Source organism: Rhizobium sp. RAF56 (assembly GCF_052113965.1).
Taxonomy (GTDB): Bacteria; Pseudomonadota; Alphaproteobacteria; order Rhizobiales; family Rhizobiaceae; genus Rhizobium.
This window is the reverse complement of the sequence record NZ_JBFRDU010000004.1, coordinates 1-57671: the sequence shown is the minus strand read 5'-3', so window position 1 is coordinate 57671 and position 57671 is coordinate 1. Positions and strand designations below refer to the sequence as shown.

Here is a 57671-nt window from a genome sequence, read left to right as displayed (position 1 = left end):
AACAAGGCGGCCATGGGGCGCGACGATATAGCGCGGTGGGAGCGACAATATCTCTATGGCGGCGTTTCGACGACCACGCTTTTGGGTATCAGCTGCGGCTACGCTATCCTTCTCCAGGACGTTTTTGCGCAGATCGCCTGCATCACCGTGACGCTGGCCTCGATGGTCTCAGTCGTTGGCCGCAACTACGGCTCGCCCAAGGCGGTCAATTTGCAGACCGTGTCGGCGGCGCTGCCGATCAGCGTCGGCTTCCTGCTTCTGCGTGACCCCTACATGACGCTGTTGTCGGTGACGCTGATCCCGTTCGTGCTGACGACGCGATCGATGGCGAACGGCGTACGCGCGTTCCTCTATCGCAACGTCATCGCATCGCGTGAGATATCGCTGATCGCCGATCGTTTCGACACCGCGCTAAATAACATGACGCACGGCCTGTTCATGCTGGATGCCGACAATCGGATTCTGGTGGTAAACCGCAAGGCCTGCGAGCTGCTGCATCTGAGCAACCAGGAACAGCTCAAGGATTGCGAGCTCGACGTCGTGCTGCGCTATGGCGTTCGGCATGCCTTCATCGACGGCTCGCTGCCGAGCCTGATCCAGCGCCAGCTTGCGCAGCTGGTCGACGGAACGCTGTCACGCTCGCTGATCCGATTCAATGACGACCTCTATCTCGAATTCTCGGCAAACCGCCGACCTGACGGCATCGTCATTCTCATCTTCGAGGACGTGACGGCACGCATTCGCGCCGAGCGCAAAATCCTGCACATGGTGCGGTTCGATTCCCTGACCGGCCTGCCCAACCGCGAATACTTCATCGAGCTCGTGAAAGAAAACCTCTCGGCGCGGCCAAGGCCCGGCAGGATCGGCATCATGGTTCTCGATATCGACGAGTTCAAGCACGTCAACGACACCAAGGGCCACGTCGCCGGCGACCGGCTGCTGGTCAAGATCGCCGCCCGCCTCAAGGATGAGGCCGAGGGGAAGGCGGTCGTGGCGCGCCTGATGGGCGACCAGTTCGTTCTCCTGTTTCCGAACGAGGAGAATGCCGCCGACCTCGACGCGCGCATTCGCGCCCTCCACGCCGTCATGGCGGGCATCTACGAAGTCGATGGCAGCACTTTCCGCATTTCGTTCAGCGGCGGCTACGTGACGATCGACAGCCAGCAGTTCCGTCCGGAAGAATGGCAGATCAAGGCCGACCTGGCATTGTTCGAGACCAAGGTGCGCAACCGCGGCGGCTGCACCGCCTTCGAGGGCGAGATGGATGCCCGCTATATCGAACGCCAGGCGCTGAAAGAGGATCTGCGCGCGGCGATCGAGAACGGCGATCTGCGCGCCGCTTACCAGCCAATGTACAAGCCGGATGGCTCTCGGATCGATTGTTGTGAGGCGTTGTCGCGCTGGGTCCACCCCGAAAAGGGTGCAGTGCCGCCTGATATCTTCGTCCAGCTCGCGGAGGAGATGGGCATCGTCTCCGGCATCACCCGTTTCATGATCGAGACCGCCTGCCGCGATTGCGCGAGCTGGCCCGAGCCGATTGCGGTGTCGGTCAACTTGTCCGCCCAGGACCTGCGCAACAGCGATATCGTCGCGATGGTCGGCGAGGCACTGGAGATGACGGGCCTGCATCCGTCGCGGCTGCATCTCGAGGTCACGGAAAGCTGCCTCATCGACGAACTGACCACGGTCTTCACGATCCTTGCGGAATTGCGTTCCAAGGGCATTACCATTGCGATCGACGATTTCGGCACCGGCTTCTCCAGTCTCAGCTATCTCGATTCGCTGCCCATCGACCTCGTGAAGATCGATCGCTCGTTCGTGCGCAACATCACCGAGGACGCCCGCCGCCTGAAACTCTTGCGCGGCACGGTCAACCTTTGCCGGGAACTCGGCCTGCAGATCATCGTCGAGGGCGTCGAGACCGAGGAACAGCTTGCACTAATCAACAAGTATGAGTGTGCCGATCTCATCCAGGGTTACGTCTTTGCGACGCCCACACCAAACGAGCGAATCATGCCGCTGATCGAAGCTCTCGGCAAAAAGCAGGCCGTGCGCCGTCGCAAGCACGTCGCCGTCGCCTGACACTTTCGCGCACCGCCACAATTCATCCATAATATCATATCGTTAGACGTTGGCGCGCCAAGTGGCTGCCGTGATTTTCCGCGCTTGGCGCGTGTCGCCGATGGCGACGCTGGCACGCTGCAAATATTAAGAATTAACCATAATATATAACTTATGATTTAAATTTCATTCAAATCCATTGAGTATGGCCAAAAGCTGAAGCATTAATAATCCGTTAACAATACGGATTAACACATATGGCTTATACAGGGGCGTTTGGGGACGGCTTTTCGGGGAAACTCATGGCGGCGCTCGACCACATCGAGTATCGCCGCATCGAAAGCGGCGAGGACATGGAGGATGTGGCTCGGATTCGCTATCAAGCATACAAGCTTGCCAACATACTGCCGCTCAGCGGCGCGCGGCTGGTAGACGAAGTGGATTTCGACAAGAACGCTTATATCTTCGGCGTGTATTTCGACGAGCGGCTGATCAGCACGGTCCGGATTCACCACGTGACGCCGGAGCATCGCGTCAGCTCGACTCGTGAAATGTTTCCGAACGAGATCGACGCCTTTCTGGATGCGGGCATGACGCTCATCGATCCGGTGCGCTTCGCGGCTGATCCGGAAATAATCGGCGAGATGCCGGCGCTGCCGTATCTGACGCTTAGAATTGCTTCGATGGCGGCGGACTACTTCGATGCGGATCGCGTCTTGCAGCTGGTGAGCCCGCAGCATGCGCCGTTCTACAAGCGGGTCTTCTATGCCGACACCGTCGTTCCCTCTCAGAAGAACGTGGGCAAGTACAACATCGAACTGACGCTGATGGCGACGCGCACCCGCGACGTGCGGCAAAGGCTCTACGGACGCTTTCCGTTTTTCGTCTCCGAGCCCTTCGAGCGGCGGCTGATGTTTGCACGCGGGGAGAACGCTGGTCACCCGCCTTTGACGATCCTCCCGACCGCGCGTTTTGCCGCCGACAGGGATCAGGCCGTCAGCAGGCGTGCCGTCTAGCGAAATTGATGCGGGTCGTGTACTGCAACGGCGTTCTTGTGCATTGCATTTTTCCACGCTTTATGTAACGGCTCGACCAAGGGATTTGCCTGTGGCGTCAATTGCGTGACGCCTGAAGGCATGGCCGAGTATATTCGATCTGCCGCCAATGGCGGATCGAACGCGATGGGGAGAGCTTGGAATGGCAGAACATCAAACCGGTCCGGTGGAGACGGGTGCTCCGATGGATTACCGGGAGCACGAGAAGACCTACGAGATGTTTCTCGCGGGTGCGAAATACGGGTCGCTTCTCATCGTGGCGCTGATGGTCGCCATGGCGGCTGGCTTTTTCGGCCATGCCGGTCTGCTTGGCGGTCTGCTTATTTTTATCGTTTTTTCTCTGATCGGCGCTTTCATATTGCGTTAACCGGCCTCGCCGGGCTCCCGACAGGTTTTCGATAGTTTAAGTCGCGCTGGCGTTTTGCTCGGCAGCGCGTGTTGTCTGGTGCATGGGAGGTGCATTTGAGCAATCTTGTTTTTGTATCAAAGGAGACGGTAGGGGATGAGACGCGCGTTGCCGCGTCCGTCGAGACCGTCAAGAAAATGCGAACGTTTGGACTGGAGGTCGTGGTCGAAGCCGGCGCCGGCCTTTCCTCGCGAATTCCCGATGGCGAATACGAAGCCGTGGGCGCCCGCATCGGTTCGGCCGCGGATGCGGCCAAGGCCGACGTCGTCTTGAAGGTTCGCCGCCCGACAGGCGCGGAGATTTCCGGCTACCGCAGCGGCGCGATCGTGATCGCGGTCATGGATCCCTACGGCCACGCCGAGGCGCTTGCCGAGATGGCGAAGGCCGGGCTCACCAGCTTCGCCATGGAACTGATGCCGCGCATCACCCGCGCGCAGTCGATGGACGTGCTCTCCAGCCAGGCGAACCTTGCCGGATATCAGGCCGTTGTCGAGGCGGCCGCGCTCTATGATCGCGCCATGCCGATGATGATGACGGCCGCGGGCACGGTTCCGGCCGCCAAGGTCTTCGTCATGGGCGCCGGCGTTGCCGGCCTCCAGGCGATCGCGACGGCGCGCCGCATGGGCGCTGCGGTTTCCGCAACCGATGTGCGTCCGGCGTCAAAGGAACAGGTCGCCTCGCTCGGCGGCAAGTTCATTGCCGTGGAGGACGACGAGTTCAAGGCGGCAGAAACCGCCGGTGGCTATGCCAAGGAAATGTCCAGGGAGTACCAGGCCAAGCAGGCGGCGCTCGTTGCCGAGCACATCGCCAAGCAGGACATCGTCATCACCACGGCTCTGATCCCGGGCCGCCCGGCGCCGCGCCTTGTTTCCCGCGAGATGCTGAAGTCGATGCGTCCGGGTTCGGTCGCCGTCGACCTTGCGGTCGAACGCGGTGGCAACATCGAGGGCGTCAAGGCCGGCAAGATCGCCGACGTGGACGGCGTCAAGGTTATCGGCTTCAGCAACATGGCCGGACGTGTGCCGGCCAGCGCTTCGCTGCTCTATGCCAAGAACCTCCTGACTTTCCTGGAGACGATGCTCAACAAGGAGACGAAGACGGTCGCTCCGAACCTCGAGGACGATCTCATCAAGGCGACGATGCTCACCCATGGCGGTGCCGTCGTTCACCCGAATTTCCTGGAAGTGCAGCAAGAGACTGCCAAGAAGGGAGCAAAGTGATGTCGCAGACAATGGACCAGGCACTCCAGCAGCTGAACGATGCCGTCAGGGCCGTTGCCTCTGCCGCCGCTCAGGCTCCCGAAGCCGCAAGCGCCGCCACCGGCGGCATGATCGATCCCTTTGTGTTCCAGCTTGCGATCTTCGTCCTGTCGATTTTCGTCGGCTACTACGTCGTCTGGTCGGTAACGCCGGCCCTTCACACCCCCTTGATGGCCGTCACCAACGCGATCTCCTCGGTGATCGTCGTCGGCGCGCTGCTTGCAGTCGGCATTTCCACGAGCGGGCTTGCGACCGGCTTCGGCTTCGTCGCGCTCGTTCTCGTTTCGGTGAACATCTTCGGCGGCTTCCTTGTCACCCAGCGCATGCTGGCGATGTACAAGAAGAAGGACAAGTGAGGCGACCATGCTGACCAATATTTCGGCCTTTCTCTATCTGGTCTCGGGCGTCCTCTTCATTTTGGCGCTCCGCGGCCTTTCGCATCCGGCAACCAGCCGCAAGGGCAATCTCTACGGCATGGTCGGCATGGGTATCGCGATCGCGACCACCCTGATGCTGGCGACGCCCTCTTTCGGCGGTCTCGTGTTGATCGTACTCGGTCTGGCGATCGGTGGCGGCGCCGGCGCCTATATTGCGCGCGTCATTCCGATGACCTCCATGCCGCAGCTGGTGGCGGGCTTCCACTCGCTGGTCGGTCTGGCTGCCGTGTTGGTGGCGGCGGCGGCACTCTATACGCCATCGTCCTTCGGCATCGGCCAAATCGGCTCGATCCACCACGAAGCGCGCGTCGAGATGGCGCTCGGCGTTGCGATCGGCGCGCTCACCTTCACGGGCTCGATCATCGCCTTCCTGAAGCTTGACGGCCGCATGTCCGGCAAGCCGATCATGCTGCCCTTCCGGCACTTCATCAACGCCGCGATCCTTGCCCTCATCGTCCTCTTCATCGTGGGCCTCGGCATCAGCGAAAGCCACTTCGACTTCTGGGCGATCGTCGCCCTGTCGCTGGCGCTGGGCGTGCTCCTGATCGTCCCGATCGGCGGCGCCGACATGCCGGTGGTCGTGTCGATGCTGAATTCCTACTCGGGATGGGCGGCGGCCGGCATCGGCTTCACGCTCGGCAACCTCGCGCTGATCATCACCGGCGCGCTCGTTGGTTCTTCGGGTGCGATCCTGTCCTACATCATGTGCAAGGGCATGAACCGCTCCTTCATCTCGGTCATTCTCGGTGGCTTCGGTGGCGACACCACAAGTGCCGCGGCCGAAGACATCGACCGCACCGTGAAGCTCGGCTCCGCCGAGGATGCGGCCTACCTCATGGCCAATGCCTCCAAGGTCATCATCGTTCCGGGCTACGGCATGGCGGTAGCGCAGGCGCAGCATGCTCTGCGCGAGCTTGCCGACAATCTCAAGAAGAATGGCGTCGAGGTGAAATACGCGATCCATCCGGTCGCGGGCCGCATGCCGGGACACATGAACGTGCTGTTGGCCGAAGCGAACGTCCCCTATGACGAGGTGTTCGAATTGGAGGACATCAACTCGGAGTTCGCCCAGGCCGACGTCGCCTACGTCATCGGCGCCAACGACGTCACCAACCCGGCGGCGCGCGACGACAAGACCTCGCCGATCTACGGCATGCCGATCCTCGACGTCGACAAGGCCAAGACCTGTCTCTTCATCAAGCGTTCGCTCGGCTCCGGCTACGCCGGCATCGACAACACGCTGTTCTACAAGGACGGCACAATGATGCTGCTCGGCGACGCCAAGAAGATGACCGAGGAAATCAACAAGGCGATGGCCCACTGAGGCCATCGCTTGAATTTGCGCGGTGGAGTGGTAATATCTGTAGTCGAGGGAGGTGAGACGACCTTCGTTCCGGTGGAGACCGGGCTTGCGCCCGATCTCCTTCTCTTAGCGGCTAATCGTTAGTGTCCAGCGGCAACCGAACAACCTAACGACAACCGTAAGCCGGATCTTCAATCGTCTCACCTCCTTTCGCTGCCGGATCATTGCAACCCGGCGACCTATTTCTTTCGTATAAATTGTATTTTTGCAAGTTGCGCGGCCGCTGTCGGCTGTTTCGCGGAAATGTCTGCGCGGTCAGTCCCGCTCCATGGTGTGGCGGGGTGCGGTCAGAACCCATTGCAAGCCTTCCGACCGGAATTCGATGTCCACGCTGCCGCTGAAGGCTGCCGCTGCGTGCGTTCTGATCACCGTCGTGCCGAAGCCGGCATGCGTCGGCTCGCTGACCGACGGACCGTTGAACTCTTTCCAGGTCATGCGCAGCAACGAACCGTTCTCGCCGGGGATATCCGCCCAGCTGATCTCGATCCTGCCGCCGAGCACGGAGAGCGCGCCGTATTTGACCGAATTGGTCGCCAGTTCATGGAGCGCGAGACCAAGGTTCTGCACGGCTTCCGGCTTCAGCAGGAAGTCCGTACCGCGTACGTCGAGCTGCTGCGGCGCCTGCAGGAATGTCGCCAGATGAATGTCGATGAGGCGCCGAAGCGAGACGCCGGACCATTGCTCGCTGGTCAGAACCTCGATCGAGCGCGCGAGCCCCTCGAGACGATCCGAAACGGCGCGCTGGAACGCATCGATGCTGTCCGTCTGCTTGGCAAGCTGCCGCATCATCGCCTGTGCCAGCGCCAGCAGGTTCTTGGTCCGGTGCACCAGTTCGTGCATGACGAAATGCAGCCGGTCTTCGGTCTGGCTGCGGTCGAAAGAGGCGTTGGAAAGCGCGACGGCCACCTGGTTCGCCTCGATCACGCTCGTCTCGATCGGCGATACGATGTCGCCGCGTCCCATGCGGTCGGCCATCTTGGCGATGTTGCGGATCGTGCCGCGAACCTGGCGCGCGACGACATAGACCGCGATGAGCGCGATCGACAGCAGCGCGATGCCGCCAATGATCAGAAAGCGCCAAGTGCTGGTGATCGACGACTGGGCAGACGCAATGGGTCCCCAGACGGCGATCTTCCATGACCATCCGGGTATCTGTGCGTAGCCGAGCAGATTGCGCGGCAGCACGGCCCGTCCCTGGATCGAGCCGCTCGTCGCGGTCATGTCGGGCAGCAGGTCCGGAAAAAAGGCGCTCGCGGGCGCCAGATTGGCAGGGCCACTCGCCACGACGACATGGCCGGAACTGTCGAGCACGGCGGCGGACCAGCCGGGCGGCAGCCCGTCGACGGAGACAAGCTGTGCGAGCTCCTTGGCGTTCTGGGTGGCGATGAGGGCGGCGCCGGGGGCTGTCGGGGGAAGCGGCATGGTGACGTTGAACACGGGCTCGCCGCTGGTGGCGCCGATGAAAACGTCTGACACCTCGGTCTTTTGGGAATTCAAGGCGCTCCAGAGCGCCGGCAGGTTGGACATGCGCTGTAGAGGCGTTCCATAGGGGCGGCGGGTGTTGAGAAACTGACGTCCTTCCGCGTCGACCAGGATGACGTAGAGCGCCTCGGAGGCAAGCGCCGAAGTGGTACGTTCGTGAAAGGCTGAGAAATCGGACTTTTCGAGTTCCGGCGACGTCGAGAGAATCCTCAACGTCGTCGCCATGTCCTGCAATTGGCGGTCTATGCCGCGGGCGAGCACCTGCGCGTCTTGAACGGTGTCGCGCCTGAGCGCACTGCGCTCATTGTCCTCGAGTTGCAGGAGGAGCAGCGCGACGAAGGCGAGGATCGGCAGCGCGATGGCAAGCACGATCGCCAGAAGGTAGGCGCCGATCGGTGCCCGCGGAAAAATGCGCACGCTCTTCATGCGCAGAATCTGAGGCAGAAATGGCCCTGGACGCCCGCGAAGAACGCCGTCATGTCGAACCCCTCCGCGACCCTTACAGCACAGCCCGTCGTTCATGACGCGCTAGGAACGCTGTAGCATTTTGAGATTGCGCATTATCCCTTTTCGGCTCAATTCCCGCCTAAAGGGTCATGCGCTGTTTAATAGCACGCTCTCCAATTTCATATATTAGATAATGATAATATACGTGACAACAGGTGAAAGGCCGCCGTCCGGCGCTGTCGGCTATGCTCCGAAACGGGACAGGCGGAACGGGGAGAGGAGGGGCTGCTCCATGCCGAGGATCTCGTCGGCGGCGAGCCGTCCGACGAGTGGCGCGAGCGTGATGCCCGAATGCAGGACGGCCACATAGACCCCCTCCGCGCCATCGACGCCGCCGATGATCGGAAAGCCGTCCTTCGGCGTCGGCCGGTAACCGACGGTATGGAAATCCAGTTCCAGATCGTCCGCGTCCTTGAGCATCGCCTTGACCTTGGCGAACAGGCGGGCGGCAGCCTTGCGAGGTTCCGCGCCCGGATCGCCGCCGCCAAAATCGCTGCCGGCGATGATGCGACCTTCGCTCGTCTGCCGCATATGTAGCTCGGGCGCCAACACCAGACCTTTGAGGACCGGCCGATATCGGCCGGAGTGGACGATGAGACCAGGCGGCGCCTCCACTGGCAAATTGATGCCGGCCGAGGCTGCGAGCGCGACCGTGCCGAAGCCGGCGGCAAGAACGACACGGTCGGCCTGCAGCATGCCATCGGCCGTGTTCACACCCACGACGCGCTCGCCGTCTCTTGCGAGCTTGAGGGCATTCACGTTCGGATGAAATCTGACGCCTCGGCGCACGGCATCCGCGAGGAGGAGATGGGTAGTGGCGACAGGTTCCGCGGCACCCTCTTCGGCGACGTGAAGCGCGCTCTCGGGAAGTTCCGAGAGCCCCGGCTCCAATCGGGCGGCCTTGTCGCGGTCGACCTTGCGAATGCCATATCCCCAGCCGGCGTGCTCGGTGGCATAGGCTTCGAGTTCCTTGGGCGGCAGGTCCCAGCAGAGACCGCCGCACCACTTGAGCGGGATGCCGTCGACCGCCTCGGCAAGGCGTCTCCACTCTTTCATCGAATGTATGCGAAAGCGGAAATAGGGCTCGGGATTGCCCCAGCTCGCATTGATCCACGCAAAGGAATTCGGCGTCGCCTCGCCGCCGGCCCTGGCGGCCACAATAGTAACCGATGCGCCTCGCCGGACGAGATGCCAGGCGATCGATGCGCCGATGATGCCGGCGCCGACGACTATGACGTGCTGAGTGTTGGCCATGCTGCTCCCACATATACCCGCGCCCGCGTCTCCCGCTCGACGAACGAGCGGCGGACGCGTCAACGGTTTAGAACGGCCGCATGGTTCTCTTCATCGAGAAATCACGCCGCACGCGCTGTTGTCTGGGGTACGCAACCAGAGGCGCCGCCCGCCGCAAGGCAGACGGCAGCTTTCGATCAGGTGCCGCGTACCCGTGCCAGGCCATCCCTGGCCGGCTGGTACTTGGGATCGAGATTGACTGCGTGCTGATAGGAACGCGCCGCCTTGTCCTTGTCGCCGCGACGCTCGTAGACCAGCGCCTGGTTTGCCCAGGATTCGGCATTGTTGCCGTCGAGTTCGATGGCGTGGTTGAAGTCGGCGAAGGCGTTGTCGTCGTCGTTCAACGCGAAATAGGAAATGCCGCGGCCGTCGTAGGGCTCGGGCGAATTCGGCGACAGCGAGATCGCCTTGGAGAAGTCCTCAATGGCCTTGTCCTGCTGTTTGCGCTTCTGGTAGATCAGGCCGCGATTGTGATAGGCGCGCCCGTCGGTGGTGCCGAGATCGATGGCCTTCGAGAAATCCCTGAACGCGTCGTCGTCACGGCCGGCCTGGCGGTAGATATTGCCGCGACCGATATAGGCGACATCGTAGCTGGAGTTGATCTGCAGCGCGGTGTTGTAGTCGGCGACCGCCTCGGGCTGCTTGCCCATGTTGCGCAGGACCAGCGCGCGGTTGGCGTAGGCCTGATAGAATTTCGGGTTGATCTGGATGGCCTGATTGAAATCGGCAAGCGCCTTGTTGAACTCGCCGGCGCGACCATAGGCCGAGCCACGGACGTTGTAACCCTCGGGATCCTGCGGATTTGAGTTGATGACCGACGTCAGCGAGGCGATGTTTTCCTGCGACCCCTGCGCCTTGTCGATGCGGATCACGTTCTCGGAAGAATCGGTCTGGCAGCCCGCGAGGCCGAAAGCCGCGGCAAGCGCCAAGCCGGCCAGCGTTGCCCTGTATGTCCTAGCATTGCCCGAAAATCGGTTCGACGAGCGGGATTGTTTCAACGTTTTGGTTGCCATGCCCGGCGTGCTCTCCCCATGCGTACATCGGCCCTGCCGATGCCTACCTCTCAGAGACAAAATAAAAAAGGCGGCGGCGAACGACTCGCCCCCGCCAGACATACATCTGAAAACGTCGAAATAACGACGATTAACGTGCAACCACGCCTTCGCGCTGAGCGCGCTTGCGAGCGAGCTTGCGAACGCGGCGAACAGCTTCGGCCTTTTCGCGAGCGCGCTTCTGCGAGGGCTTCTCGTAGAAGTCGCGCATCTTCATTTCGCGGAAAATACCCTCGCGCTGCATCTTCTTCTTGAGAGCGCGGAGAGCTTGGTCGACATTGTTATCGCGGACAAGTACCTGCACGTGAAATCCCGTTCCTTTGGTTTTGCTGACCCTGCGGAAATCACCTTTCCGGGGCAAAGTAATGACGTTCGCTCGGCACGTCACCTTGCGATTGGTGTGGCGGAATATCAGATCACTTTGTCAAAGTCTAGCGGGGTCGCCGGGTTTGCGGCAAAAATTCCCGTTTTTGCGGGCCGTGACACCCGCCGCTGGCCGGTTTGACGGATCAAGGACACCTCAATGCGTGTCCTTCGCGCCGTCGTCATGTTCAGCCGTGACCGCCTTGGCTGCCTTGTCCTGCAAAGTCGGCTGGCGCAGGATGGGGCCGATCTCGTCGAGCGTATAGGAGGCGAGGAAATCTCGTCTGAGATAGAGCGCCTTCACCTCCTCGGTGGTAAAGGCGCGCAGTTGTGCCTGATCCTGCGGCGCGCCGCCGCCGGCATTCCACGCCGATTCCCAGATCATCGCGAGATAGCGGATGCCGAGGGCCATCACGCCGGCCGTCTCGGTGCCGACGGCATGCCACAGAGCGACGCGCGTCGCCTGCGCTTTGGTGCCGCGCGCGCCGACGTTCTCGTAGGCGTCGATGATCGTCATGGGCGGCAGGATCTTGGCGACGTCGTCCATCAGCCGGATGCAGGCCAGCGCGGCTTTCGAACCCTCCTTGACCAGCGCCAGGCCGTGGCCACCGGCCGGCAACGCGGTTCGAAGCGCGGGGATCAGTGCGCCCTGTCCGGCCATGACGTCAAGCATATCGCTTTCGAAGGCGGAATGGACGCCTTCGCCGTAGCGTACCTTTTCACCGGTTTTTTCGTCAGTGACCAGGTGTGACGGATCGCCGTCGGCAAATGCCGAGCCGTGCAGCGGCTGGGAGCCGTCGCCGATGTAGTGCGCAAGGATGCCGGCGGCGGTAACGAAGCTTTTGATATCGCCGGCGCGGACAAACTTGACCATTTCCTCAAAGATCTGCCAGACGCGGAAGGGGAGGAGGCCTTGGTTGAGGGGATCCCGTGCGCGCCGCTCTTCCTTCTTGTCGCCTTCAGCCCGCGCCTTGTCGGCAAGGTCCTTGTAATAGCGCTGCCAGGCGGCGACCGTCAGGTAGGTCTTCGGCCGTTTGAGGGCGAGTTGGCGCAGTGTCTTGCCGCCATAGGGCGTGTCGATATCGGCATAGTGGTTCGGATGTTCGGGTCCGTCGCGAACCTGGGTGTCGCGTCCGCCCGGCGCCTTGATCGACTGCTTCCAGACGTCATCGGGAACATCGGCAAGCCTTGCCGAGGCGGCTTTGGCTTCCTTCGTGGAAAAGCCCTTCTTCGCCAGGGTGGCAAGGTCGAAGCTCAGGAGATCGGCGTTGGCCTCGAGCAGGGTCTTCAGGGGACCCGCAGGAAGCTGGCTGATCGCAAGCGTTGCGATGCTGTAGTGGCCTTCGCGGCCCCAATAGCCAGAAACGCCGCGGTCCTGGTCGGTCACCAGCTCCACATCCAGGAGCTTGCAGACGTTGCTGAGGCTGGTGGCGACGGCGAAGTTCGAGCGCTTGCCGCCGACGTCGAACACCTGACCGCCCCATTCGATGGCGAGGGGACGTAGATTGCGGCCGAGAATGTCGGCCGGCGGCTTGTCCTTTTCGTCCTTCGTCAGGTCGAGATGCCAGATGGCGCCCGAATCGCCGTGGCGCGTATGCGCGCCGTCGCCCGCCGGCGCGATCAGGAAGTCGCCGACGTAGTCGTAACCGCCGACGGATCGGTAGCGGTAGAACATCGCCTTGATCGTTCCGGAAAGCAGGCCCGAGGCGGCGCCATAGGCGACGACCGGCCAGTCGATCAGTTTCAGGGTCAGGTTCTGCTCGTAGAAATCGGCAATCGGCTGCAATGGCGGCAGGCCGTAGATGTTGCTGGTCCAGTCATTGACGTCGTCGAGCCGGACCAGGCCGACATCCAGCGTCACATAGGATTGGTGCGCGGTGAAACCGGGATAGACGGTGTTGAAGGGCAGGCGTGTCAGCTGGCGTTCGGTGCTCCAGCCGATATCGACCGCGCCTTCGCGCATTTGGCTGCGGATCTCCGTCCCGGGCTCGCCGCAGGCATGGCGGGCGGTAAGCGCGTAGACGGTGTTGCCATCCGTCACCAGGCATCCGGCCGTCGCGGTATGAACCTGTCCCTGGGTCTCGACGGTAATCGGAAGCCCGCCGCCGAGCTTGGTATGCGGCCTTATCTTGGTCGTAAGCATGTCCTCGTTGCCGCCGGCAACCTCGTCCACTTCCACGACGCAAACGGGCACGGCTTTGCCGTCGGGCATATAGAGCGTTTTCGGTACGATCTGCGTCGGCTTGTCCCTGAAGTCCTCCAGGGTTTCCCAGCGGCGAACGAAGACGAGAACGCAGGGCCAGGAATATTCGCGGACTTCCGAGTTGGCGAGCGTTCTGGGCGTCGTCGACGGTTTCTTGGCAAGTGTGCGGTCCTGCCCGGATTCCTGCGGTCTTTTCTCGTCCCGGCGGATCAGATAGAGCCCGATCGCGGTGCCGACGACATTGTCCTTGCTCATGAGATGGTAGTGATAGAGGTCGCGCGCCTCGAGCAGTTCCTTCACCGACAGGCTGCTGAAATTGTATTCGCTTTCGATGATGCTCACCATGACATCGTCTCCCGCAGCAGAATGATCGCCAGCTTTAGGGCGCATACTAGCATGGCTATGTGAAAGTTGTAGCCTTCAACCATTTGCGCGCATGGGAGGTAAGGCTGGCGATCCCGGCGGATGCTCGCCGCATCCTCGGGACAAGCGGGGCGGACTTCTTTTCCGCCTGTGCCCGCCGTGTCAAAAGAGGATGCCGATTGCGTCGCAAAAGAACCGTTGTCTCGGGCCGGGATTTGCGATTTGTATGCGGCGATTGAAAGGGCTCTTCCTTAAAGGAGTAGAGGGCGAATGCGTAGATACTCGGTTTTTGCCGTGGCACGAGAGGCCATGCGTGGCCACAAGGGTTGGCAGGCCCAATGGACTTCGCCCGAGCCGCGCCAAGAATATGATGTCATCATCATCGGCGCCGGCGGACATGGATTGGGTGCTGCCTACTATCTCGCCAAGGAACACGGCATCACCAATGTCGCCGTCATCGAGAAGGGCTGGCTCGGCGGAGGCAATACCGGCCGCAACACCACCATCATCCGCTCGAACTATCTCTATGAAGAGAGCATGCACATCTACGAGCATTCGATGAAGCTCTGGGAGGGGCTTTCTCAGGATCTCAATTATAACGTCATGTACTCGCCGCGCGGCGTCATGATGCTCTCGCACAACATTCACGACCAGCAGTCGTTCAAGCGGCATATCCATGCCAATCGCCTGTACGGCATCGACAACGAATGGCTGACGCCGGAACAGGCCAAGGCCTATTGTCCGCCGCTCGATATTTCCCAGAGCGCCCGCTACCCGATCAACGGGGCGGCGTTGCAGCGCAGAGGCGGCACCGCGCGCCATGATGCGGTTGCCTGGGGCTATGCCCGCGCCGCTTCCGATCGCGGCGTCCATATCATCCAGAATTGCGAAGTGACCGGCATTCGCCGCGGGCCGGACGGACGCGTTGCCGGCGTCGAGACCAGCCGCGGCTTCATCGGCGCCAAGAAGATCGGCGTTTCGGCGGCAGGCCACACCACGACCGTGATGAAGATGGCGGACGTGCGCGTGCCCTTGCAGTCGAGCCCGCTGCAGGCGCTGGTTTCGGAACCGCTGAAGCCGATTTTCCCTTGCGTGGTGATGTCGAACACGGTCCACGCCTATATTTCGCAGTCGGACAAGGGTGAACTTGTCATCGGGGCCGGCACCGACCAGTACAATTCCTACAGCCAGACCGGCGGCCTGCAGATCATCACCCATACGCTCGATGCGATCTGCGAGCTTTTCCCGATGTTCCGTCGCGTCAAGATGATGCGCTCCTGGGGTGGCATCGTCGACAACACGCCGGACCGTTCGGCAATCCAGTCGAAGACGCCGGTGCCGGGGCTTTACGTCAACTGCGGCTGGGGCACGGGCGGCTTCAAGGCGACGCCGGGTTCGGCGAACCTCTTCGCGCATCTCATCGCCCGCGACGAGCCGCACAAGTTCAATGCCGGCCTGACGCTCGACCGTTTCCGGACGGGGCGCCTCATCGACGAGGCGGCCGCGGCCGCCGTCGCGCACTGACACGAGGTTTCCATGCTACTCATCCATTGCCCCTATTGTCAGGAAGAGCGCTCCGAGCTCGAATTCCGCAACGCCGGCGACGCCCATATCGCCCGCCCGTCGGACATTGCCGCGATCTCCGACGAGCAGTTCGAGGAATTCTTCTTCCTGCGCGACAATCCGAAGGGCCTGATCTTCGAGCGCTGGCGGCACATTCATGGCTGCGGCCGCTTCTTCAATGCCGCCCGCGACACCGTGAGCGACAGGTTCATCACCACCTACAAGGCCGGGGAGCCGAAGCCGGATCTTCATCCTCAGCCTGCGACGAGCGCCACCGTCGAGACCTATGAAGCGACCGAAGGAGATGCCCGATGAGCGGCGCCAACCGTATAGCCGGCAAGGGCCGCCTCACGCCTGCGAGGACCGCGCGCTTCACCTTCGACGGCAAGCGCTACACCGCGCTCGAGGGCGACACCGTTGCCTCGGCGCTGCTGGCGAACGGCGTCCATCTCGTCGGCCGTTCCTTCAAGTATCACCGCCCGCGCGGCATCCTGTCGGCGGGAGCGGAAGAGCCGAACGCGTTGCTCGATATTTCGCGTGACGCCTCGCGCAAGCAGCCGAACGTGCGCGCCAGTGTCCAGGAAGTCTTCGACGGCATGATCGCGAGCTCGCAGAACCGCTGGCCGAACCTCGCCTTCGACGTCGGCGGCGTCAACAACTGGATGTCGCCGTTCTTCGCCGCCGGCTTCTACTACAAGACCTTCATGTGGCCGAAGAGCGCATGGAAGCATATCTACGAGCCCTTCATCCGCCGCGCCGCCGGTCTCGGCGTCGCGCCCACCGAACCGGATCCGGATCACTATGCCGGCCGCTATGCCCATTGCGACGTGATGGTCGTCGGTGCCGGCGTTGCCGGCCTCTCGGCAGCGCTTGCCGCCGCCGAAACGGGCGCGAAGGTCATCCTTTGCGACGAACAGCCGGAGGTCGGCGGCGCGCTGCGCTTCGACGCCGGGACGAGCGTTGACGGGAAAGAGGGCTATGTCTGGGCGCAGGATGCTGTGGCCAAGCTCAAGGCGATGCCGAATGTCCAGGTGCTGACCCGCACCACCGCCTTCGGCTATTACAACCACAATTTCATCGGCCTTGCCGAGCGGGTGACCGACCATCTGGCAAAGCCCGGCCGCGACCTGCCGCGCGAACGGCTCTGGCAGGTGCGCGCCCGGCGCGTCATCCTCGCCACCGGCGCCATCGAGCGCCACATGGTGTTTCCGAACAACGACCGTCCCGGCATTATGCTTGCGTCTGCGGCGCGCACCTATCTCAATCACTACGGCGTCGCCGTCGGTGCGAAGATCGGCGTCTATGCGGCGCATGATTCCGCCTATGAGGCCGCGTTCGACCTGAAGCGCGCGGGCGTCACCGTGGCCGCCATCGTCGATTGCCGGCCGCGACCGGGCGAAGCTGTGATGGCGCAGGCGCGCAGCCTCGGCATCGAGGTTCTCGCCGGTCACTCGGTCATCGACACCGCCGGCAAGCTGCGCGTTTCATCGATGACCGTGGCGCGCAACGGCAGCAAGGCAAGCCGAAAGATGGCGATCGACGCATTGCTCGTTTCGGGCGGCTGGACGCCTTCGGTGCATCTTTTCTCGCAGTCGCGCGGCAAGCTGCAATTCGATACGGAGAACCAGCGCTTCCTGCCCGGCACCTATGTCCAGGACTGCGTTTCCGTCGGCGCCTGCAACGGCACGGACGAGCTGCAGGCGGCGATCGACGAATCGCTTGGCGCCGGCGAGCGTATGGCGCGCGAGGCGGGGGCTATGGGCGGCGAGACGATCGCGCTTGCCGGCAAGACGGCGTTCGAATGGTCCGGCGGCATGATCGGCAGCGCCGAAGGTGCGGGGCCCGAAACCAACGCGAAGGCCTTCGTCGATTTCCAGCACGATGTCTGCGCCAAGGATATCCGCCTTGCCGTGCGCGAAGGCATGCACTCGATCGAGCACATCAAGCGCTTCACCACCAACGGCATGGCCTCCGATCAGGGCAAGTTGTCGAACATGCACGGCCTTGCGATCGCCGCTGAAATGCTCGGCCGCGAGATCCCGCAGGTCGGGCTCACGACTTTCCGCGCACCCTATACGCCGGTCACCTACGGCACGCTCATCAACCATTCGCGCGGCGATCATTTCGATCCGGCGCGCAAGACTGCGATGCACGGCTGGGAAGAGGCGCACGGCGCCGCCTTCGAAGACGTCGGCAACTGGAAGCGCGCCTGGTTCTATCCGAGATCCGGCGAGACCATGCATCAGGCGGTCGATCGGGAATGCGCGACCGTGCGCAAGGTCGGCGGCGTCTTCGATGCCTCGACGCTCGGCAAGATCGAGGTGGTGGGTCCGGATGCGGCCGAATTCCTCAATCTCATCTACACCAACGCCTGGGACACGCTGAAGCCCGGCCGCTGCCGTTACGGCATCATGCTGCGCGAGGACGGTTTCGTTTATGACGACGGCGTCGTCGGTCGCCTTGCCGACGATCGTTTCCACGTGACGACCACGACCGGCGGCGCGCCGCGCGTGTTGCACCACATGGAGGACTATCTGCAGACCGAGTTCCCGCATCTCAAGGTGTGGTTGACCTCGGTCACCGAGCAATGGTCCGTCATTGCGGTGCAGGGACCGAAGGCGCGCGAGATCATCGAGCCGCTCGTCGAGGGGATCGATCTGTCCAACGAGGCTTTCCCGCACATGAGCGTTGCCGAAGGCAAGGTCTGCGGCGTGCCGGCGCGGCTTTTCCGCGTCTCCTTCACCGGCGAACTCGGCTACGAAATCAACGTCCCGGCCGACTACGGCCAGGCGGTTTGGGAAGCTGTCTGGGCACGTGCCGAACCGATAGGCGCCTGCGCCTACGGCACCGAGACCATGCATATTCTGCGCGCCGAAAAGGGCTACATCATCGTCGGCCAGGACACCGACGGAACGGTAACGCCCGATGATGCCGGACTTTCCTGGGCCGTCTCCAAGAAGAAGGCGGATTTCGTCGGTATTCGCGGCCTGAAGCGCCCGGATCTCATGAAGGAAGGCCGCAAGCAGCTCGTCGGCCTGATCACCAAGGACCCGAAGACGGTGCTGGAAGAGGGGGCGCAGATCGTCGCCGACCCCAACGAGCCGAAGCCGATGACCATGCTCGGGCACGTCACCTCCTCCTACTGGTCGGAAAATCTCGGGCGGTCGATTGCCTTTGCGCTGGTCGCCGGCGGCCGCGAGCGGATGGGCAGGACGCTCTACGTGCCCATGCCCGACAAGACGATCGCCGTCGAAGTGACGGACATGGTGTTCTTTGACAAGGAAGGAGGCCGGATCAATGGCTGATCAGGCTCATCGCACATTACCGCTCACCGGCCGCTATGGCGGTTCCGCCGCGGTCCGGTTGACCCCCGCCGCGCCCGCAAGCCGGATTTCGCTGCGCGCGCCGACGGAGTCCCTAGCCGCGCTTACGACCGCGCTCGGCGTCAAAATCCCCGTCAAGCCGAAGACCTCGGCCAAATCAGGCAAGCGCCACGCCCTCTGGCTCGGTCCCGACGAATGGCTGCTGATCGACGAGACCGAAGCCGACCTGATGGCCGCCGCTGCCACCGCATCCGCGCTTCACTCGGCCGTTGACGTCTCGCATCGCAATACCGCGATCATCGTTTCGGGACCGGGCGCCGAGGCGACGCTCAGCGCCGGCTGCCCCCAGGACCTGTCGCTTGGCGCCTTCCCGGTCGGCGCCGCTTCGCGCACGCTCTTCGGCAAGGCGGAAGTCGTGCTGCTGCGCACCGACGCGGAAACCTTCCGCGTCGAAGTGTGGCGCTCGTTCTCGAACTACGTCTTCGGTCTTCTGGCCGAGGGGGCTGGGGACGCAGCGCTCTGATTTGCTAGCCCCCGGACAAGCCTGTCCACCTTATCCAGCGGCCGTGAAAGTCGGCGCGGCCGATCTGGTGTTTCTTCCCCGGCGGCCAGAGTTGAAGCGCCAAGGCCGCACCGTCGCGTTGGCCGTCGGCCTCCATGGAAAGGCGCGCGAGCGGCGCGTCCGGCGTGCTGCGGGCGCCGGCAGATGCGATCATCGCGTCGCCTGCCGCCTGTGACGATTCCGGCAGATATTGCCAGGCAATCGAATGGTAAATGACGTGCACCGCACCGGGTCGGACCTGATCGAGGCGTGACTGTAGCCAGTCGACAGCGTCACAGCGCTCCACCCGATGCGTGGACGCGGCGGCGATATCGAGCGCGCTTTCGGTGCGCTGGAGGCGATCCGGCTGGTCAGCCCAGATATAGGACATCAACCTTAGACGGTCGTCGTCAGCCTCTGGATCGAGCGGATTGAGATCGCAGGCGGCGCGTTCGGCGATTTCGATCTGCGCACCGGGGAGAGCAGGTCCCTCCCACTCGGGGCTCAATGTCACCGAAGACGGGCCACCCCAATAGAAGTCCCCGAGCCGGTAGGCGTAACGGTCCCAAATCAGGTTGAGACCGGCGCTCGCGCCAATTTCTGAAAGAACGAGCGGCCTTCCGGTCAGTTTCGCGATCGTGAGAAAGCCGGGCAAAAGCGCGGCGGAGCGGCGCACCTCGTTGGTCTGGGGTGGAGATTTCAACTGCTCGATGATGAAGGTACGGTGTCTGTGCAGCGCCTCCTCCACTGCGGCCCACAGCACGTCGGGATCGATGGCGTTCGGCGGATACGCACGAGCAAGTTCGGGCGCCGCCCCGGAGCGGACGAGCCCGTGAAGCGCTCCCGCGAAGCGCAGTGCCAGAGCATCGCCGTCACTGCCGGGATTGCCCGGCCAGGAAAGGATGTGCTTTCCCGCTTCGGTTACGTCCGTCAGGCGCTCGGCGGCGAGGCTGCACACCAGCGCGGTGAACGGCGAGCCCAGTTCGGCGCAGGAGACCGATTGTCTTGCGAAGGCACGACGGATACTCTCCTCCGCAGTCATCCTATACCCCTTCCGGCCTATCCTTCGGGTCGAATTGTGAAATCGTCGTCCAGGTCGCGGTGAGCGCCGGTTTGCGCTCGCCTTCGATCTCGATGGTGACGTCGTAGGTGAGCATGACCATGCCGGCGCCGCGGAAGCGGCAGTGGGTGAGAACGAAATGGCCGCGAATGCGCCGGTCGACCCTGACGGGGGAAATGAAGCGGACGTTGTCGAAGCCGTAGTTGATGCCGAGCGTCTGCTCGCGGATCTTCGGCAGGCAGTTGTAGTTCATCGTCGATAGCAGCGAGAGCGTCAGGAACCCGTGGGCGATCGTTCCGCCGAAGGGGCTTTCGGCCTTGGCGCGCTCCGGATCGACGTGGATGTACTGTCGGTCGTCAGTGGCCTCGGCAAAACCGTCGATCATCTTCTGGTCGACCGTGATCCAGTCGGAGAGGCCCGCTTCCGTGCCCACGACCCCTGGAACGTCGACAAGTGATATCTCTCTGACCATTATCTCTCCGTTCGCCGACCGGCCCTATCGCATCCATTATCTCCATGCCGGACGATCCTGCAATTCTTTGTTTTTGCGGAGCGTTTTATTCCGGGGACACGGCTTGCCGGCGGGCGCGCCCATCCCCGCGACGATGGCGAAGTTGGGTTTCGATCGTGCTCTCAATCTTCGAGGAGAAACCTGACGGTGCGGCCGGAAACCGCGATCGTTTCTTGATATCGTTCCTCCGCCCCCGGCGAAAGCTCGGTCCAGCCGAGCCGGAACGAGCGGGGCAATGCAAAGGTGCGAGTGGCAGGGGCGCGATTGAAGAGGACGGCTAGACGGGCGCGGCGGCGCGTCGCGAAGTCGGTCGTGGACAGCAGCATGGTCAGGGTCTTCAAGGACGGCGTCTGCCATTCGGCGACCTCCATCGCCGTGCCGGCCTGCGACAGCCATTCGACATCGCCGCTGCCGGTGAAGAAGGCGGTTTGGCCAAAGACGGAAAAGCGGCGGCGCAGGCTCGCGAGGAATGCCGTGTGCTCGATGAGCTGTTCGTCGAGTTGCGACCAGTCGAGCCAGGTGATCGCATTGTCCTGGCAGTAAGCGTTGTTGTTGCCCCGCTGCGTGCGCCCGCCTTCGTCGCCTGCCGTCAGCATGAGGGTGCCGCGCGTGGCAAACAGCGTCGAAAGCAGTGCCGCGACGTCGCTCTGGCGGCGCTCGAGCACGGCCGGATCCTCGGTCGCGCCCTCGACACCGTTGTTCCACGAATAGTTCTCGTTGTGGCCGTCGCGGTTTTCTTCGCCGTTGGCCTCGTTATGCTTGGCGGCATAGGAGACGAGATCCATCAGCGTGAAGCCGTCATGGGCGGCGAGGAAATTGACGGAACGCGTTTGACGCCGGCCATCGCGACCGAACGCGCCGGAGGAGCCGGAAAGGGCGGTCGCAAGATCGCCGGTCTTGTTGTCGTCGCCGCGCCAGTAGGCACGCATGTCGTCGCGGGCGCGATCGTTCCATTCGAGGAAGGGGGAGGGGAAGTTGCCGAGCTGGTAACCGCCGGGACCGATATCCCAGGGTTCGGCGATCATGATCCGGTCCGACAGGACATCGTCGGCAACGAGGGCGCGCAGCGTGCCGCCGTCGGCCTGGAAGCCGTGCGCGTCGCGCCCGATGATCGTCGCCAGATCGAAACGGAAGCCGTCGATGCCGGCCTGCAGCACGAAGTGGCGCAGGCTGTCTAGAATGAGCCGGCGGATAAAGGGTTGGTCGCAGGCGACGGTGTTGCCGGTGCCGGTATCGTTCACCAACTCGCCGGGACGGTCCGGCTGGTGACGGAAGAAGGATGGATTGTCGAGCCCGCGCAGCGACAGCGTGCTGCCGTGGCGGTCGCTTTCGCCGGTGTGGTTGAAGACCAGATCGAGAATGACGGCGATGCCTTCGGCGTGCAGCGCTTCCACCGTCTCCCGCAATTCCTTGACGCCGCCGGGCACCAGGCGCGGATCGAGCGCCATGAAGCCGACGGGATTGTAGCCCCAGCCGTTGGTGAGCCCGAGCGGCGGCAGGTGGCGTTCGTCGATCCAGGCGGTGATCGGCATCAGCTCGACCGCGTCGACGCCGATGCGTTTCAGATGCGCGATGACGGAAGGATGGGCAAGGGCCGCGACAGTGCCGCGCTTAGCCTTCGGAACATCGGGATGAAGAATGGTGAACGGCTTGACGGCGATCTCGTAGATGAGGCCGCCGGGTTTGAAGATCGATGCCCTCTCGGCCTCGGCGAGCTCGCTGATGGCGATCGCCTTCGGAACGAGGGCCTGGGTCTCCTCGCCGAAGATACCGAGCTTGCTGTCGTAGTGGAGGGGGCGGTCGAGCACCTTGGCATAGGGATCGATCAAGAGCTTCGAAGGATCGAACCATAAGCCGTTGTCGGGATCATACGGCCCATGCGCACGGTAGCCGTAGCGCGTTCCCTCGCCGATGCCCTTGACCGACAGGTGATGGACGCTGCCGTCGCGGATCATCGCAAGGCGGGCGGTCTCACTGTCACCGGCCGCGTCGAAAAGGCAAAGCTCTATCTTTTCGGCATGCTTCGACCAGACCGTAAAGTCGATGCCCTCGTCGGTGATCCTGGTGCCAAAGGCGCTGTCCGTGGAGTTTTGCGTCACTCTGGCACCCTGCTTTTTTGTGGGCCTGTTTGCCGCCAATCCGCCCTCCCGTGAGGGGAGGGTCGGCCCTCCGGCCGGGTGGGGCGATCGTCGACATAGAGCGTACGGCGAGCGTTACCCCCGCTCGCGGCGCCGCTGCGACCTCCTCAAGAGGTCAGGTAATCACGGTCGGAGCGTCGCGGCCCGTGCGGCCTCTGATATCGGCGATCGACTGGGCGGCGGTGATGAGATCCGCCAGCGCTTCCTGCGTCTCGATATTGTGCCGCGTCGGATCCGGCTCGTAGCGCTCGATATAGACGCGCAGCGTAGCGCCGGACGTGCCGGTGCCGGAGAGGCGGAACACCACGCGCGATCCGCCTTCGAAAAGAATGCGGATGCCCTGATGCCGGCTGACGGATTTGTCGACCGGGTCGTGATAGGCGAAATCGTCGGCCGCCGTCACGGTCAAGTCGCCGATCTTCGTGCCCGGCAGGCTAGGCAGTCGGGCGCGCAGCGCCCCGATCAGGCCGTTGGCGGCGTCGGTATCCACGCCCTCGTAGTCGTGCCGCGAATAATAGTTGCGCCCATAGGTCGCCCAATGCTGCGTGACGATGTCGGTGACGCTTTCGCCGCGCATGGCGAGGATGTTGAGCCAGAGAAGCACCGCCCAGAGGCCATCCTTTTCGCGGACATGGTTGGAGCCGGTGCCGGAGCTCTCTTCGCCGCAGATCGTCGCCATGCCGGCGTCCAGCAAATTGCCGAAGAACTTCCAGCCGGTCGGCGTTTCATACATGCCCACCCCTCGCTTTTCCGCGACGCGGTCGGCCGCGCCACTCGTCGGCATGGAACGCGCGATGCCGACGATGCCGCTCGAATAACCCGGGGCCAGGTTGGCGTTTGCAGCGAGGATCGCCAGGCTGTCCGACGGCGTCACATAGATGCCGCGGCCGATGATCAGGTTGCGGTCGCCGTCGCCGTCAGAGGCGGCGCCGAAATCCGGTGCGTCCTCGCCCATCATCTCGTCATAGAGCTCCTTGCAATGGACGAGGTTGGGATCGGGGTGATGGCCGCCGAAATCCGGGAGCGGCATGAAGTTGCGCACGGAACCGGTCGGCGCGCCGAGGCGGTTCTCGAATATTTCCTTGGCGTATGGGCCGGTGACGGCGCTCATCGCGTCGAAGCAGATGCGGAAGCCGAGGCTGACGAGGTTGCGGATGGCGCCGAAATCGAACAGCTCCTCCATCAGCGCCGCATAGTCTTCCACCGGGTCGATGACCGACACGATCATGCCCTCGACATCCTCGCGGCCGATGCGGTCGAGGTTGATGTCGGGGAAATCGGCGATCTTGTAAGCGTCGATCAGCTTGGTGCGGGCGTAGATCGCGTCGGTGATCTTTTCCGGCGCAGGGCCGCCGTTGCTGATGTTGTACTTGATGCCGAAGTCTTCGGTGGGGCCGCCGGGATTGTGGCTTGCCGACAGCACGATGCCGCCGAAGGCCTTGTATTTACGGATGACATGCGATGCGGCTGGCGTAGACAGGATGCCGCCCTTGCCGACCATGACCTTGCCGAAGCCGTTGGCGGCGGCCATCTTGATCGCCTTCTGGATGACTTCGCGATTGTAATAGCGCCCGTCGCCGCCAATCACGAGGCACTTGCCCTGGTAGCCGTCGAGCGAGTCGAAGATCGACTGGATGAAATTCTCGGCATAATTCTGCTGCTGGAACTCGGGCACCTTCTTGCGGAGCCCGGATGTACCCGGTTTCTGATCCTGATAGGGTGTCGTGGGAACCGTTTTGATCATCGGGTTACATGCCTTTCGAGACGAGACTGGAATAAAGGGCAGCGTAACGCTCGGCGCTCCTTCCCCAGGATATGTCGGATTTCATGCCCTGCTTTTGCATCTGCGTCCAGAGCTTTCGATCTTCAAACAGATGCATTGCCCGGCGCATCGCTTGCAGCAGCCCCTCGGTTGTTACCGGCGAAAACTGCACGCCGGTCGCTACTTTTGCCTGGATTGCGGCGTGATTGGCATCGATAACCGTGTCGTTCAACCCACCGGTTCTCGCCACGATCGGCAGGCAGCCGTAGCGAAGTCCATAGAGCTGCGTCAGCCCGCACGGCTCGAACCTGGATGGAATGATGATGGCGTCGCAACCGGCCTGCATAAGATGAGACATAGGCTCGTTGTAGCCGACGGCCATACCGACGCGGCCCGGATGTGCGGCGACCGCCGATAAAAGCGCGCCTTCGAGCGCCGCGTCGCCGGCGCCGAGAATGACGAGCTTGCCGCCCATGGCGACGATCTCCTCGACGGAGCCGGCAAGCAGGTCCATGCCCTTCTGCCAGGTCAGGCGGCTCACCACGCAGAAGATCGGACCGTCGTCGTCGTCGAGGGAGAAGTGTTCGACGATCGCCTTGCGGTTTCGCTGGCGCTCCTTGAGGGTCGAGCTATCGTAGTGACGAGCGATCATGGGATCGGTCTTCGGGTTCCAGATATCCGCGTCGATGCCGTTGACGATGCCGTGGAGATTGTCCATGCGGCTGGCGATAACGCCCTCGAGACCCATGCCGAACTCGGGCGTGAGGATCTCGAGCGCGTAGGAGGGGCTGACCGTGGTGATTGCGGTTGCCGTCTGCAGCCCGCCCTTGAGGAAGCCGATATCGCCGTAATATTCGACGCCTTCCACGGAGTAGGCATGGGGCGGCAGCTCCAAGCCCGCGAAAGCGTCCAGCCCGAATTGTCCCTGGAACGCGATGTTGTGGATGGTCAGCACGCTCGGCAGTTCCGGCGTCGGGCGGTAACGCATGTAGACCGGCGTCAGCGCCGCTTGCCAGTCGTGGACGTGAACGAGTTCCGGCCGCCAGCCGGGCATGCCCCCTTCGGCGATCAGGGCGCCGGCAAGCGACAGCGCCCCGAAGCGCCGCCAGTTGTCCGGATAATCCTTGCCCGTCTCGTCCACGTAGGGACCGCCGGCGCGGCGGTAAAAGGCGGGCGCGTCGAGGATCAGCATCGACGCGCCGTCGATCGTCACCTCCAGCACGGTCGCCTTTTCCCCAAGCAGATCGTTGAGGACCAGCCGGACCTCGGGGTCGCGCACCTTGCTCATCACGGACGGATAGCCGGGAAGCAGCGTCTTCATGTCGGCGCCGTAGGGCTTGAGTGCGGCCGGCAGGGCGCCGGCCACGTCGGCGAGGCCCCCTGTCTTGATCAGGGGGAAGACTTCCGACGCGACCGACAGGACTCTCATATGTCAGATACCCAGCTTGTCGATCATCGTCTGCGTGATCAGGCAAATGCCGCCTTCGGACCGGCGGAAGCGCTTGGCATCGAGTTCGGGATCCTCACCCACGACCAGGCCCTCGGGAATGGTGACGCCGTGGTCGATCACGACGTTCTTGAGCTGGGCGCGGCGGCCGACCTTGACGCTCGGCAGCACCACGGCTCCCTCCAGCCGCGAGTAGGAATTGGCGCGAACGCCGGTGAACAGCAGGCTGTTGTAGAGACTTGCCCCTGAGATGATGCAGTCGCCCGCGACGACGGAGGAGATCGCCGAGCCGCGACGGTCCTCGTCGTCATGGACGAATTTCGCCGGCGGGCTGATTTCCGCATAGGTCCAGATCGGCCAGGACTTGTCGTAGATGTCGAGCTCCGGAACGATCGCCGTCAGATCGATATTGGCCTGCCAATAGGCATCGATCGTTCCGACGTCACGCCAATAGGGTTCGCGCTCGAAATCCGACCGCACGCAGGACTGCGCGAAGCGATGGGCGACGGCTTTGCCGTTCTTGACGATGTAGGGGATGATGTCCTTGCCGAAGTCGCGGCTGGATGTCGGATCGGCGGCATCGCGGCGCAGGCAATCCAGCAGGAATTTCGTGTGGAACACGTAAATGCCCATGGAGGCCAGCGCATGGTCCGGCTTGTCGGGAATGCCGGGCGGATTGGCGGGCTTCTCGACGAAGTCGATGATGCGGTCGGTGGCGTCCACATGCATGACGCCGAAGCCAACCGCTTCCATGCGCGGCACTTCCAGGCAACCGATGGTGACGTCGGCGCCGGAATCGACGTGCTGCTGCAGCATCCATTCGTAGTCCATCTTATAAATGTGGTCGCCGGCGAGGATGACCATGTATTCCGGATCGTAGGGCTCGATGATGTCGATGTTCTGGTAGACGGCGTCGGCCGTGCCCTCGTACCATTGCGTCTCGGAGACGCGCTGGCTCGCCGGAAGAATGTCGAAGCTCTCGTTCCGCTCGGGGCGGAAGAAGTTCCAGCCGCGTTGCAGATGGCGGATCAGCGAGTGCGCCTTGTATTGGGTTGCGACGCCGATGCGGCGGATACCGGAATTGAGCGCGTTCGACAGCGCGAAATCGATGATACGGGTCTTGCCGCCGAAGTAGACGGCGGGCTTGGCGCGGCGATCGGTCAGCTCCTTCAAGCGACTGCCACGCCCGCCGGCAAGCACGTAGGCCATGGCGTCGCGCGCCAATGGTTGAACACGTTTCTCCATCATGCATCCTCCACTGAAACTTAATTTAGTGCATCTCCATTTTCTCCGAATACTGGAGATGCAATATCTATCTGATTTACTTAACGCAGCACAAAAACAGCTACGCACATCTGCTAAAACTACTTAGATCTCGGGCTCCAGCATGATGGTCGCCAGCGGCGGCAGCGTTATCGTCGCTGCAATCTGTCCGCCCGCGTTCACGGCCTGCACGCGCCCGCCATTGCCCTTGCCGCCGCCGCCGTAGATGTCGGCATCGGTGTTCAGTATTTCGCGCCAGCGGCCCTCGATGGGTAGCTTCAGCGAATAGTTCTCCCGGTAGACGGGGGTGAAGTTGGTGATGACGGCGATCGGCTTTTCGCCGGGCGCCTTGCGCAGCCAGGCAAGTACGGAATTTGCGTCGTCGTCGACGATCAGCCACTCGAAACCGTCGCCCTCGCAGTCGCGTGCATGCAGCGCCGGCTTGCTGCGATAGGTGAAGTTGAGATCCCGCACCAGGCGGCGCATGCCTTCGTGCATGTGATATTGCAGGAGGTTCCAATCGAGCGCGCGGGCCTCGCTCCATTCGCTCCACTGCGCAAATTCCTGGCCCATGAACAGCAGCTTCTTGCCCGGGTAACCCCACATGAAGCCGTAGTAGGCGCGCAGGTTGGCGAATTTCTGCCAGTCGTCGCCTGCCATCTTGGCGATCATCGAACCTTTGCCGTGCACCACCTCGTCATGGGAGATCGGCAGGACGAAGTTTTCCGAGAAGGCGTAGATCAGGCCGAAGGTCAGTTCGTTGTGGTGGTGCCTGCGGTGCACCGGGTCGCGCTTCAGGTAGCTCAGCGTGTCGTGCATGAACCCCATGTTCCACTTGAAGCCGAAGCCGAGCCCGCCTTCGTGGACCGGCTGCGAGACCTTCGGCCAGGAGGTGGACTCCTCGGCGATGGTCATTGCTTCCGGGTGCGCGCCGTAAAGCCGCATGTTCATCGACTGGAGGAAGCGCACCGCCTCGAGATTCTCGTTGCCGCCATACTCGTTGGGAATCCATTCGCCGTGCTTACGCGAATAGTCCAGGTAGAGCATCGAGGCGACGGCATCGACGCGCAGCCCGTCGAGATGGAATTTCTCCGACCAGTAGAGCGCATTGTTGAGGAGATAGGCGAGCACCTCGGTGCGCCCGAAATTGTAGATCGCCGTGTTCCAGTCGGGGTGAAAGCCCTTGCGCGGATCCTCGTGCTCGTAGAGCGCGGTCCCGTCGAACCAGCCGAGCCCATGCTCGTCGGTCGGAAAATGCGCCGGCACCCAGTCGAGGATGACGCCGATGCCCACCTTGTGGGCGCCGTTGATGAAGCGCGCGAAACCCTCCGGCTCGCCGAAGCGCGCGGTCGGAGCGTAAAGCCCGGTCGTCTGGTATCCCCAGGACGGGTCATAGGGGTGTTCGGTGATCGGCAGGAATTCGATATGGGTAAAGCCCATGTCGACGCAGTAGGGAATAAGCCGCGAGGCGAGTTCGTCCCAGGAAAGCATGGTGCCGTCGTCGCGGCGCTGCCAGGATGAGGCATGCACCTCGTAGATCGAGATCGGCTGGCGCCGCTTGTCGATCGTGGCCCAATGCTTTCGATGCGCCTCGTCGTCCCAGGTCTGGACGAGCTCTTCGGCGGTCACCGATGCGGTCTTCGGGCGCAATTCGCTGCGGCGGGCGAAGGGATCCGCCTTCAGCGGCAGCGGCACGCCGTCATGGCCCATGATTTCGAACTTGTAGGCAACGCCGGTCGGGACATCGGGGGCGAAAATCTCCCAGATGCCGGAATCGGCGCGCAGCCGCATGACGTGCAGCCGGCCGTCCCAATTGTTGAAATCGCCGACGACGGAGACGCGCCGGGCATTCGGCGCCCAGACCGCGAAATGGAAGCCGCTTGCGCCCTCATGTTTCAGATGATGCGCGCCCATGCGGTCGAAAAGACGCAGGTGCGACCCCTCGCGGGCAAAATAGTCGTCCATCGGCCCGAGCACCGGACCGAAGGAATAGGGATCCGTGACGGTCCATTCCGCATCGCCTCTGCGCGCACGATAGCGCAGCGGTTGCAGTTTGGAGAGCGACACCGGACCGGCGAAAAAACCTTCCGGATCGCGGCACTCGAGTTCGCCGACCACGGTGCCGTCGAGCGTCATGGCGGTTACCGCCTCGGCGCCGGGAATGAAGCAGCGGGCGACGAAGCCGCGCGCAGCTCTCTGGACGCCGAGAACCGCAAACGGATTGGTATGTGTGCCTTCGACGATCGACGCCATTTCGGTCGCCGGAATCGTGCCGGTGGCGCCACCGTCATCCGTTTGCGTAGACTTCGTCATACGGCTCTCCAGATCTCCTGCGCATATTGGCGGATGGTGCGGTCGGAGGAGAACCAGCCCATCCGGGCGGTATTGCAAATCGTCTTGGCATACCAGTCGGACGGGGTCTTCCACAGCGCATCGACCTCGCGCTGGGCGGCGGCGTAGGCATCGAAGTCCGCGGCCACCATGAACCAGTCGTGACTGTATATGCCGTCCATCAGAGCCGCATAGCGGCTCCGGTCGTCAGGGGAGAATACGCCCGACGCGATCGCAGAGAGCGCCTGCGCAAGCTCGCGCGAGCTCTCGATGATCTTGCGCGGGTCATGGCCTTCGCTGCGGACATTGGCGACCTCGTCGGCGGTCAGGCCGAATATCACCATGTTCTCCGGCCCGACATGCTCGCGCATCTCGACGTTGGCGCCGTCAAGCGTGCCGATCGTCAGCGCGCCGTTGAGCGCGAACTTCATGTTGCCGGTTCCCGACGCCTCCATGCCCGCCGTCGAGATCTGTTCCGACAAATCGGCGGCCGGAACCATGATTTCAGCCAGCGACACGTTGTAGTTCGGCACGAAGACGATCTTCAAGAGACCGCGTACCGCGGGGTCGTGGTTGATGACGCGGGCGACGTCGTTGATGAGTTTGATGATCAGCTTGGCGTTATGGTAGCTCGGCGCCGCCTTGCCGGCGAAGAGCTTGACGCGCGGCTGCCAGTCGAGCTCGGGATGCGAGCGGATCTGGTCGTAAAGCGCTATCGCTTCGATGATGTTAAGCAGCTGGCGCTTGTATTCGTGAATGCGCTTGATCTGGATGTCGAACATCGCCGACGGATCGAGCTTGATGCCCATGCGCTGCGCCACGAGATTGGACAGCTGCACCTTGTTGGCGCGCTTGACGGCGGCGAACTTCTCCCGGAAGGCGGCGTCCCCGGCAAACTGGTCGAGCGGCTTCAGCGCTTCGGCGTCGTCGAGGAATGCATCGCCGATCGTTTCGCGAACAAGCGAGGTGAGGCCGGGGTTGCACTGCATAAGCCAACGCCGCGGCGTGATCCCGTTGGTCTTGTTGTTGATGCGGCCAGGGTAGAGCTTGTGCAGGTCGGCAAAGACCGTGACCTTCATCAGATCGGTATGCAGCGCGGAAACGCCGTTGATCGAGTGCGAACCGACGAAGGCGAGATTGCCCATGCGCACGCGGCGTTCGCCGCTCTCGTCGATGAGCGAGATCGAGCGAATTTCCGTGTCGCTGAAATTCTTTTCCTTGCGCGCCTCGATCAGAATCTTGGCGTTGATCGCATAGACGATCTGCATGTGGCGGGGGAGGAGCCGCTCGAGCAGCGGCACCGGCCAGCTCTCCAGCGCTTCGGGCAGCAGCGTGTGATTGGTATAGGAAAAGGTACGGCGGGTGATGTCCCATGCCGTGTCGAAATCCAAGCCGTGCACGTCGCACAGAAGGCGGATGAGTTCGGTCACCGAGACGGCCGGGTGGGTGTCGTTGAGCTGGATCGCCACCTTGTCCGGCAGGGACGTGAAATCGTCGTACTGCTGAAGATGGCGTCGCAGGATGTCCTGCAGCGACGCCGAGGAGAAGAAGTATTCCTGCCGCAGGCGCAGTTCCTGGCCGGCCGGTGTCGCATCGGCGGGATAGAGAACGCGGGTCAGGCTTTCGGCCTTGTTGCTCTCGCGCAGCGCTCCGATGTGGTCGCCGGCGTTGAAGGCGTCGAGCAGGATCGGATCTATCGGCTGGGCCGACCACAGTCTCAGCGTGTTGACGCGCTTGCCGCGCCAGCCGACCACCGGGGTGTCGAAGGCCGCGGCGATCACCCGCTCGGCGGGCTTCCAGATATAGTGCGGCTGGTCGTCATGGCTGGTCGCGACCTCGACAGAGCCGCCGAAGCCGATTTCATAGGCGCTCTCGCGGCGCTCGAACTCCCAGGGATTGCCGTGGGCGAGCCAGGTTTCCGGCAGCTCCACCTGCCAGCCGTCCGCCATCTGCTGGCGGAAGAGGCCGTGGACGTAGCGAATGCCGTAGCCGTAGGCGGGTATCTCGACGGTGGCCATGGATTCCATGAAACAGGCGGCGAGCCGGCCGAGGCCGCCGTTTCCGAGGGCGGCATCCGGTTCCAGGCCGGCAATGACGGAAACGTCGACGCCGAGCGAGGAGAGGGCGTCGCGCACCTCCTCCATGAGGCCGAGATTGGAGACGGCATCGCGCATCAGCCGTCCGATCAGGAACTCAAGCGACATATAATAGACGCGCTTGGCACCCGTGGAGTAGGCCCTACGGGTCGATTCCATCCATTTGTCGATGATGCGGTCGCGAACAACGAGAATAGTCGCGGTCAGCCAGTCGTGCGGTTTCGCAACCTTGGCATCCTTGCCGATGCGGTATGTCAAACGCTCAATGATCTCTTCCGCGAGAATTTCCGGTTGGGAACTACGCGGCGCGGGAGAGGGGAGCGTGGCCTTTGTCAGATTGTTCATCGGGTCTCGCCAAATGTGTTTTGAATTCAGAAAGTTGGGGCTGCTTAAATCGATTTGCTATTCAAGTCTCCATTCAGTTTATGCACCGTTGGGAAGTACTTGCAACAACGGAATTGGGGCCGATGAAATTTTAGCAAATGCCTTGCCCACCGCCGGACAGGGCTTTTCTTCCCATTGTTCTTGCCCGGTTTTTGAGATTGGCGACAAATGACAAGAGCCGCTCCGGTTCGTTCCGTAGCGGCTCCTGGATGCCTGCGCTGTTTGCATTGCGGTAGAGCTTGGCAGGCTACTCGGTCAGGAGCGCGCTCCCCGGGCGCAGCGGTGGCCTGCCTGTCCTCGGGTCAATGCCGGTCCCGGTTGCCGCGGCGCCGATCGACTGGAACGCTTCGACCAGATCAGCCGCATCCTGAGCGTTGAAGTAATCCGATGACGTCGAAGCACAATATTTGAGCAGAGCCTGTCCGCCGGGGGGCGCCATCAGCGCGATCGTATAGACCTTGATCCCGTCCGCGCGGGCTTTGTCGCAATAGTCTTTCGTGGCGGCGTCGGCATTGAGAATGTTGTTGTAGCCGTCGGTCATGAAGACGATCGTTTTCGTCAGTGTCGCCTGCGGTGTCTTGGCCTTATGGAGGTCTTCTTCCGTCGGACCTTGATTGTTGGGATCGGCATGGGCAAGCGCGGTGTAAGCCGCCATGAAGGCGCCGCTGGAGTTGGTCGATCCGGAAGACCAGAGGGCCTTGACATAGGTCGTCACGTCCCTTGTCCCCCAGGCAAGCGGTGACGGAACCTGGGTTTGGTCGTTGAACGAGACAGCGCCGGTGCGAACATACGTGCTGTTCGGATCCGCCTTGTTGAGCTGGGCCGTCATCCTGGAGGCGGCGATCTTCAGCGCCTCCATCTTCGTGTAGTATCGGGTGCAGGTCTCGTCCGTGACCGTCTGGCAGGTGTCGGTGAGTTCGTCCATGGAGCCGGAACGATCGAGAACGAAATACATCGACAGTGCATTGTCCGTCTTGGTCTTGTTCGTTCGCTTCGTCGGGTCGGGACTGCCTTGGTTCGCGCCCGCCAAACTCGCGGAATCGCTCGGCTGCTGCCGCGCACTTTTGGTGGTGCTGGTCGCGGCCAGACTAACGGTGTCCCAATTCTGGTCCTTGTCGGTGGAGTAGAATGTCAACACCCGCGTCATGCCGTTAAGGGGCATGTCATAGGATGCGCTGACCTCGACGATGTAGGCCGGCGTGGGACCGGACATGTTCGGGTTGATTGTGACCCGGGTGCTCGCTCTGATCGCACTTGCCGCGGCCTCGGACAGGTAATTTCCCATCTGGACGGACGTGAAGTCGATGGCGAGCTGTTTTGCCTTGGCGATTTCTTCGTCCGAAGCTGGCCCCGAGCCTCCGGCAAGCGCGGCTGCGGCCGCCAGCGAGCCTGCATCGGTCGATTCCTGCAGCTGGCTGTGATAGAGCACCATGCTGGTGGTATCGACCGCAACACCTCCGCCTGCCACCATAACCGGCAGTACGATCGCCGTCATGACGCCAAAGTTGCCGCGGCGATCGCGGATGAATCGTAATGCCCTGTGATTCTTAAAACCTACGGTGATCATGAAATTTCACCCAATCAATAAAATATCGCTTATTGATTGAGCGCGAGTCGCAAACGCGGGCTTGCAAAAATCTATAAATTCTTAACGACTTGGGCGAAATTTCAGGTTTTCGCTCCATTTTGTGCCGAAACGCGCGGGATAACCCGCGCGTCGGAGGCATTCGTGATGCGCGAGAACCGCGCGGCGCCTTACTTGGTCAGACGCACCTGGCCAAGCTTTCCGCCCGAGCTTCCCGAGTCCGCGGACGTATCGGTGCCGGTTGCGGCCGCTCCGATCTGCTGGAACGCGTTCACCAGGTCGGCCGCATTCTGGGCATCGAAGTAGGCCGAACTCGTGGTGGCGCAGTACTTAAGCAGAGCCTGTCCCTGCTCGGGAGCCATCAGCGCGATCGTATAGACTTTGATGCCGGCCTGGCGGGCCTTGTCGCAATAGGTTCTCGTGGTCGTGTCGGCATTGGCGACGTTGTTGTTGCCGTCGGTCATGAAGACGATGGTCTTTGTCAGCGTAGCGCCGTTCTTGGCGAGCTGGATGCTGGCCTCGGAGGCGGCCGACAGCGCGGTATAGCCGGCCTTGAAGGCTCCGCTCGAGTCGGTCGTACCGGTCGACGTCAGCGCGTTGACATACTTCGTGACATTGGCCGTTCCCCAGGCGAGCGGCGTGGGCGTCTGCGCGAGGTTGTTGAAGGAGTCCGCGCCGGTGCGAACATATTGCATGTTCGGATCGGCCTTGTTGAGCTGCGTCGTCAAGTTGCCCGCGGCGATCTTCAACGCCTCCATCTTCGTGTAGTAGTTGGGAACTTGGGTCGTCGTGGTGGTCGATCCCGTGCACGTCTTCTTCGGATTCTTCGCCGTGGGGCACGAATAGGTGTAGGACGTCGTCGTCGTCTCTGACTTCGTCGGCTGCTGTGCGTTGACGGTGTCGGTGAGTTCATCCATCGAGCCGGACCGGTCGAGAACGAAATACATCGACAGCGCATTGGCTGTCTGGCTCGTATTCGTGCCGGTGGTCGTGCCCGAACCGGAGCCGGGCGTCGACCCCCCCGGATTTCCCGAGCTCGTTGGGGGGGTGTATGAACTGGTCGCGGTGCTCTTTGCCGCGAGCGTGACCGTGTTCCATTGCTCGGTGGAGTAGAATGTCAGCATGCGCGTCATGCCGTTGAGCGGCATGTCATACGACGTGCTGACGTCCACGGTGTAAGTCGTCGTCCCGCCCGACGTCGTCGGGGTAACGTCGACCGTGGTGCCTGCCTTGATCGCGCTGCCTGCGTCTGCGTCGCCGGTCAGGTAATTTCCCATCTGGCCGGAGGTGAAGTCCTTGCCAAGCTGTTTTGCCTTGGCGATGTCGTCGTCCGACGCTGGACCTGTGGTCTTGGCCAGCGCGGTCGCCGTTGCCAGCGCCCCAGCGTCGGCAGATTCCTGCAGCTGGCTGCGATAAAGAATCATATTGGTTGTATCGACCGCCACCCCAGCGCCGGCGATCATCACCGGCATCATGATTGCAGACATAATGCCGAAGTTGCCGCGGCGGTCGCGGAAAATGCTTCGCGTCTTGCCATTCTCATTGTTCATGGTGCTCATCATGTTCACCTAAATTAATATGTCCCGCTATATCTAATATTCGCGAGTCATGAGCACTTGCTTACTAAAATCCTTAAAGTTTTAATGGGTTAGGTGAAATTCCAATTTTTCGACGCTATGGGATGGGAACAACGTCCACGGCCTGCACCGTCGTGTGCCTGCCGGAGCTTCTGAGCGCGCCGATTACCGGCGCCACATCGGAATAATCCCTGCCGTAACCGACGACGATGTGGTCGGTGCCTGCCGAAATATTATTGGTGGGGTCGAGCTCGATCCAGCCCGCCAGCCTTCCGCACCAGACGCGAACCCAGGCGTGCATCGCGTCCGCACCTTCCAGCCGTTCTTGTCCCGGCGGTGGGACCGTGCGCAGAAAGCCGCTGACATAGCCGGCCGGAATGCCAAGGGCGCGCAACACCAGTATCATGACGTGGACGAAATCCTGGCAGACGCCGCGCCGCAGTTCAAAAGACTCCCTCGGCGGCGTGTCGACCGTCGTGGCTGTGGCGTCGTAGGTGAAGTCCGCATGAATCCGCGCGCAGACGGCTTGTGCCAGTTCGCGAACCGTGAGGCTGGTCCCCTGCCATTGCCGCGCGTAGTCGCTGATCTCCGCGACGGCGCTGAGCCGGGGACTTTCTCCGAGGAAATGATGCGGAGAGGCGGCATCCAGCGACCAATAGGCGGCGATTTCCTCCGGCAGCGTGGCAAGCAGCGGCGAAAAGTCGGCGCTCACCGCCTCTGCCACGACCTGCACGCGCGCCTGCATGCGGATGTCCAGCGTCTCATGCGGATTTCGCAGCAGCATCGAGGTCGCGGGATGCCCGAAGAAATCGGTGAAATGCGACTGTTCGTCCGGGGTCGGCGACACGGTGATGGAGCCCGCGATCAGGCGCTGGCGGTCGACAAGCGAGAGCGGCAGAACGCGCAGGATGTGCCGGGCGCCCGAGGCGCGGGTGTCGTAGGCATAACCGATGCGGAGGGTGACGTCGTAGAACATTAGCCGAGATACGTCCGCGCGAGGAGTTCCGATAGGTGCTCGAGTTCCCGCTCCAGCTGGCGGTACATATCGCTGCTCATCGTCTCGGGGGTCATGATCGCCAGCCCCGCCCGCAGACGCAGCGCCTCGCGCAGAAAAGGCGTCATCTGGCCGTTGACATAGGCGTTCGGCAATTGCTCGGCCTCGCGGTGGATCTCGTTCATCTGGAAGAGGATGGAGCGAGGATTGAGCGGATCGAGCGCGAGCAGGTCGGTGACGGTCAGCCGCGCCGTGTTGACGTTGTAGCGGCGGCGGTGGGTCATGACGCTGTCGCCGATTTCGAGCAGCATGTCGAGCGCGCCGTCCGGCGCCTCCGGCCCGGACATGCGCGCGAGCAGCCGCGTCATGTGCAGCCCCCGCTCGATGTAGCGGCCGAGCGACAGAAAGCGCCAGCCGGTGAAGCGGTACATGTTCTCGTGGACGAGGCCGGCGAAGCCCGCGAGCTTGCGCAGGAGAATTGTCAGCGCATGGCCGGCGTCATCGCCGGAGCCGACGCTCTCGGCGAAGCGGTGAGCGGTCTTTGCAAGGTCGTTCAGCGCCAGCCAGCCATCCGGCGAGAAGCGGTCCCGGATATTGCTGGCGGAATAGACCGCGCTGTCGATGTTGCGCAGCAGGCTGGCCGGAACCGTCTCCTCGGTATCGATGTCGAGGGCCGAAAGGTAGCGGCTGAAATCGGCAAGCAGCGGCTGCTGCGCGTCGGCCGCCTCGGCGTAGCGGGTATGCCAAGCACGCAGAATGCGCAGCGCTCCTTCCGCGCGCTCGATGTAACGGCCGAGCCAAAGGAGATTGTCGGCCGCCCGGCTCGGCAAGCTGCCGGGCATGTTGCGGGTAAAGGTCTCCTCGGCCGGCAGGAGCGTGCTGCGATCGACGGGATGGTCGCTGACGATCCAGACGTCGGCCGCCGAACCGCCGGCCTGCATGGCGATCGCCGCCGCGTCATTGCCGTTGCCGATGCGCGCAAAGCCGCCGGGCATGATCCGCCAACCCTTCTCGGTGCGAGCGGCAAAGACGCGCAGGCTCATCGGGCGCGGACTAAGCCTGCCGTCGACCCATGCGGGCGTGGTGGAAAGAGTGACGGCCTCCTGGCCGACGAGCTTTTGCCCGTCGCGCATCAGCCAGTCGGCGATTGCGTCCTTTGCCGTTGGACGAAGGCTCGAACCAAGCACGGACTGTTCGTTGTCGTCGAAGAAGGGAAGACGCGAATAGGCCGGGCCGATCACCATCCTGGCGATATTTGCGGCAACATGATCGCGCTCGCGCTGCTGGCCACACCACCAGGTGGCGACGGAGGGCAGCTTCAGACCTTCGCCCAGCAGGTGGCGCGAGATGGTCGGCATGAAGGCGAGCAGCGCACGCGTTTCCAGAATGCCGGTGCCGAGCGCGTTGACGAGCGTGACGCTTTCGGCGCGCAGCGCCTGCACGAGACCAGGCGTGCCGATATGGGAGTGCTGGTCGAGTTCAAGCGGATCGGCGTAGGTCGAGTCCAACCGGCGCCACAGCACGTTGATCGGCTTCAAGCCGGCAACCGTGCGCACCATGACCTTGTCGTTGACGACGGTCAGGTCCTCGCCCTCGAGCAGCATGAAACCGAGATAGCGGGCGATATAGGCGTGTTCGTAGTAGGTTTCGTTCGCCGGGCCCGGCGACAACACGGCGATGCGCCCCTCGGTCCCCTGCTTCATGCCTTGCAGCGTGTCGCGGAAGGCGCCGAAGAACGAGGCGAGCCGGTGGACGCGCGACGTCGCATAGATATCGGAAAAGGCGCGGGTGGTGGCGACGCGGGTCTCCAGCGCGAAGCCGGCGCCCGATGGCGCCTGCGCCCTGTCGGCAAGTACCCACCAGTTGCCGTCGGGTCCACGTCCGATTTCAAATGCCAGGAAGTGCAGATAGTGTCCGCCGGCCGGCTTCACGCCCACCAGCGGCCGCAAGTATTCCGGATTGGCCGCAATCAGCGCCGGCGGTATCAAGCCCTCGCCGATCAGCCGGCCATCGCCATAGATATCGGCGATGATCTTTTCCAAAAGGTCGGCGCGCTGAACAAGTCCTTCCGAGAGCGTCTGCCACTCGCGTTCGTCGATGAGGACGGGAATGTGCGAGATCGGCCAATGGCGCTCGCTCGTCCCTGTCGTGTTGTACCCGCGATAGAAGACACCCGCATCGCGCAGGTAGCGATCGGCGCGCGCAAAACGCTCGGAGAGCTCCTGCCGCGGCATATGGCCGAGCGCGGTTAGAAAATTGCTCCAGACGGGCCGGACCGCGCCGTTATTGTCGAGCATTTCGTCGGCAACGCCGGGCAGGGCCGCATAACCCTGCACTGGATCAGTGCCGGTCGCGTTCGCCATATCGTCAGCCTGCTCCTTGGCCGGTTGTTTCGCCATGCCCTGTCCTGGTTCGAAGTGTAAGGCCTTCAATGTCGTGGCGATTGCGTGCTCGCCGCGCAAACCGCTGTCAGCCCGCGTGGATAGTGTGCAATGCAGCGTGGGAAAGCAAGGCGATTTGCGGCGCGCCATATTGATTAGAGAATGCGAAAACGGCGAGCTCTCGCCCGCCGCCGCATGTCTCTTTCGACGCCGTTCTCAGCTTCTGCCGAACTCGTCGACCAGGCGGATGATATCGTCTTCGCCGAGGTAGGAGCCGGTCTGGACCTCGATCAGCTCCAAGACGATCTTGCCCGGGTTTGCCAGGCGGTGCACCTCGCCGAGCGGAATATAGACGGATTCGTTTTCGCGCAGCATCTGTACGTTTTCGCCGATCGTCACCTCGGCCGTGCCCTTGACGACGATCCAGTGCTCCGAGCGATGGTGGTGCTTCTGCAGCGACAGCTTCTTGCCGGGCAATACGAAGATCCGCTTCACCTGGAAACGGTCGCCGTTGAGCACCGAAGTATAGCCGCCCCACGGCCGATAGGATGTCGGATGCGTTTGGGTAAGCTTGGCGGTCGGCTTGTGAGCTGCGAGCAGCTTGACGAGTTTGCCGACGTCCTGGCTGTCCTTGAGGTGACCGACATAGACGGCGTCTTCGCTGGCAATGACCGCGATGTCCGAGAGGCCCTGCACGGCAAGATGGACGCCATGGCTCATAACGAGCGAGTTCTTGGTGTTGACCAGCGTCGCTTCGCCGGTCGTCAGGTTGCCGTTCTCATCCCGGCTACCGGTTTTCCACACGGCATCCCAACTGCCGAGATCCGACCAGGAAAAGGGCGAAGGTACGACCGCGGCCTTGCCGGTCTTCTCCATGAGGGCGTAGTCGATGGAGATATCGGGGCTTTTTGCGAAATGCTCGGCGTCGAGGCGCGTGAAGTCCAAGTCGCGACTGGCCTTGGAAACGGCCTTGGACGCGGCCTTCAGCACATCGGGCGCGTGCTCGTGCAGTTCGCTGATAAGCTCGGCGACGGGAAACATGAAGATGCCGGAATTCCAGTAGAAGCCGCCGGCCGCAATCATCTCTTCGGCTTTTTCGCGAACCGGCTTTTCTATGAAGCGCTTGACCTCGTGGGCGCCGCTCGAAAGCGGCTTGCCGATCTCGATATAACCGTAGCCGGTCGCAGGTTCCGTCGGCGTGATGCCGAAGGTGACGAGGCTGCCGTTGGCGGCGGCCTTGCGGGCGATGCGGATGCAATCGAAATAAGCCTCGCCGGCGACGATCTCATGATCGGAGGCCAGCACCTGGATGATGGCGTCCTTGTCGAACAGCTCATGGGCGAGCGTCGCTGCCGCGGCAACGGCGGCGGCCGTGTTGCGGGCAACCGGTTCCAAGAGTACGGCGGCGAGCTTGATACCCAATTCGCGGGCCTGTTCGGCGACCAGGAAGCGGAATTCTTCGTTGGTGACGACAATTGGCGCCTCGTAGAGTTCCGGATCGGAAGCGCGCAGAAGCGTATTCTGGAAGAGGGTTTTTTCGCCGATGAACTGGATGAACTGTTTTGGCGCCTGGGCTCGCGACAGCGGCCAGAGGCGCGTGCCTTTGCCGCCTGCCATGATAACTGGAACGATTTTGGCTGCCATGCGTCTGATCCCTCTCCCACGCGCCGAGCGCGGCCGTCCTGATGCACGCCATTCCCGTGGATTTAGCCCCGAGACAGTGGTCGCATTGCGGTCGGCGCGCCCGAGTCGCGCCTTTCTAAAGCCTGTCGGCGCGGATTTGAAGGGCGCTTTCGAAGCTCGCTGCTTTTAGTGTTAATTCCAAATGGAGCGAAGGCAAGTCGCACCTTGGGAGGCGTCGCCCGCGCTTTTGCCGGCGAATACAGCCGAAAGGCTGAAACGATGGAGGTTCGATACCATCGCCGCACTTGTCGCGCGGCGATGGCGAAAGTGGCTCAGGACTGCGCGCTGCTCTGGCGCTCTTCCGGTTCGGAAGCCGTTGCCTGCATTCTGTTGTAGCGGATCGAGGACCACAGAGAGATCCCGATCAGTGCCGCGCCGCCGAGGCCGGTCAGGACTTCGGGCACATGCACGAGCGTCTGGACGTACATGATGACCGCAAGGATAAGGATGGCATAGAAGGCGCCGTGTTCCAGGTAGCGGTAGTGGGCAAGCGTTCCCTTCTCCACCAGCATGATCGTCATCGAGCGCACATACATGGCGCCTATGCCCAGGCCGATGGCAATGACGAAGAGGTTCTGCGTCAACGCGAACGCGCCGATGACGCCATCGAAGGAGAAGCTCGCATCCAGCACCTCAAGATAGAGGAAGGCTCCGACACCGCCGCGCGCCGCTTCGCTGAGCCCGCGCTGCGAGGCGTCCAGGAAGCCGCTCAGTACTTCCACGAGGAGGAATGTCAGAAGCCCGTAGATGGAGGCGTAGATGAAGGTGTCCGCATCATCGGCACCGAGCAGCGATGAGAAAACCAGGACGAGGATGAGAACGAAAGCGATTTCGATGCCCTTGATCGGGGCGAAATGCGCCATCGACTTTTCAAGCACGGCAATCCAGTGCACGTCCTTCTCGCGGTCGAAGAAATAGGTAAGGCCGACCATCAGCAGGAAGGTGCCGCCGAAGGCTGCGATCGGCAGATGCGCGTCATGCATGATGCGGGCGTATTCTTCCGGACGGGCGGCGGCGAGTTCCAGGGCCTCCCACGGGCCGACCTTGCCAGCGATGGCAACGATGGCGAGCGGAAAGACCACCCGCATGCCGAAGACCGCGATCACGATGCCCCAAGTCAGAAAGCGCTTCTGCCAGAGCGGCGTCATCTCCTTGAGCTTGTTGGCGTTGACGATGGCGTTATCGAAGGAGAGCGAAATTTCGAGAACCGCAAGGACCGCACAAATGAAGAAGGAGGTCGCCATGCCGCCGATCGTGCCGGTGGCGCTCCATCCGAGCACGGCTCCCAGCACCAGGCCGAGGAACGTGACCAAGAAGGCCCAGTAGAAGTAGCTAAAGGCCGGTTTTTGCGACGCGATCTGCTTCATGCCGGCAACTCCGCGAATGACGCCGAGTTTATGGGGCACATACAAATAAGCCGCATGCCGTCAACAGCATGCGGAGAAAGCACGATTGATGTTTTCATCGAAATGAAATCCGCCGGCGCGTTTGCAGGCGGTACCGACATCACGAGAGCGCCGTAAAACTCTCGCCAGAGGGGCCCGGCACCAGTTTAGATCCGTTGCCGATGTCGGGCCGCGGATCTTTCCTACAGTTAGTGATGCTGTTTGCGGCGTCAAGGCCGCGAAAGCCGGCGCAGACGAAGTTGCGGTGCTTTTCCTCGCTCCGATTGAACGCGGGTGGCGAACCCGATCGCGTTTGAAGCGTTAACCGGTATCCGAAGCGTAGAGTATAGGGTCATGTTCGAATTTAGCGGTCCAACCCAGGGCGATGCCTATCACAGGCATGCGGCGACGATTGCGGCGATCGAAAGCGCGCTCGCCTCGGCGGCGGACGTCGACGCCACCGCCATCACGGTCAGCATGGCGGACGGATTGGTGATGCTTGACGGTGCGGCGCCGAGCGAGGGCGACATCGATCGTGCCATGAATATTGCCACGCTGATTGCCGGAGGTGTTGTCCGCAATCGTATCTGGCGGCGCGCCTGAGCCTCTTCCTGGGGCCTGAAATGTGCTCTCGGAGGCCTGAAAACGTCGATTTTGCCCCTGTCGAAAAAGAATCTTCCATGCTTTTTCTGCATGGCTCTGCCTGAGATTCAAGCAATCAAGGAAAAGCCGACGAAAAGGACATACCTCGAACGCGCCGGAGCGAGGATGATTCACAGCACATAATCAATACTCGGGGACTAGCCGGTCCTCCGCTTTTTTAGAATAGTCTAATCCTTTTGGCCGAGGGACGTTTCTTATGGAGCTGCATTTCCTGCATAGAAGACAGGAGCGGCTACGCCTTCGACCGTCGGATTCGTTACTTGTTGCTTGGAACAAAAACGCCTCACATACAGTTAATTGACAGCGGTTCTACTGCTGGAGGCGGGTATGCGTAAGCGGATGATTTTCAGAGGGGTGGCAGCAGCGGCGTTTTTAATGGCGGCGGCAGCCCCCGTGTTGGCGGCACTGGAAGGTGCGATCAATTTCACACCCGCGGCTGGGCCTGAAATTGACATGGCAGCCATTACCTCCTCGGTCGACAAGCCGGACGATTGCGGGCCGGTCTATATGCCGACCCTCGTACATGAGCGAGATGGCAGCATTGTGGGCATGGCCTACGTCCTCGACGGCGACAATTGCTGATTTTTATCTTTAAGCAATTCGGCACGGAAAATCGCGTCACGCTTTTCCTGGATTTGCCCTGACCTTATCACGTGCGCTTATTTCGCGTGGGGAGGCTTGCCGCTGGTGCGGAAGCTGCCGGTGAAGTTTGCCGTCTTGTTCTTGGCCGAGCATTCGACCGCCGTCGGCTGACCCGCGAAGGGATTGCCGAAGGTGCAGTAGCCGGCGGCCTCCACCTGATCGGTGATCTTCGCGCCGACCGCGGACGATACCAGGTGAACGGGGAAGCGCACGCTGCCTTTCGAGGCGGGAGCAATCGCCCGTCCGTCACCCTCGAAGCCCAGCATCTTTCCATCCGCCGTGAATATGAAGGTTACGAGGCCGTTCGGCATGGTAACGCTTGCCAATTCTCCCTTGCAGCTCTTCGAAGCATCCAGTTTGGCGACGACGAGCTTGGAGCATTTGCCTTCGACCACCAGGATGCCGCCGGGTGCTCCGGGAAAGGACTGTGCCGATGCCGAGGTTGCAAGAGCGGCAAGCGCCGCTGCGGCTGCGAAGCGTGCGAATCGCATGAGGTCTCCTTCGTGCTTCGAAGTGTGAGCGCCGTCCCGGCGGGGGTCAATTGCGGCGACGCGAAATGCTGTTGACAAACGGACAAGGGGCTCAGCGATTTCTCGCTAAGCCCCTTGTTTGAATTGGGATGGTGGGCGTGACAGGGATTGAACCTGTGACCCCTACGATGTCAACGTAGTGCTCTCCCGCTGAGCTACACGCCCATCCGATGGCGGCGCATAGACCACAAAACCCGCGGAGCCGTCAATAGGCTTTTTTAAAGTTTTGTGATGAAGCCGCCAGGGCCTTATGCGGCAAGGAGTTTGTTGACCTCGTCGACCAGTTCGCGAAGATGGAACGGCTTGGAAAGCACCTTCGCATCCTTCGGAGCCTTCGAATCGGGATTGAGCGCAACCGCGGCAAAACCGGTGATGAACATCACCTTGAGGTCCGGATCGAGTTCGGTCGCGCGGCGCGCAAGTTCGATGCCGTCCATTTCCGGCATGACGATATCGGTCAGAAGCAGCGAGAAGGGTTCCTCACGCAGCCGGTCGTAGGCGCTTGCTCCATTGTCGAATGACGAAACCTTGTAGCCGGCCTTTTCCAAAGCTTTCACGAGGAAGCGACGCATATCGTTGTCGTCTTCCGCAAGGAGTATCTTCTGAGACATTATCGGATCGCTTATCAATGTTTTCTTCCGGGTGGTGCCAGCATTCCACTTTAATCAGCGCCCGTAAATAAGCGGTGAATGTCGTTGCTGCGGCTATGTTTCGCGCGACCGGCAGTATGGACTTACAGGCGCGTAGCTGGCAACATGACCGCTACGAGATGTTGTGGACATGGTAAAGACGCTGGTGCCCGCCGAAATGCGAAATTTCGAAATGTTCGAGATCCTGGAGCCTACAACTCAAACCATTCCCTTTGTCTATAACTCACCCCATAGTGGCCGCATCTATCCGCCTGATTTCATTGCGCAATCTCGGTTGGAAGGGGCGGCGATCCGGCGCTCGGAAGATCACTATGTCGATGAGCTTTTCAAGGCTGCCGCCGATCTCGGCGCGCCGCTGCTCTTCGCCAATTTTCCGCGCGCATATATCGACGTCAACCGCGAGCCCTATGAGCTCGATCCGCGCATGTTCGACGGCGCGCTGCCTCCTTACGCCAACATCAATTCCATCCGCGTGGCCGGCGGTCTCGGCACCATCCCGCGAATCGTTGCGGAGAATATGGAAATCTATGCCCGCCGCGTACCGGTCGAGGATGCGTTGCAGCGGATCGAGGCCATCTACAAGCCTTATCACGCGACATTGCGCCGTCTGATCGCCAGCACCCACGTTCAGTTCGGGTTCGGCGTGCTGATCGATTGTCACTCGATGCCCGGCAATATCCGCGTCGCGGGCAGTTCCGCGCATCCCGACATCATCGTCGGCGACCGCTACGGCACAAGCGCTTCCGCCGAGCTGTCACGCGCCGCGATGTGCATTCTCGAGGATCTCGGATTTACGGCGGTGCGCAACAAGCCCTATGCCGGTGGCTTCATCACCGAGCATTACGGCCGGCCTTCGCGCGGCCTGCACGCCCTGCAGATCGAGGTCAACCGTTCTCTCTATGTCGACGAGGCGACGTTGGAAAAACGTCCTGATTTTGCTGCCGTTGCGAACGCAATCACCGATTTCATGCAGCAGATGTCGGACTATGTCGCCAATTTCGCCAGCGACCGCGCGTTGGCAGCGGAATAGCCTCGGCTTGAGCCCCGTTGCCTGAAGGCGCGACGGGCCGTCACGATTTTCAGGAACGAATTCAGTGGATTGCGGTCCGCGTTCCCGCGGTTCCCCAAAAAAAGAACCGCGCCGGAGGCGCGGTTAAGTCTAGGGAGGAAACACCCAAGGAGGGTATTACAGTCAAAGACTGTATGCAGACGCTAATATTGCATTGCACAAATGTCAAGCAATCTAGTGCAGCGCAAAATAATTAGGCGAAACCCTCCAAAAGGGTGGGTGCGGTTGCATCGGGGGGGCTTTCGGTTATGAAGGATGAGCTTCACGCAAACGGATCACCCATGCTCCCTAATCGCTCGTTCTTCTATCGCCTTGCCGATGCCGCCAAGGCCGAAACCCTGCCGCGTTTTCGCGCCGGGATCGATGTCGTCAACAAGCAGGAGGGCGGGTTCGATCCGGTCACGGAGGGCGACCGCGCAGCGGAAGAGGCCATTCGCGCGCTGATCGAAAAACATTTTCCCGATCACGGCATTCTCGGCGAGGAGCACGGCAATGTCGGCCTCGATCGCGAGCATGTGTGGGTGATAGACCCGATCGACGGCACGCGGGCCTTCATTTCCGGCGTTCCGGTCTGGGGCACGCTGATCGGTCTCTACAAGAACGGCCGCGCCGTCATGGGGCTCATCGACCAGCCTTTTACCGGCGAGCGCTATTTCGCCGACGGCAACGGCTCGTCCTATTCCGGTCCCGACGGCGAACGCCGCCTGCAGTCGCGCGACTGCGGCGACCTTTCCAATGCGATTCTCTTTACGACCTCGCCGCACATCTTTTCCGACGAGGAGGCAACGAAATACCGCGAGATCGAGCGGCAGGTGCGGCTTTTCCGTTATGGAACCGATTGCTACGCCTACGCGCTCGTTGCCGCCGGCCACGTCGATCTGGTCATCGAGACCGCGCTGAAGCCCTACGACGTCGGGGGCATCATCCCCGTCATCGAGCAGGCTGGCGGTGTGATTACCTCCTGGGATGGCGGACGCCCGGAAATGGGCGGTCGGATCATCGCCGCCGGCAGCCGCGCGGTGCACGAGCAGGCGCTCGCGGTTTTGTCTCGACGCTGAAAACCGCGCCGGTGGCTTAGGTCAAATTCCCGTTCCGACCAGTTCGGTGCTGGCTTCCGCGTCGCTACCGGGAATGAACGCGTGGACGGCTGCGAGCGCCGCTGCGCGGTAGACATCCTTTTCCTGGAAGATCTCGTGCTTGGCGCCCGCTATGGGCACGAGCTGCGCGGCGCGGAAATAGCGCGAAAGCGCCTCCTGCGCGGCGTATGGAATGACGCCGTCGCGGGTCGGCGCAATCAGAAGCGTCGGGATGGTGATTGAAAACAGGTGTTCCGGCGCCGAGACGCGCTGGATCGCATTGAAGGCTTCGAGCAGCCAGCGCGCCGTCGGCGGGCCGAGGCAGAGCTGGGGAAAGCGGGCCGCAAGATCCATGTTGCGGCGATAGCGGGCCGCGTCGGAGGTGAGCGGGTTTTCCGCGAAGGGTTTTTCCTTGAGGTTCCTGACGAGGGTCAGCGAGCCGAGGCCGACCCTACAGGCGGCTGCCGCCAAAAACCGGATCGCGCCCGCCGACGCGCCTTGCCCCGTCAGTCCGACAAAGGGCGCGGAAAGCACCATTCGCTCGATGCGGTTTGCCAGCTGTGGTGCTGCCGAAAGCGCGATCAGCGCGCCCGTCGAATGGGCAAGCAGAAAAAACGGCATGCGCGCATCCGGCAGGACGACCTTTTCGAGGAAGGCGGTCAAATCCTGCTCGTAGTGGAAGAAGCGCCCCACGTGGCCGTGCATGGCATTCTTGAGCAGCCGCGCCGAGCCGCCCTGGCCGCGCAGATCGAACGTCGCAACCCATAGGCCCCGGGACGTCAGATCGCGGATCGTTTCGAAATATTTTTCGATGAATTCGTTGCGGCCCTGCAAGATGACGACCGTGCCCTTGGAGACCGGCTGTGGGCAGCGAAACAGGGCATAGCGCAGCTTTCGGCCGTCGAAGGCCTCGAAATAGCCTTCGGTGCGGTTTTCCGGAATGGGATTGTCGGGCGTCGAAAAGAGGATCGAATCCATTGCGGATGCCTGCGTTATCGCGAATTTGTAACCCCCATGGGATAGCGCAGCAGCGGGCCAAATTCAAAGTAAACAATCAGGGAAAAAGGAGGCCGGCGGCTGGGGCTGTCATGCCACGCAGCGCGACCGGCCAATTTGGCTGAAGAGGAAGGGACGATATACTTCAGCCATCGGACACGCATTCATCCGATGGGTGAAGATCTAGCGCGCGGGGCCTGAACGGAGGCGAAACCGTACGTTCATCCTCGGTTCACGGCCCTGGTCGGCGAGCTCCGGATCAGGTCTTGAAGTGGCCGGACGCAATCACCATCTGCGTTATGCGGGAGCCGGAAGGGCCCGCGAAATCGTCCCAACGCCGCCGAAAACGGGGCTGCGGGGCATGAAAACACCGCAACAGTCGCTCAAAGGAGGACACTATGCGTCACGTTGATTTCTCTCCCCTCTATCGTTCCACCGTCGGTTTCGACCGTCTCTTCACCATGCTCGACAGCCTTGCCCAGCCGGATCAGGCCCAGAGCTATCCGCCCTACAATATCGAGCGCACGGGTGAAAACACCTACCGCATCACCATGGCCGTTGCCGGCTTCGACGAGACGGAACTCTCGCTTGAGGCGCGCGCCCATGTGCTGACCGTCAAGGGTGAAAAGAGCGAAGAAACCGGTGAAGGCAGCGAATTCCTCTATCGCGGCATTGCCAAGCGCGCCTTTGAGCGCCGCTTCCAGCTCGCCGACCATGTCGAGGTTCAGGCTGCGTCGCTGAAGAATGGTTTGCTGCACATCGATCTGTTGCGCAACATTCCTGAAGCGATGAAGCCGCGCAAGATCACGATTGCCGCCGAGCCGGTCGACGCTCCGAAGGCAATCGAGGCCCACATCAACTAATTCCTCCCAGCCTGCAAAAGAAAGGCGGCGCCTCCCAACCGGGGCGCCGCCTTTTTTCGTTGCGCGAGCGCGGCGGCGTCAGCCGGCGCTTGTCGCCTCGGCCGCTTCCTGCTGCGCCTGCGCCTCGGCTTCGTTGCCTTTCGTCGCCCGATCAGCCGCGTCGGCGTATCTCTGGGCGATGACGGCACAGGCCATGAGCTGGATCTGATGAAACAGCATCAAGGGCAGGACGATCGCGCCGATCCCCTGGCCGGCGAAAATGACGTTTGCCATCGGCACGCCGCTCGCAAGGCTCTTCTTCGATCCGCAAAAGGTGATGGTAATCTCGTCGGCGCGCGAAAAGCCGAGCCGCCGGCTGCCGAACATGGTGATTGAGAGCACCACCGCCAGCAGGATGCAGCATGCGACGATCACGGTCAGGATGTCGACGAGCGAGAAGCTGTGCCACAGGCCCTCGACCACGGATTCGCTGAACGCGGAATAGACGACCATCAGGATCGAACCCCGGTCGACAGGCATCAGGATCTTCTTCTTGGCGCGGATCCAGTCGCCGATAAAGGGCTGCAGCAGCTGTCCGGCGACGAACGGCGCCAATAGCTGCAGCATGATCTGTTGCAGCACGCTCCAGGAAAATCCGCCATGGCCGCCGACCGAGAACAGGACGCCGACCAGGAGCGGCGTCAGGAACATGCCGAAAATATTGGAAGCGGAGGCGGCGCAGATCGCCGCCGGCACGTTGCCGCCGGCAATCGACGTAAAGGCGATCGAGGATTGCACCGTCGACGGCAGGACGCAGAGATAGAGAATGCCGGTATAGAGGGCCGGGGAGAGCAGGCTCGGTACAGCCAGGCCGATCGCCAGCCCCAGCAGCGGAAAGATCGCGAAGGTGGTGAGAAGAATGACGAGATGCAGGCGCCAGTGCAGCATGCCGGCAATCACGACGTCACGCGAAAGCCGCGCGCCGTGCAGGAAGAACAACAGGCCAATGGCGACGTTCGTGGCGGTGCTGAAGCGCGCGGCGGAGACGCCCTGAACCGGCAGGATCGACGCGGCGATCACCGTGAGCACGAGCAGAATGGTAAAGGTGTCGGGCAAGAAACGGCGCATACCTGCAATCCAAACCTGATTGGAACCGTAGCTTCATCGCGCCACGCGGCGCAAGGCTCTGTGGTGCGCGTTTAAGACATCGAGGCAGGCGCCGTTGCCGCCTGCCTCAATGCCGGTGTCAGGCGCCGAGGCAGCCGACGAAACCGTCGACGTCGGCTTGCGTCGTGGCAAAGCTGGTGACGAGCCGGATCAGGGTCTCGTCCTTGGCGACGAGTTCGGGATGGGCGACGGGGACCGGCCACTCGTAGAACTTCGCGCCCTTTTCCTCAGCCTTTTTCGCCGCGCTCTTGGCGACCACCGCAAAGACTTCGTTCGACGCCGTCTCCCAGGCAAGCCGTGCGCCGGCGGCGGCTTCGATGCCGCTCCGCAGTCGGTCGGCCATGCCGTTGGCATGACGTGCGAGATCGAGCCAGAGATTGCCTTCGAGATAGCCGTCGAACTGCGCGGCAATAAAGCGCGACTTCGAAAAGAGCTGAGCGGCGCGCTTGCGGATGAAGGGGATTTCCTTCGCCTGCTCGGGATCGAAGAAGACGATCGCCTCGGCGCACCAGCAGCCGTTCTTCGTGCCGCCGAAGGAGAGGATATCGACGCCGCGCTTCCAGGTCATTTCCGCAGGCGACGCGTCAAGTGCTGCAAGCGCGTTTGCGAAACGCGCCCCGTCCATGTGCAGCGGCATGCCGCGTTCTCCAGCGATTGCGGAGATCGCGTCGATCTCGGCGAGCGAATAGACGGTGCCGATCTCGGTTGCCTGCGTGATGGTCACCGCGGTCGCGCGCCCGTGGTGTACCGCGTCCTCCGGAAAGCCCGCGACCTTTGCCGAAAGCTTGTCCGCGTCGATCTTGCCGGCCTCGCCGGGAACGGCGACCAGGCGGGCGCCGCTGAAGAAATCCGGCGCTCCGCACTCGTCTTCGATCACATGCGCTTCGGAATGGCAGAAGGTGATGCCGCCGGGACGTTGGACGCTGGCAAGCGCCAGCGAGTTGGCGGCCGTGCCTGTCGCGACGAAGAAGACCGCGACGTCGCGTTCGAAGATCTCGGCAAAGCGCGCCTCGACCTTGCGGTCCAGCTCGCTCGTACCGTAGGCAGAGGCGAAGCCGCTGGATTCGGTGAGAAGGCGTTCGGCGATTTTGTGGTGGGCGCCAGCCCAGTTGTCGGAGGCGAAGAACATGGGGTTACCGCTTGCAATATCGTGGTTTCGGGAGGATCGGCGGGGACAGTAAGCAATTGCAGCCGAGGATCAACCCTTACCTTTTCCGGCGTTTTGCCGGGAGACCATAACGCAATCAACGGATAAAACTTCCAATCTAAAGGAAATTTTATTTCGCCAATTTTGACGGCCCGGCAATCTTCCGTCGAAAAACGCATTTATCGCTCTTGCCTAGCCAGCGCCTTTCTGGCATAGAACGATTGAATTAGGACAGTGTTGCTGTCCTATTTTGGCCGCAAGGCCGAAGAGGCGCGAAAATTCTGGCGATGCCGGGATTCCGGGCTATAGTTCATGAGGCTGCCGCAGGTAGCCTTGCGGGCGACAGCTGGCGCGGAAAGCAGACGGCAAGCTACTTGGCGAGCGGCCGTATGTGGCCTGATCTTCACAATGCAACAGTAGTGTCGCACGCAATCTTTTTGGGCTGGTGCGGACGAAGGGTCGCCCGCGGTGCGGGCTTGCTAGGAGAGAAACGATGACGAAGAACACGCCATCCACGATGCTTGGACAGACTGCAGCCGCAACGGCCGCGACGTCCAAACGCGCCTCCGGCTTGCCGAAGAAACAGGGCCTCTACGATCCGCGCAACGAGCACGACGCTTGCGGCGTCGGCTTCGTCGCGCACATGAAGGGTGTAAAGTCGCATCAGATCGTCAAGGACGGCCTGTTCATCCTTGAAAACCTGACGCATCGCGGCGCCGTGGGCGCCGACCCGCTGATGGGCGACGGTGCCGGCATCCTCGTGCAGATCCCCGACCGCTTCTTCCGTGAAGAGATGGCGGCCCAGGGCGTTACCCTGCCGCCCGTCGGCCAGTATGGCGTCGGCCATTTCTTCATGCCGCGCGACGAGACGCTGATCGCCCATTTGAAGGCCGTCATCGAGGACGTGACGGCTGCCGAAGGCCAGACCTTCCTCGGCTTTCGCGACGTTCCGGTCGACAATTCCTCGCTCTCCAAGGCGCCGGATATTGCCGCGACCGAGCCCTATCAGGTTCAGGTGTTCATCGGCGCCGGCCGCGATGCCGCGACCCATGACGAATTCGAGCGCCGGCTGTTCACGCTGCGCAAGGTGATCTCCAACCGCATCTACGACGAATACGAAGGCGAAGAGAGCGGCTTTTATCCGGTGTCGCTGTCGAGCTCGACCGTGGTCTACAAGGGCATGTTCCTCGCTTACCAGGTCGGCGCCTACTATAGGGACCTTTTGGATCCGCGCTTCGAATCGGCGGTCGCGCTCGTGCATCAGCGCTTCTCGACCAACACCTTTCCGTCCTGGAAGCTGGCGCATCCCTACCGCATGGTGGCGCACAACGGCGAGATCAACACGCTGCGCGGCAACGTCAACTGGATGGCGGCGCGTCAGGCATCGGTTTCCTCGCCGCTCTTCGGCAGCGACATCTCCAAGCTCTGGCCGATCTCCTATGAGGGCCAGTCGGATACGGCCTGCTTCGACAACGCTCTCGAGTTCCTCATCCGCGGCGGCTATTCGATGGCGCATGCGGTCATGATGCTGATCCCGGAAGCCTGGGCGGGCAACCAGTCCATGGCGGCCGACCGCAAGGCTTTCTACGAATACCACGCGGCGCTGATGGAGCCGTGGGACGGTCCGGCGGCGGTCGCCTTCACCGACGGCAAGCAGGTCGGCGCGACGCTCGACCGCAACGGCCTGCGTCCGGCCCGATATCTCGTCACCAGCGACGACCGCATCATCCTCGCCTCGGAAGCGGGCACGCTGCCGGTTGCCGAGGAAGAGATCGTCCGCAAGTGGCGCCTGCAGCCCGGCAAGATGCTGCTGATCGACATGGAAAAGGGCCGCATCGTCTCCGACGACGAGGTGAAGTCCGAGCTCGCCGCCAAGCATCCCTACCGCAAGTGGCTGGACCGCACCCAGCTGATCCTCGAGGATCTGAAGCCCGTCGAGCCGCGCGCGCTGCGCCGTGACGTGTCGCTGCTCGATCGCCAGCAGGCCTTCGGCTATACGCTGGAAGACACCAAGATCCTGATGTCGCCGATGGCGACGACGGGCCAGGAAGCGATCGGTTCGATGGGAACCGACACGCCGATTTCGGCGATGTCGGAAAAGCCGAAGCTGCTCTACACCTATTTCAAGCAGAACTTCGCGCAAGTCACCAACCCGCCGATCGATCCGATCCGCGAAGAGCTGGTGATGAGCCTCGTCTCCTTCATCGGCCCGCGCCCGAACATTCTCGATCATGAAGGCATGGCGAACGCCAAGCGCCTCGAAGTGCGCCAGCCGATCCTGACCAATGGCGATCTCGAAAAGATCCGTTCCATCGGCCATACGGAAGACCGCTTCGACACCAAGACGCTCGACTTCACCTATGACGTCGAACGCGGCGCCGAAGGCATGCCCGAGATGCTGGACCGTCTTTGCGAACGCGCCGAAGCGGCGGTGCGCGGCGGCTACAACATCATCGTGCTTTCCGACCGCCAGATCGGGCCGGACCGTATCGCGATCCCGGCGCTGCTCGCCACCGCGGCGGTTCACCATCACCTGATCCGCAAGGGCTTGCGCACCTCGGTCGGCCTCGTCGTCGAAACCGGCGAGCCGCGCGAAGTGCACCATTTCTGCCTGCTCGCCGGCTATGGCGCGGAAGCGATCAACCCTTATCTCGCCTTCGACACGCTGCTGGACATGCATGCCCGCGGCGAGTTCCCGAAGGAGGTCGACGCCTATGAGGTGGTCAGCCGCTACATCAAGGCAGTGGGCAAGGGCATTCTCAAGGTCATGTCCAAGATGGGCATTTCGACCTACCAGTCCTACTGCGGCGCGCAGATCTTCGACGCCATCGGCCTGAAGTCGGACCTCGTCGACAAGTATTTCTTCGGCACCGCGACGATGATCGAAGGCATCGGCCTCGAAGCCATCGCCGAGGAAACTGTCGCCCGCCACGATGCGGCCTTCGGCAAGGATCCGATCCTTGCGACAACGCTCGACATCGGCGGCGAGTACGCCTACCGCATGCGCGGCGAAAGCCATGCCTGGACGCCGGACGCCGTCGCCGCCCTGCAGCACGCCGTGCGCGGCAACGCCGAGGATCGCTACCGCGAATTTGCCGAGCTGGTGAATGAATCGGCGCTCCGGATGAACACCATCCGCGGCCTGTTCAAGATCAAGTCCGCACAAGAGATCGGCCGCGCGCCGGTGGCGCTCGACGAGGTGGAATCGGCTGTCGACATCGTCAAGCGCTTCTCGACGGGCGCCATGTCCTTCGGCTCGATCTCCAGGGAAGCGCACACCACGCTCGCCAGGGCCATGAACCGCATCGGCGGCAAGTCGAACACCGGCGAGGGCGGCGAAGAGGCGGATCGCTACCTGCCGCTGGCGGATGGCTCAGCGAACCCGGAGCGTTCCGCGATCAAGCAGATCGCGTCCGGCCGCTTCGGCGTCACGACAGAATACCTTGTCAACGCCGACGTCCTGCAAATCAAGGTCGCACAGGGCGCCAAGCCCGGCGAGGGCGGTCAGTTGCCCGGCCACAAGGTCGATGCCACGGTTGCCAAGACCCGCCATTCGACGCCGGGCGTCGGCCTGATCTCGCCGCCGCCGCACCACGACATCTATTCGATCGAGGATCTGGCACAGCTGATCTTCGACCTGAAGAACGTCAACCCGACGTCGGATGTCTCGGTCAAGCTGGTCTCGGAAGTCGGGGTGGGCACGGTTGCCGCGGGCGTTGCCAAGGCGCGTGCCGATCACATCACCGTTGCCGGCTTCGACGGCGGCACCGGCGCTTCGCCGCTGACCTCGCTGAAGCATGCCGGCAGCCCTTGGGAAATCGGCCTTGCCGAAACCCAGCAGACGCTGGTGCTGAACGGCCTGCGCTCACGCGTGGCGCTGCAGGTGGACGGCGGCCTGAAGACCGGCCGCGACGTCATCATCGGCGCGCTCCTCGGCGCCGACGAGTTCGGCTTTGCGACCGCACCGCTGATCGCGGCCGGCTGCATCATGATGCGCAAATGCCACCTCAACACCTGTCCGGTCGGCGTGGCCACCCAGGACCCGGTGCTGCGCAAGCGCTTCAAGGGGACGCCTGAACACGTCGTCAACTACTTCTTCTTCGTTGCCGAAGAAGTCCGCGAAATCCTTGCCTCTCTCGGCTTCACCAGGCTCGACGACGTCATCGGCGCGTCCGAACTGCTCGAAAAGGACGAGATGCTGGCGCATTGGAAGGCGAAGGGGCTGGATTTCAGCCGCATCTTCCACAAGGTCGAGGCGGCGAAGTCGGAGACCTACTGGACCATGCGCCAGAAGCATCCGATCGACGACGTTCTCGATCGCAGGATGATCGAGAAGGCCGAAGCGGCGCTTGTCTCCAAGGAGCCGGTGAGCTTCGAAGTCGGCATCAAGAACGTCGATCGTTCGGCGGGCGCGATGCTTTCGGGCGAAGTCGCCAAGCGTTACGGCCATCGCGGCCTGAAGGACGATACGATCAACGTCACCCTCAGGGGGACGGCCGGCCAGTCCTTCGGCGCATTCCTGGCGCGCGGCATCACCTTCAACCTGATCGGCGACGGCAACGACTATGTCGGCAAGGGGCTTTCCGGCGGCCGCATCGTCATTCGTCCGCCCGAGAACTCGAAGATCAAGGCGGAGCATTCGATCATCGTCGGCAACACGGTGCTTTACGGCGCGACCGAAGGCGAATGCTATTTCCGCGGCATTGCCGGCGAGCGCTTCGCCGTGCGCAACTCCGGCGCGGTCGCGGTCGTTGAAGGCGTGGGCGACCACGGCTGCGAATACATGACCGGCGGTGTCGTGGTCGTGCTCGGCGAGACCGGGCGCAACTTCGCGGCCGGCATGTCCGGCGGCGTCGCCTACGTTCTTGACGAAGGCGGCGATTTCGCCAAGCGCTGCAACATGGCGATGGTCGAACTCGAGCCGGTTCCGGAAGAGGACGATCTCCTCGAAAAGCTGCATCATCACGGCGGCGACCTCATGCACATGGGGCGTGTGGACGTCTCCGAGGACATGACGCGTCATGACGAGGAGCGCCTATACCAGCTCATCTCCAATCACCTGCACTACACCGGTTCGACCCGCGCCAAGGAAATCCTCGACCGCTGGGCCGAATACCGCCCGAAATTCCGCAAGATCATGCCGGTCGAATACCGTCGTGCGCTTGAGGAAATGGAGCGCGGCCGGATGGGCATCGCGGCGGAGTAGGACAGCAACGGCACCTCATGCTATTGGGTGAGAACTAATGACGGAGGTGCTGATGGGACCGATATCGCGCAGCGTCAAAAGCAAGATCATCCGAAACAAATGACGATTAAGTGCTGGCTGCACGATGAAGAGGCGGTCATGAAGGTACAGGCAAGGGAAGACGACATGGGTAAGGTCACTGGATTTTTGGAAATCGATCGGCAGGTGGCGAAGTATCAGCCGGCCTCCGACCGCATTCGTCATTTCCGCGAATTCACGATTCCCATGTCGGATCAAGAGGTTCAGAAACAGGCAGCGCGCTGCATGGACTGTGGCATCCCCTATTGCCACGGCCCGACCGGCTGTCCGGTTCACAACCAGATCCCGGACTGGAACGACCTCGTCTACAACAACAACTGGGAAGAGGCGATCCGCAACCTGCATTCGACCAACAACTTCCCGGAATTCACCGGCCGCGTCTGCCCGGCGCCCTGCGAAGAAGCCTGCACGCTCAACCTTGAGGACACGCCCGTCGCGATCAAGACGGTCGAGCAGGCGATCGCTGACAAGGCCTATGAGCTTGGCTTCATCCGCCCGCAGCCGGCAACCGTTCACACCGGCAAGAAGGTTGCGGTCATCGGTTCCGGTCCGGCTGGTCTCGCCGCCGCGCAGCAGCTCGGCCGCGCCGGTCACGACGTGCATCTCTACGAGCGTGAATCGAAGGCTGGCGGCCTTTTGCGCTATGGTATTCCCGACTTCAAGATGGAGAAGAACTTCATCGATCGTCGCGTCGAGCAGATGAAGGGGGAGGGCGTGACCTTCCATTATGGCGTCAACGTCGGCGTGGACGCGCCTGTCGAGACGCTACTCGCCGATCATGACGCCGTGCTCTACTGCGGCGGTTCGGAAACGCCTCGCGAGGCGGGCATACCCGGCACCGAGCTTTTCGGTGTGCATGACGCGATGCCCTACCTCGTGCAGCAGAACAAGCGCGTCGGCCGCGAAAACATCGACAGCGTCGGCTGGGCCGCCGATCCGATCCTCGCCGGCGCCAAGCATGTCGTCGTCGTCGGCGGGGGCGATACGGCATCCGACTGCGTCGGCACCGCCTTCCGCCAGGGTGCCGTAAGGGTCACCCAGCTCGACATTCGCCCGCAGCCGCCGGAGAAGGAAGACAAGCTCGCGGTCTGGCCCTTCTGGGCGACCAAGATGCGCACCTCCTCCAGCCAGGCCGAGGGGGCGGTACGCGAGTTCCAGGTGGCGACGCTCGAATTCGTCGGCGAGAACGGCGTCCTGACCGGGGTCAAGTGCTGCGAGGTCGACGAGCGCCGCAAGCCAATCGCGGGTACCGAGTTCGTCATCCGTGCCGACCTCGCCTTCATCGCCATCGGCTTCCGTGGTCCCTTCACCGACAGCGTGTTGAAGGAACTGGACGGCAAGCTGACGCTGAACACGGACCGCCGAGGTTCGACCAACGTCGTTGCTAACGAGAAGGACTACAAGACTTCCGTCGAAAAGCTATGGACGGCAGGCGACATCCGTCGCGGGCAGTCGCTGGTCGTCTGGGCGATCCGTGAAGGCCGCCAAGCAGCCCGCGCCATCGACGAGGCGCTGATGGGATCGACCCTGCTGCCGCGCTAGACCGTTTCCGCTTTGGTCTGAATCTGAGGTGATTCCCGAATCAGGGTGATTGTGATTCAAGATGCTGGCTGGATGGAGGCCAGTATCTATGACCCGACCTTTATCGAACGACCTTCGTGATCGCGTTGTCGCTGCTGTGTTGAGCGGCGACAGAAGCCGAGCCGTTGCGGCCCGCTTTGGTGTTGCGGTCTCTTC

42 protein-coding genes, 1 tRNA gene and 1 pseudogene (1 of these 44 running past the window's edge) are annotated in these 57671 nt (G+C 62.3%); 19 read left to right on the top strand and 25 right to left on the bottom strand.

Annotation, left to right across the window (positions count from 1 at the left end):
- From AB4048_RS04645 to AB4048_RS04620, 6 genes are all read left to right on the top strand, one after another.
- Positions 1-2082, top strand: partial view of a putative bifunctional diguanylate cyclase/phosphodiesterase gene (locus tag AB4048_RS04645; protein WP_442200746.1) — the 3' portion only. It extends 225 nt beyond the left edge of the window; only the last 2082 of its 2307 coding nucleotides appear in the window; its start codon lies off the left edge, out of view; it ends in the stop codon at positions 2080-2082.
- A 236-nt stretch (positions 2083-2318) separates the two neighbouring features.
- Positions 2319-3077, top strand: coding sequence for an N-acyl amino acid synthase FeeM domain-containing protein (locus tag AB4048_RS04640; protein ID WP_442200745.1), 759 nt, complete (start codon positions 2319-2321; stop codon positions 3075-3077).
- 181 nt (positions 3078-3258) lie between these two features.
- A complete protein-coding gene (locus AB4048_RS04635) occupies positions 3259-3483 on the top strand; it encodes an aa3-type cytochrome c oxidase subunit IV (RefSeq protein ID WP_442200744.1) in 225 nt (74 codons plus the stop codon).
- A 95-nt stretch (positions 3484-3578) separates the two neighbouring features.
- Positions 3579-4742 (top strand): Re/Si-specific NAD(P)(+) transhydrogenase subunit alpha, encoded by a 1164-nt coding sequence (locus AB4048_RS04630; protein ID WP_442200743.1) that lies wholly within the window; start codon positions 3579-3581, stop codon positions 4740-4742.
- Entirely contained in the window at positions 4739-5137 is a 399-nt protein-coding gene (locus tag AB4048_RS04625) for a proton-translocating transhydrogenase family protein (RefSeq protein ID WP_442200742.1), read from the top strand. The genes AB4048_RS04630 and AB4048_RS04625 overlap by 4 nt, the downstream gene beginning before the upstream one ends.
- Before the next feature lie 10 nt (positions 5138-5147).
- On the top strand, positions 5148-6542 hold the full coding sequence (locus tag AB4048_RS04620; RefSeq protein ID WP_442200903.1) for an NAD(P)(+) transhydrogenase (Re/Si-specific) subunit beta: 1395 nt from the start codon (positions 5148-5150) through the stop codon (positions 6540-6542).
- A gap of 294 nt (positions 6543-6836) precedes the next feature.
- Here the strand turns inward: AB4048_RS04620 and AB4048_RS04615 are convergent, their stop codons facing one another.
- The 4 genes from AB4048_RS04615 to rpsU form a co-directional block, all read right to left on the bottom strand.
- Positions 6837-8489, bottom strand: coding sequence for a sensor histidine kinase (locus AB4048_RS04615; RefSeq protein WP_442200741.1), 1653 nt, complete (start codon positions 8487-8489; stop codon positions 6837-6839).
- Between the two features lie 264 nt (positions 8490-8753).
- On the bottom strand, positions 8754-9824 hold the full coding sequence (locus tag AB4048_RS04610) for an NAD(P)/FAD-dependent oxidoreductase (protein WP_442200740.1): 1071 nt from the start codon (positions 9822-9824) through the stop codon (positions 8754-8756).
- 176 nt (positions 9825-10000) lie between these two features.
- Positions 10001-10876, bottom strand: a complete 876-nt coding sequence (locus AB4048_RS04605) for a tetratricopeptide repeat protein (protein WP_442200739.1) — start codon at positions 10874-10876, stop codon at positions 10001-10003.
- Positions 10877-11006: 130 nt separating this feature from the next.
- Positions 11007-11219: a 30S ribosomal protein S21 gene (gene rpsU, locus AB4048_RS04600; protein WP_077500520.1), complete on the bottom strand. Its 213-nt coding sequence runs from the start codon at positions 11217-11219 to the stop codon at positions 11007-11009.
- On the opposite strand from rpsU, the gene AB4048_RS04595 reads away from it, so the two are divergent.
- The gene (locus AB4048_RS04595; RefSeq protein WP_442200738.1) at positions 11220-11420 is read left to right on the top strand and encodes a hypothetical protein; all 201 of its coding nucleotides are present in this window, start codon (positions 11220-11222) and stop codon (positions 11418-11420) included.
- A 15-nt stretch (positions 11421-11435) separates the two neighbouring features.
- Here AB4048_RS04595 and AB4048_RS04590 read toward each other — a convergent pair whose 3' ends face one another.
- Positions 11436-13826: a hypothetical protein gene (locus AB4048_RS04590; protein WP_442200737.1), complete on the bottom strand. Its 2391-nt coding sequence runs from the start codon at positions 13824-13826 to the stop codon at positions 11436-11438.
- Between the two features lie 288 nt (positions 13827-14114).
- Between AB4048_RS04590 and AB4048_RS04585 the strand changes: the two genes are divergently transcribed.
- The 4 genes from AB4048_RS04585 to AB4048_RS04570 are packed head-to-tail and all read left to right on the top strand — an operon-like array spanning position 14115 to position 19253.
- Entirely contained in the window at positions 14115-15368 is a 1254-nt protein-coding gene (locus AB4048_RS04585; RefSeq protein WP_442200736.1) for a sarcosine oxidase subunit beta family protein, read from the top strand.
- A gap of 12 nt (positions 15369-15380) precedes the next feature.
- A complete protein-coding gene (locus AB4048_RS04580; RefSeq protein ID WP_442200735.1) occupies positions 15381-15722 on the top strand; it encodes a sarcosine oxidase subunit delta in 342 nt (113 codons plus the stop codon).
- The gene (locus AB4048_RS04575) at positions 15719-18712 is read left to right on the top strand and encodes a sarcosine oxidase subunit alpha (RefSeq protein WP_442200734.1); all 2994 of its coding nucleotides are present in this window, start codon (positions 15719-15721) and stop codon (positions 18710-18712) included. The genes AB4048_RS04580 and AB4048_RS04575 overlap by 4 nt, the downstream gene beginning before the upstream one ends.
- Positions 18705-19253, top strand: a complete 549-nt coding sequence (locus tag AB4048_RS04570; protein WP_442200733.1) for a sarcosine oxidase subunit gamma — start codon at positions 18705-18707, stop codon at positions 19251-19253. The genes AB4048_RS04575 and AB4048_RS04570 overlap by 8 nt, the downstream gene beginning before the upstream one ends.
- Positions 19254-19257: 4 nt before the next feature.
- Here the strand turns inward: AB4048_RS04570 and AB4048_RS04565 are convergent, their stop codons facing one another.
- From AB4048_RS04565 to AB4048_RS04500, 14 genes are all read right to left on the bottom strand, one after another.
- Positions 19258-20313 carry a DUF2332 domain-containing protein gene (locus AB4048_RS04565; protein WP_442200732.1) on the bottom strand — a complete coding sequence of 352 codons (1056 nt, stop codon included), beginning with the start codon at positions 20311-20313 and terminating at the stop codon, positions 19258-19260.
- 1 nt (position 20314) lies between these two features.
- Complete coding sequence (locus AB4048_RS04560; RefSeq protein WP_442200731.1) at positions 20315-20803, bottom strand: MaoC family dehydratase; 489 nt, start codon at positions 20801-20803, stop codon at positions 20315-20317.
- A 161-nt stretch (positions 20804-20964) separates the two neighbouring features.
- Positions 20965-22941, bottom strand: coding sequence for a glycogen debranching protein GlgX (gene glgX / locus AB4048_RS04555; protein WP_442200730.1), 1977 nt, complete (start codon positions 22939-22941; stop codon positions 20965-20967).
- 154 nt (positions 22942-23095) lie between these two features.
- On the bottom strand, positions 23096-24724 hold the full coding sequence (locus tag AB4048_RS04550) for an alpha-D-glucose phosphate-specific phosphoglucomutase (RefSeq protein WP_442200729.1): 1629 nt from the start codon (positions 24722-24724) through the stop codon (positions 23096-23098).
- A 4-nt stretch (positions 24725-24728) separates the two neighbouring features.
- Positions 24729-26171: a glycogen synthase GlgA gene (gene glgA / locus AB4048_RS04545; protein ID WP_442200728.1), complete on the bottom strand. Its 1443-nt coding sequence runs from the start codon at positions 26169-26171 to the stop codon at positions 24729-24731.
- A gap of 3 nt (positions 26172-26174) precedes the next feature.
- Entirely contained in the window at positions 26175-27437 is a 1263-nt protein-coding gene (gene glgC / locus AB4048_RS04540) for a glucose-1-phosphate adenylyltransferase (protein WP_442200727.1), read from the bottom strand.
- 120 nt (positions 27438-27557) lie between these two features.
- Positions 27558-29765, bottom strand: a complete 2208-nt coding sequence (gene glgB, locus AB4048_RS04535) for a 1,4-alpha-glucan branching protein GlgB (RefSeq protein WP_442200726.1) — start codon at positions 29763-29765, stop codon at positions 27558-27560.
- On the bottom strand, positions 29762-32224 hold the full coding sequence (locus tag AB4048_RS04530) for a glycogen/starch/alpha-glucan phosphorylase (RefSeq protein ID WP_442200725.1): 2463 nt from the start codon (positions 32222-32224) through the stop codon (positions 29762-29764). The genes glgB and AB4048_RS04530 overlap by 4 nt, the downstream gene beginning before the upstream one ends.
- 286 nt (positions 32225-32510) lie before the next feature.
- The gene (locus AB4048_RS04525) at positions 32511-33830 is read right to left on the bottom strand and encodes a vWA domain-containing protein (protein WP_442200724.1); all 1320 of its coding nucleotides are present in this window, start codon (positions 33828-33830) and stop codon (positions 32511-32513) included.
- Between the two features lie 188 nt (positions 33831-34018).
- Positions 34019-35398 carry a vWA domain-containing protein gene (locus tag AB4048_RS04520; protein WP_442200723.1) on the bottom strand — a complete coding sequence of 460 codons (1380 nt, stop codon included), beginning with the start codon at positions 35396-35398 and terminating at the stop codon, positions 34019-34021.
- Positions 35399-35522: 124 nt separating this feature from the next.
- On the bottom strand, positions 35523-36401 hold the full coding sequence (locus AB4048_RS04515) for a transglutaminase family protein (RefSeq protein WP_442200722.1): 879 nt from the start codon (positions 36399-36401) through the stop codon (positions 35523-35525).
- Positions 36401-38818, bottom strand: a complete 2418-nt coding sequence (locus AB4048_RS04510) for a circularly permuted type 2 ATP-grasp protein (protein WP_442200721.1) — start codon at positions 38816-38818, stop codon at positions 36401-36403. The genes AB4048_RS04515 and AB4048_RS04510 overlap by 1 nt, the downstream gene beginning before the upstream one ends.
- A 198-nt stretch (positions 38819-39016) precedes the next feature.
- Entirely contained in the window at positions 39017-40444 is a 1428-nt protein-coding gene (locus AB4048_RS04505) for a mannose-1-phosphate guanylyltransferase/mannose-6-phosphate isomerase (protein WP_442200720.1), read from the bottom strand.
- Positions 40445-40755: 311 nt separating this feature from the next.
- Positions 40756-41850, bottom strand: a complete 1095-nt coding sequence (locus AB4048_RS04500) for a DUF475 domain-containing protein (protein WP_442200719.1) — start codon at positions 41848-41850, stop codon at positions 40756-40758.
- Positions 41851-42222: 372 nt separating this feature from the next.
- Here AB4048_RS04500 and AB4048_RS04495 point away from each other — a divergent pair, with 372 nt between their 5' ends.
- Both AB4048_RS04495 and AB4048_RS04490 read left to right on the top strand, forming a co-directional pair.
- Positions 42223-42471, top strand: coding sequence for a BON domain-containing protein (locus AB4048_RS04495; RefSeq protein ID WP_442200718.1), 249 nt, complete (start codon positions 42223-42225; stop codon positions 42469-42471).
- 387 nt (positions 42472-42858) lie between these two features.
- The gene (locus AB4048_RS04490) at positions 42859-43113 is read left to right on the top strand and encodes a hypothetical protein (RefSeq protein ID WP_442200717.1); all 255 of its coding nucleotides are present in this window, start codon (positions 42859-42861) and stop codon (positions 43111-43113) included.
- 77 nt (positions 43114-43190) lie between these two features.
- Here AB4048_RS04490 and AB4048_RS04485 read toward each other — a convergent pair whose 3' ends face one another.
- From AB4048_RS04485 to cpdR1, 3 genes are all read right to left on the bottom strand, one after another.
- The gene (locus AB4048_RS04485) at positions 43191-43664 is read right to left on the bottom strand and encodes a hypothetical protein (RefSeq protein WP_442200716.1); all 474 of its coding nucleotides are present in this window, start codon (positions 43662-43664) and stop codon (positions 43191-43193) included.
- 129 nt (positions 43665-43793) lie between these two features.
- A tRNA-Val gene (locus AB4048_RS04480) sits at positions 43794-43868 on the bottom strand.
- Between the two features lie 83 nt (positions 43869-43951).
- Entirely contained in the window at positions 43952-44314 is a 363-nt protein-coding gene (cpdR1, locus tag AB4048_RS04475) for a response regulator CpdR1 (RefSeq protein ID WP_442200715.1), read from the bottom strand.
- A 169-nt stretch (positions 44315-44483) separates the two neighbouring features.
- Here cpdR1 and AB4048_RS04470 point away from each other — a divergent pair, with 169 nt between their 5' ends.
- Together AB4048_RS04470 and hisN are read left to right on the top strand one after the other, a co-directional pair.
- Complete coding sequence (locus AB4048_RS04470; RefSeq protein WP_442200902.1) at positions 44484-45383, top strand: N-formylglutamate amidohydrolase; 900 nt, start codon at positions 44484-44486, stop codon at positions 45381-45383.
- Between the two features lie 320 nt (positions 45384-45703).
- Positions 45704-46480 (top strand): histidinol-phosphatase, encoded by a 777-nt coding sequence (gene hisN, locus AB4048_RS04465; protein ID WP_442200714.1) that lies wholly within the window; start codon positions 45704-45706, stop codon positions 46478-46480.
- Positions 46481-46501: 21 nt separating this feature from the next.
- Here hisN and AB4048_RS04460 read toward each other — a convergent pair whose 3' ends face one another.
- Entirely contained in the window at positions 46502-47476 is a 975-nt protein-coding gene (locus AB4048_RS04460) for an alpha/beta fold hydrolase (protein ID WP_442200713.1), read from the bottom strand.
- Positions 47477-47892: 416 nt separating this feature from the next.
- On the opposite strand from AB4048_RS04460, the gene AB4048_RS04455 reads away from it, so the two are divergent.
- Positions 47893-48357, top strand: coding sequence for an Hsp20 family protein (locus AB4048_RS04455; RefSeq protein ID WP_442200712.1), 465 nt, complete (start codon positions 47893-47895; stop codon positions 48355-48357).
- A 78-nt stretch (positions 48358-48435) separates the two neighbouring features.
- Here AB4048_RS04455 and AB4048_RS04450 read toward each other — a convergent pair whose 3' ends face one another.
- Together AB4048_RS04450 and AB4048_RS04445 are read right to left on the bottom strand one after the other, a co-directional pair.
- A complete protein-coding gene (locus tag AB4048_RS04450; RefSeq protein WP_442200711.1) occupies positions 48436-49464 on the bottom strand; it encodes a bile acid:sodium symporter family protein in 1029 nt (342 codons plus the stop codon).
- A gap of 118 nt (positions 49465-49582) precedes the next feature.
- Positions 49583-50632 carry a threonine aldolase family protein gene (locus AB4048_RS04445; protein WP_442200710.1) on the bottom strand — a complete coding sequence of 350 codons (1050 nt, stop codon included), beginning with the start codon at positions 50630-50632 and terminating at the stop codon, positions 49583-49585.
- A gap of 511 nt (positions 50633-51143) precedes the next feature.
- On the opposite strand from AB4048_RS04445, the gene gltB reads away from it, so the two are divergent.
- The 3 genes and pseudogenes from gltB to AB4048_RS04430 form a co-directional block, all read left to right on the top strand.
- Complete coding sequence (gene gltB, locus AB4048_RS04440) at positions 51144-55856, top strand: glutamate synthase large subunit (RefSeq protein WP_442200709.1); 4713 nt, start codon at positions 51144-51146, stop codon at positions 55854-55856.
- A gap of 165 nt (positions 55857-56021) precedes the next feature.
- On the top strand, positions 56022-57476 hold the full coding sequence (locus tag AB4048_RS04435) for a glutamate synthase subunit beta (RefSeq protein WP_442200901.1): 1455 nt from the start codon (positions 56022-56024) through the stop codon (positions 57474-57476).
- An 88-nt stretch (positions 57477-57564) separates the two neighbouring features.
- Positions 57565-57671 (top strand): annotated as a pseudogene (locus AB4048_RS04430) (IS630 family transposase); the annotation flags it as partial.

What these genes read in the sequence shown, in the direction of transcription:
- AB4048_RS04490 (WP_442200717.1), top strand. Translation starts at nt 42,859, where the DNA reads ATGCGTAAGCGGATGATTTTCAGAGGGGTGGCAGCAGCGGCGTTTTTA.
- glgC (WP_442200727.1), bottom strand. Translation starts at nt 27,437, where the DNA reads ATGATGGAGAAACGTGTTCAACCATTGGCGCGCGACGCCATGGCCTAC.
- AB4048_RS04470 (WP_442200902.1), top strand. Translation starts at nt 44,484, where the DNA reads ATGGTAAAGACGCTGGTGCCCGCCGAAATGCGAAATTTCGAAATGTTC.
- AB4048_RS04445 (WP_442200710.1), bottom strand. Translation starts at nt 50,632, where the DNA reads ATGTTCTTCGCCTCCGACAACTGGGCTGGCGCCCACCACAAAATCGCC.
- AB4048_RS04640 (WP_442200745.1), top strand. Translation starts at nt 2,319, where the DNA reads ATGGCTTATACAGGGGCGTTTGGGGACGGCTTTTCGGGGAAACTCATG.
- AB4048_RS04550 (WP_442200729.1), bottom strand. Translation starts at nt 24,724, where the DNA reads ATGATCAAAACGGTTCCCACGACACCCTATCAGGATCAGAAACCGGGT.
- AB4048_RS04615 (WP_442200741.1), bottom strand. Translation starts at nt 8,489, where the DNA reads ATGAAGAGCGTGCGCATTTTTCCGCGGGCACCGATCGGCGCCTACCTT.
- AB4048_RS04575 (WP_442200734.1), top strand. Translation starts at nt 15,719, where the DNA reads ATGAGCGGCGCCAACCGTATAGCCGGCAAGGGCCGCCTCACGCCTGCG.
- AB4048_RS04455 (WP_442200712.1), top strand. Translation starts at nt 47,893, where the DNA reads ATGCGTCACGTTGATTTCTCTCCCCTCTATCGTTCCACCGTCGGTTTC.
- AB4048_RS04590 (WP_442200737.1), bottom strand. Translation starts at nt 13,826, where the DNA reads ATGGTGAGCATCATCGAAAGCGAATACAATTTCAGCAGCCTGTCGGTG.
- AB4048_RS04510 (WP_442200721.1), bottom strand. Translation starts at nt 38,818, where the DNA reads ATGGCGAAACAACCGGCCAAGGAGCAGGCTGACGATATGGCGAACGCG.
- glgA (WP_442200728.1), bottom strand. Translation starts at nt 26,171, where the DNA reads ATGAGAGTCCTGTCGGTCGCGTCGGAAGTCTTCCCCCTGATCAAGACA.
- AB4048_RS04635 (WP_442200744.1), top strand. Translation starts at nt 3,259, where the DNA reads ATGGCAGAACATCAAACCGGTCCGGTGGAGACGGGTGCTCCGATGGAT.
- AB4048_RS04435 (WP_442200901.1), top strand. Translation starts at nt 56,022, where the DNA reads ATGGGTAAGGTCACTGGATTTTTGGAAATCGATCGGCAGGTGGCGAAG.
- AB4048_RS04560 (WP_442200731.1), bottom strand. Translation starts at nt 20,803, where the DNA reads ATGGTCAGAGAGATATCACTTGTCGACGTTCCAGGGGTCGTGGGCACG.
- cpdR1 (WP_442200715.1), bottom strand. Translation starts at nt 44,314, where the DNA reads ATGTCTCAGAAGATACTCCTTGCGGAAGACGACAACGATATGCGTCGC.
- AB4048_RS04610 (WP_442200740.1), bottom strand. Translation starts at nt 9,824, where the DNA reads ATGGCCAACACTCAGCACGTCATAGTCGTCGGCGCCGGCATCATCGGC.
- AB4048_RS04565 (WP_442200732.1), bottom strand. Translation starts at nt 20,313, where the DNA reads ATGACTGCGGAGGAGAGTATCCGTCGTGCCTTCGCAAGACAATCGGTC.
- AB4048_RS04495 (WP_442200718.1), top strand. Translation starts at nt 42,223, where the DNA reads ATGTTCGAATTTAGCGGTCCAACCCAGGGCGATGCCTATCACAGGCAT.
- gltB (WP_442200709.1), top strand. Translation starts at nt 51,144, where the DNA reads ATGACGAAGAACACGCCATCCACGATGCTTGGACAGACTGCAGCCGCA.
- AB4048_RS04605 (WP_442200739.1), bottom strand. Translation starts at nt 10,876, where the DNA reads ATGGCAACCAAAACGTTGAAACAATCCCGCTCGTCGAACCGATTTTCG.
- hisN (WP_442200714.1), top strand. Translation starts at nt 45,704, where the DNA reads ATGCTCCCTAATCGCTCGTTCTTCTATCGCCTTGCCGATGCCGCCAAG.
- AB4048_RS04515 (WP_442200722.1), bottom strand. Translation starts at nt 36,401, where the DNA reads ATGTTCTACGACGTCACCCTCCGCATCGGTTATGCCTACGACACCCGC.
- AB4048_RS04460 (WP_442200713.1), bottom strand. Translation starts at nt 47,476, where the DNA reads ATGGATTCGATCCTCTTTTCGACGCCCGACAATCCCATTCCGGAAAAC.
- AB4048_RS04485 (WP_442200716.1), bottom strand. Translation starts at nt 43,664, where the DNA reads ATGCGATTCGCACGCTTCGCAGCCGCAGCGGCGCTTGCCGCTCTTGCA.
- AB4048_RS04530 (WP_442200725.1), bottom strand. Translation starts at nt 32,224, where the DNA reads ATGAACAATCTGACAAAGGCCACGCTCCCCTCTCCCGCGCCGCGTAGT.
- AB4048_RS04520 (WP_442200723.1), bottom strand. Translation starts at nt 35,398, where the DNA reads ATGAACAATGAGAATGGCAAGACGCGAAGCATTTTCCGCGACCGCCGC.
- AB4048_RS04580 (WP_442200735.1), top strand. Translation starts at nt 15,381, where the DNA reads ATGCTACTCATCCATTGCCCCTATTGTCAGGAAGAGCGCTCCGAGCTC.
- AB4048_RS04585 (WP_442200736.1), top strand. Translation starts at nt 14,115, where the DNA reads ATGCGTAGATACTCGGTTTTTGCCGTGGCACGAGAGGCCATGCGTGGC.
- glgB (WP_442200726.1), bottom strand. Translation starts at nt 29,765, where the DNA reads ATGACGAAGTCTACGCAAACGGATGACGGTGGCGCCACCGGCACGATT.
- AB4048_RS04500 (WP_442200719.1), bottom strand. Translation starts at nt 41,850, where the DNA reads ATGAAGCAGATCGCGTCGCAAAAACCGGCCTTTAGCTACTTCTACTGG.
- AB4048_RS04570 (WP_442200733.1), top strand. Translation starts at nt 18,705, where the DNA reads ATGGCTGATCAGGCTCATCGCACATTACCGCTCACCGGCCGCTATGGC.
- AB4048_RS04525 (WP_442200724.1), bottom strand. Translation starts at nt 33,830, where the DNA reads ATGATCACCGTAGGTTTTAAGAATCACAGGGCATTACGATTCATCCGC.
- AB4048_RS04505 (WP_442200720.1), bottom strand. Translation starts at nt 40,444, where the DNA reads ATGGCAGCCAAAATCGTTCCAGTTATCATGGCAGGCGGCAAAGGCACG.
- AB4048_RS04450 (WP_442200711.1), bottom strand. Translation starts at nt 49,464, where the DNA reads ATGCGCCGTTTCTTGCCCGACACCTTTACCATTCTGCTCGTGCTCACG.